We start from the raw sequence: 57,061 nt of genomic DNA, 5'->3' as shown, positions 1-57,061 counted from the left end.
TGCCCGACGGCGCGAGGCCGATGGTGCCCGTGCAGGCGGGACCGAGGTCGGAGAGGATGTCGCCGAACAGGTTGGTGGCCACGACCACGTCGAAGCGGTCCGGATTCAGGACGAAGCGAGCGCACAGGATGTCGATGTGCTGCTTGTCCCATTTCACGTCCGGATAGAGCGCCGCGACTTCGGCAGCGCGCTGGTCCCACCACGGCATGCTGATCGCGATGCCATTGCTTTTCGTGGCGACGGTGATCTTTTTCTTCTCGCGGCGCTGGGCGAGATCGAATGCGAACTTCAGCACGCGTTCGCTGCCGTGGCGCGTGAAGACGGATTCCTGAAGCACGAACTCGCGGTCCGTGCCTTCGAACATCACGCCGCCCACCGATGAATATTCGCCTTCGGTGTTTTCACGCACGATCCAGAAGTCGATGTCGCCGGCCTTGCGGTTCGCGAGCGGCGACGGCACGCCTTCGAACAAACGGGCCGGGCGCAGGTTGATGTACTGGTCGAATTCGCGGCGGAATTTAAGGAGCGAGCCCCACAGCGAGATGTGATCGGGAACGGTGTCGGGCCAGCCGACCGCGCCGAAGAGGATGGCGTTGCAGTCCTGCAGTTGCGCTTTCCAGTCGTCAGGCATCATCTGGCCGTGTTTCAGGTAGTACTCGCAGCTGGCCCATTCAATGTGCTTGTATTCGATGGAAATGCCGAAGCGCCTGGTGGCGGCGTCGAGGACGCGGATGGCTTCGGGCATGACTTCCGTGCCAATGCCATCGCCGGGGATGATTGCAATCTTGTACGTCTTGGTCATGTTCGGAATCCTGTTAAGGGTTTATCGCATAAGGGTTTGCACCCGGGCTGGCACCAACCTGTGGCGATTATTTTATTCCGTGCGGCAAGGCTTAAAATCAGCGTTTTGGTTAAGCCACTGTGCACGAAGCGTGAATAATGAATATCCCGTCTTCCCCGAATCTCGATGATCTCCGCGTCTTCTGCACCGTCGCCCGCAAGTCCAGCTTCAGTGCGGCGGCCGAGGTGCTGGCGGTCTCGGCGGCGTATGTCAGCAAGCGCGTGAGCGTGCTCGAAACCGATCTCGGCACGCGCCTGCTGCATCGCTCCACGCGCCGCGTCGCCATTACCGAGGCCGGGGAACGGGTCTACGCGTGGGCTGAAAAAATCCTCGACGACGTCGACCACCTCGTGGAAGACGTCTCCACCACGCGGCGCATTCCACGCGGCACGTTGCGTATCTCCAGCAGCTTCGGGTTTGGACGGCATATTGTGGCGCCGGCACTGGCGCGTCTCTCCGACCAGCATCCGCAACTGAGCGTGCGCCTGGACCTGTTCGACCGGCTGGTGGATGTGGCGGGGGAAGGTTTTGACCTGGATATCCGGATTGGCGACGAGATCGCGGCGCATTTGATTGCGAAGCGGCTGGCGTCGAATCATCGGGTGCTGTGCGCGTCGCCGGATTACGTGGAGCGTCATGGCGCGCCAAGGCAACTGGCCGATCTCGCGAGCCACGCGTGTCTCGCGATCAAGGAACGTGACCATCCGTTCGGTTTGTGGCGCTTGCATGTGCGTGGCGAACCGGTTTCGATCAAGGTGACCGGGCCGTTGTCGACGAATCACGGCGAGGTCGCGGTGCAATGGGCGCTGGCCGGGCGCGGGATCGTGCTGCGCTCGCTGTGGGACGTTCGTCCCTTGCTTGAGAGCGGCCAGTTGGTGCAGGTGCTGCCCGATGTTACGCAGCCCGCCAACGTCTGGGCGGTGTACCCGGCGCGGTTGGCGGCATCCGCGAAAGTGCGGGTATGCGTGGACTTTCTCGCCGACGAGTTCGCGCAGTGGAACCTGCCGGCGCCCTGAGATTCTCTAACTGTGATTCTGTGAAAACAGGCTTTCGAGCGGGTAGTGATTCTTCACGAACGGCGACTTGATGATGATGAAGCTGAAGTACTTCTCAATGCCGATATCGCGCTCGAGCAGGCCTTCAATAATGCTTTGGTAATGACTGACACTGCGCGTGACGAACTTGAGCAGGTAGTCGTATCCGCCGCTTGCCAGATGGCACTCCACGATTTCATCCACGTCCTTGATCGCCGCGACGAACTTGATGAAGTCCTCGCGGCGATGATCGGCAAGCGTGACTTCGGTGAAGACGATCTGTACGTCGCCGAGTTTCTCCAGCTGGATCTGCGCGCCATAACCGACTATGTACCCGGCTTTCTCCAGCCGCTTCACGCGGATCAGGCACGGGCTTGGAGAGAGCCCGACCGCGTCGGCCAGCTCGACATTCGTGATGCGGCCTTTCTTCTGCAATTGCGAAAGGATGCGCAGATCTATGCGGTCAAGCTTGCCTTCGCTGCTCATCGTCAGGGTGTCTCTCCAGTTGCGTGGGATCGTCTCGACCGTGATTTTCGATCCGGGTCATTCGATCTTTGATTTGATCTCTGATTTGATCTTATCACGCAGCTACGTGAGCTTTCACCTGTGCTTCGGCTCCGCCCGGGGCTTCGTTCAGCTTCAGCGCGGCGCGGACTTCCGGCTCCGCGAGCACGTCGTCCAGCGTCTTCTCAAGGCGCTCGAACATCAGGTCGAACTCTGCTTCCGTGTAGCTGAGGGCGGGCGCAAAACCCAGGATGTTGTCGCCGAAAGCGCGGAACACCAGGCGGTTCCGGTACGCGGCGGCCGTGATCCGGTCGGACAGGTTAAGCGATGCGTCGAACCCCTTTTTGGTTGCCTTGTCCGAGACGAGTTCGAGCGCGCCCAGCAAACCGCGGTGCCGTGAATCGCCAACCAGCGGATGCGCGAGCAGCGCGTCGAGGCCGCGTGCAAAGCGCCCGGCAAGACGAACGCCGTTCTCGAGCAGGCCGCCTTCGTGATAGAGGCGCAGCACTTCGAGGCCAATGGCCGCGCTGACCGGGTGCGCCGAATACGTATGACCATGGCCGACGATCGCAGCCGTGTCGCCGTTTGCGATGCCCTGGTACACAGCGTCCGACATCAATACCGCGCCCATGGGTGCGTAGCCGGCCGTCAGGCCCTTGGCGACCGTCATCAGGTCCGGTTCAACATCTTCGGCCTGGCAGGCGAACAGCGGGCCGGTACGGCCGAAACCGGTGATGACTTCGTCGGCGACGAACAGGATGCCGAGTGCGCGGCACGCTTCGCGCATGGCATTGATCCAGCCGAACGGCGGCACGATCACGCCGCCCGAGCCCTGGATCGGTTCGCAGAAGAACGCGGCGACATTGTCGGCCCCGAGTTCGGCGACCTTCGTTTCCAGTGCGGCGACGGACGCGGCGATCAGCGCGGCGTCATCGGCGAAATTGTTGCGGTACGCGTACGGCGACGGGATGTGATGCTGGTTCGGCAGCGGCACGTCGAAGTTGCGGTGGAACGCCGGCAGGGCGGTGAGTCCTGCGCCGACCGACGATGAGCCGTGATAACCGCGTTCGAGCGCGATGATGTGTTTCTTCGATGACCGGCCGGTCGCGTTGAAGTAGTGCGTGATGAAACGCAGTGCCGAGTCGACCGCGTCCGATCCGCCCAGCGTGAAATACACGTGCTGCAGCGATGCCGGCGACAACTCGACCAGTTTCTCGGCCAGTTCGATCGCGGGTGCGTTGCCGAAGTGGAAATAGCTGGTGGCGTAGGGCAGCTTCGTCATTTGCTCGGCTGCCACTTTCACGATGCTCGGCTGGCCGTAGCCGACGTTGACGCACCAGAGGCCGGAGAAGGCGTCGAGGAGTTCGTTGCCTTCGGCGTCGCGCAGGAACGAGCCGCTGGCGGAGTCGAGTACGGTGACGCCGCGGGCTTCGTGAGCGCGGTAGTTGATGACCGGATGAATCAGATGCTTGCGGTCGGCTTCAATGAGTGATTGGATCGACATGGGGATTTTTTCTCGTCGCGGAAAGGGGCTGGGGACCGTTCCATACTAGAGAAGGAGGGGGGTGCCCCGACGCCCTAAACAATTCGTGAAATAGCGCGAATGCCGCGTTTTGCAGCGCGTCCGCAGCATTTTCTGCGGCAGACGCGCAAAAGCGGTAATTCGTAGGGATTTGCCATGGTGAAGGGCGGACCGCCGACCCCGCGAACGGCCCTCCCCGGAGGGCTTTTACATCATGGCCTGGTTAATGATCCCGAACTGCCTGACGTCCGGATCGGCGGGAGGAAAGGGTGCCGCCAAATCCGGCGTCGCACTCTCGGGCCCATTCAAAACCATCTTCACCACCGTATCCACCCGCGGCAGTCCCAGTCCGTCCAGCCACTGGGTCAAGCCGCTATCTCCAGGGGTATCGATACGAACAAACACCCCCTCGTTCAACGACAGCCAATGACTGATCAAGGCCTTCGCCCGGCTCGAATCAGGCGCATCCGGAGCCACCACCGGCCCAATCGCAAACCCGCGGCCAAAACGCCGGAACAAGGCAAAACCCAGCAACTCGCCATCGCGGTCCAGCGCAATCCCATCCGCATTCTCAAGCAACGCCGGCAGCACCTCGCCCCGATCCAGCCCGCATGCGCGCGAAGCCAGCTCGATCAACCTGGGGGTATCGTTGGAACCCAGCGGCCGCAGCCGCTCTCCCGCCGGCAACGACACCAAAGGCGGCTGGAACGCCGCGCCCTGATGCTGGTCCAGCGTGCCCGCAGCCCGGAACCCCAACTTCTCATACAGCGGCTGTCCGGCGGGCGTTGCGTGCAGAAACGTCACGCGCTTCCCCAGCCGTTCCAGCACCAGTTCCATCAGCTTCTTGCCAATCCCGCGGCCCTGCCACGCCGGCGACACGATCACCATGCCCAGCGACGCGCGCTCAGCGCCGTAAGTCCAGCACAACGCGGTGCCGATCACCCCTTCCGCCGCTTCGGCGACAAACCCCGTGCCCGCCTGCAGCACGAAACGCCAGTCGTCCGCCCGATGCGGCCATTTCAGCTCGACGGTCAACCCGTGCGCCGCGGCGATATCGTCGGCGGTAAAGGCTCTATAGGTAACTTGTTCGCTCATTCGTTCGTTGACTTGCTCGGACACGCCGACCTCCCTCGATGGCTTTCACTTCAGCCGCTCCGCAACCCACTCATCAGGCCTTTTATCAAACTTAAATCAAGCTCAAGCTCAGGTTTCACGCCGCCACTCTCGCACCCCACAAGCGACGTGGCTAGGACGATCTTTTCATGAAAGAACGCTCAGGCCGCACCGCACGAAGTTCAATGCAAAACGGCGTGTCGGCGCTCTTAAAACGCGTGTGATCTGCTGAGCCGCTGTTTTTGTCGACGATAAATGCCGCACGGCCGGCCCTACGATTTCATAAGGCCGGGCAGGGTCGCGTGCCGCGGCTGGCCGGGCCTTCAGGCTTGCCGTGACTCACACGAAAGCAAGGGCAAACCCTGAGCCCGCACACGGGCCGCGAAGGGGCCGCAACGCCAACCGCATACTCTGCTGCCGACACCCTGAAAAACGCGTGTTTTGTGTTTTTGGATTGCATGAATCAGGGACACCCATGTTTTTTGCGCTGATTAAATCTATTACAGGAATGCACTTCCCTGTTTTCGCCACTGAACCGCTCGCCGGTTCATATCAACGATAGGACTATCACCATGATCGAATTCGAACCGAAGTACATCACCTTCGATTGCTACGGCACACTGACCAAGTTCCGCCTCGCCGACATGACGCGGGAAATGTACGGCGACGTGCTGAGCGGCCCCGATATGGACAAGCTGATTGCGTTCTTCTCGGGTTATCGGCGCGATGAAGTGCTCGGTGCATGGAAGCCGTATCGCGACGTGCTCGTGAATGCGTTCAAACGGGCCTGCAAACGCATGAATGTCGAATTCGATGAAGCCAAGGCGGAAACGTTCTATACCGCCGTGCCGACCTGGGGTCCGCACCCGGACGTACCGGAAGGTCTCTCGCGGCTGGCGAAGAAATACAAGCTGGTGATCCTGTCGAATGCGTCGAACAACCAGATCCAGAGCAACGTCGACAAGCTCGGCGCGCCGTTCCATGCTGTCTTCACGGCCGAGCAGGCGCAGTCGTACAAACCGCGCATGCAAGGCTTCGAGTACATGTTCGATCAGTTGAACTGCAACCCGGAAGACGTGCTGCACGTGTCGTCAAGCCTGCGCTACGACCTGATGACCGCCCACGACATGGGCGTGAAACACAAGGCGTTCGTCAAGCGCGGCCATGAACCGTCGACGCCGTACTACGAGTACACCGAAGTCGACGACATCCCGCATCTCGCCACGCTGCTCGGCCTGTAAGCGGTGGTTGTAAGCACCAGCGGCAAGCAGTTCCAGTTCCAACGCTTCTTGCATCAGGGAATCGCCTTATGAAGCTCGACTCCTACTGGCTCGACACCGCGCCGCCGCTGCGCTCGACGAGCGATGGCCCCGTCGATGGTCATGTCGACGTGGCGGTGGTCGGGGCGGGCTTCACGGGCTTGTCGGCGGCGCTGGCGCTGGGCAAACGCGGTGCATCGGTGGCGGTGCTGGACGCGGGACGAATTGGCGGCGGTGCGTCGGGCCGCAACGGCGGTCAGGTCAATACCGGCGTTGCGCAGGATTTTGCCGCACTGGTCCAGCAGCTTGGAGTGGAGAAGGCGCGCGGATGTTATCGGGCGTATGCGGCCGCGGTCGATACCGTCGAACGCCTGATCCGCGAAGAGCAGATTGAGTGCGATTACCTCGCATCGGGCAAGTTGAAGCTGGCGTCGAAACCCCATCATCTCGAGCATCTGGAGAAGACGGCGGAGGTGATCCGGCGTGAAGTCGATGGCGATATCGAGATCATCGGCCGTGACCGGATCCGGACGGAAGTTCAGTCGGACAGTTTTTTCGGCGGCCTGCTGCAGCGTCATGGCGGCCAGATGCACATGGGCAAGTTTGCCGTTGGTCTGGCGGACGCCGCCGTGCGTAACGGCGCGAAGCTTTACGAAAACGCGCCCGTGACATCGATAGAAAAGATCGCTGACGGGGGTTACCGGATCGTGTGCGCACGTGGCGAAGTCCGCGCAAAGCAAGTGCTGGTCGCTACCGGACCGTCACGGCAAGGGCCGTTTGGCTGGTACCGGCGACGCCTGGCGCCGGTGGGGTCTTTTATCGTGGTGACGGAGCCGTTTCCGGCCGACCTGGTCAACCAGATCTTCCCGAATCGCCGCGCATATACAACGTCGCGCCTGATGCACAACTATTTCCGCATCACGCCCGATTCGCGGTTGCTGTACGGCGGCCGGGCGCGCTTTACGGCGTCCGAGCAGCCGTCGGACGCGAAGAGCGGACGCATCCTGCAGGACGGCCTCGCGGAGATGTTCCCGGCGCTGGCGCAGGCACGCATCGACTATTGCTGGGGTGGTCTCGTCGATATCACCGCGGACCGGCTGCCGCGTGCGGGCCAGCATGAGGGCATCTATTTTTCGATGGGTTACAGCGGCCACGGCACGCAGATGTCCACGCACATGGGGCAGGTCATGGCCGATGTCATGGACGGCCGCACAGCCGCGAATCCGTGGCGTGAATTCGAGTGGCCCGCGATTCCCGGCCACACGGGCAAGCCCTGGTTCCTGCCGCTTGTCGGCACGTACTACCGCATCAAGGATGTGTTTTATTAAGTTCGACCGGCGGCGCTTTCCTGCCGCCCGGCATTTTTGTATCGACGTCCCCGCATCAAACCGAAATACACCAAGACCAAGACCCACCCCAGCCACCTCGCGGAGAAGTTTCAATGACTAAAGAAAATCTGCAACACGCCGATGCCCCAGCCGGGACTCAAGTGAGCGAACTCGGGCGTCTGACCCGGCGGGGCGCGTCGCGGCGCGAGGTGTTGCGCGCACTGGCCGCGGCCGGCATGGCCTCGATGACCGGGGCGGGGTTGCTCACCGCGAGCGGCGCGGCGCTCGCGCAGGAAAAACCGAAGCAGGGCGGCAAGATCCGCGTGGCGACGCAGTCGGCATCCGCCGCGGACACGCTGGATCCGGCCAAGGGCGCACTCGGCACGGACTATGTGCGTGCAAACATGTTCTACAACGGCCTGACCGAACTGGACTCGCATCTCGGCGCGAAGATGGCGCTGGCCGAGTCGCTGGAGTCGAAAGATGCGACCGTGTGGATCGTGAAGCTGCGCAGCGGCGTGCAATTCCATGATGGCAAATCGCTTGCGCCGGCCGACGTGATCTATTCGCTGATGCGTCACAAGGATCCGGCGACGGCATCGAAGGCTAAAACGCTCGCCGACCAGTTCAAGGAAATCAAGGCCACGGGCCCGAACGAGCTCACCATCACGCTGGAAGGCGCGAACGCCGACCTGCCGGTGATCCTGGCGGACTCGCACTTCCTCATCATCAAGGACGGCACGACCGACTTCAAGACGGCTATTGGCACCGGTCCCTTCACGCTCAAGGATTTCTCGCCGGGTGTGCGTACGGTCGGCGTGAGGAACGAGAAGTACTGGAAGCCGGGCATGCCGCACCTGGACGAGGTCGAGCTGATTGGGATTGGCGACGAATCCGCTCGCGTGAATGCGCTGCTGTCCGGCGATGTGCAACTGATCAACGCGATCAGCCCGCGCTCGACGGGCCGCATCAAGGGGACGCCGGGGTTCACGGTGCTGGAGACGAAGACGGGCCAGTACACCGACCTGATTGTTCGCGACGACGGCGGGATGACCGGCATCGATGATTTTCGTCGGGGTATGTTCTATCTATTGGACCGCGAGCAGATCCGCCGCGCCGTGTTCCAGGGTTTCGGCACGATCGCCAACGACCAGCCGATCGATCCGACCAACAAGTACTACATGCCCGGCATTCCGCAACGCCCCTACGACCCGGAGAAAGCCAAGTTTTACTTCCAGAAGGCGAAGGTGGGCAACGCGCCCGTGCAGATTTTTGCGTCGCCGGCGGCTGACGGCTCGGTGGAAATGGCAGTGCTGTTGCAGCAGGCCGCGCCCGCGGCGGGGCTGAACCTGCAAGTCACGCGCGTGCCCGCCGACGGCTACTGGTCGAACCACTGGATGAAACATCCGCTGGGCTTCGGCAATATCAATGCCCGCCCAAGCGCCGACGTGCTGTTCACGCAGTTCTTCAAGTCGGACGCGCCATGGAACGAAGCGAACTGGAAGAGCCCGAAGTTCGACCAGATGCTGGTGGCGGCGCGCGGCGAGCCGGACGACGCCAAGCGCAAGCAGATCTACGGCGACATGCAGGTATTGGTGCACGAGAACGGCGGTGTCGGCATTCCGATGTTCCAGAGCTCGATCGACGGTTTCACGACCAAGCTCAAGGGCCTGGGTTCGATCCCGCTGGCCGGCCTGATGGGCTTCATGTTCGCGGAGCATGTCTGGCTGGAGAGTTAAAACAGGGCTAAGCGGTCCTGTAAATCAGGCAGTAAAGCACGCCGCCCGCGCGGGGCGTGCCGTTTCAACCCCGGAGGCGGAACATGAAAGCACACGCGTCACGACTTATCGCTGCTCGCCTGGGCCTTGCACTGCTCACCCTGCTGATTGTCTCGGCAGTGGTATTTGGCATCACGGGCCTGCTCCCCGGTGACGCCGCGCAGCAGGCGCTCGGGCAGGCAGCCACGCCCGAAGCGGTCACAGCGTTACGGCACCAGTTCGGGCTCGACCAGCCGGCCTTGCAGCGCTACTTCGAGTGGCTCTACCTGATCGTCACCGGCAACTTCGGCACCTCGTTGTCCAATAGCTTGCCGGTCAGTCAACTGATTGCCACGCGCCTGCCCAACTCGCTCATGCTGGCCGGATTGACGGCGCTCGTATCCGTGCCGGTCGCATTGTTCATCGGCATTTTCTCGGCCATGTTTCGCGGCTCGCTGCTCGACCGCGTGCTCAACGTGCTGACGCTGTCCACGGTCGCGGTGCCTGAGTTCCTGATCGCGACCATCGCCGTGCTGGTGTTCGCCGTGAAGCTGCGCTGGCTGCCCGCGTTGTCGTATTTGTCCGAGGTGTCGTCGTTCGGCGGACTGTTGCGGATCTACGCCATGCCCGTCATGACGCTGTGTTGCGTGCTCGTGGCCCAGATGGCGCGCATGACACGCGCCGCCGTGCTCGACCAGCTCAATGCGTCCTACGTCGAGATGGCGATCCTGAAAGGCGCGTCGCCCATGCGCGTGGTCCTGCGCCACGTGCTGCCGAACACCATTGGCCCGATCGCGAATGCGGTGGCGCTGAGCCTCTCGTATCTGTTCGGCGGCGTGGTGATCGTCGAATCGATTTTCAATTATCCGGGTCTCGCCAGCCTCATGGTCGACGCCGTCACGAACCGCGACATGCCGCTGGTACAGGGCTGCGTCATGGTGTTCTGCGCGGCTTACCTGCTGCTTGTGCTGATTGCCGACCTGGCTCAAATCATATCCAACCCGAGGCTGCGTCAACGATGAACCGACCCGCCAACTCCTCCATTCACCATCCCGGCACCGAGCTCTACGAAATGGGCCTCGATGAAATCGTCAATGACCTGGCCGTGCCGGAGCCCGAGCCTGAGCTCGCAGGGCCACGGCCCGGCGTGTTGAAGCGGCTGCACCGGCGCTTCTCCGTGCTTGGCCTGATCGGCCTCGTGATGGTTGTGTTCTGGCTGACGATCGCGGTCGTCGGCCCGTGGATCGCGCCTTATAAAAGCGGCGCGCTGTCTTCGGTGGATGTCTTCGCCGGATCGAGCCGCGCGTTCCTGCTGGGCACCGACTACCTCGGCCGCGACATGCTCAGCCGGATTCTCTACGGCACCCGTTATACGGTCGGGCTGGCCTTGGCCGCAGCGTTGCTGGCGAGCCTGATCGGCACGTTCTTCGGGCTGGTTGCCGCCGTGTCGGGCCGCTGGGTCGATGAAATCCTGAGCCGCCTGTTCGACGCGCTGATCTCCATTCCGAGCAAGGTCCTTGCGCTGGTCGTGATCGCCGCGTTTGGTTCATCCATTCCCATGCTGATGGGCGTCGCCGCGCTTGCCTACATCCCCGGTGCGTTCCGCATCTCGCGCTCGCTTGCGGTCAACGTGATGACGCTCGAATACGTGCAGGTCGCGCGGGCTCGCGGCGAAAAGCTGTTCTACATTGCCCGCGTGGAAGTGCTGCCCAACATGATCCATCCCATGCTCGCCGACTTCGGCCTGCGCTTCGTGTTCATCGTGTTGCTGCTCAGCGGCCTGAGCTTCCTGGGCCTCGGCGTGCAGCCGCCCAATGCCGACTGGGGCTCGCTGGTGCGCGAGAACATCGGTGGCCTGGCTGAGGGAGCGCCTGCCGTCATGATGCCGGCCATCGCGATTGCGACGCTGACTGTCGGCGTGAATCTGCTGATCGATAACCTGCGCCGCCGTGGCGGCCGCGGGCAAGGAGCTGCGCAATGAGTGCCCACACGATCGACATGATTCAAGTAAAGGGCTTGCGAGTGGTGGCAGGCGCCGCCCCCGATCCGGTGACCGAGATCGTGAAGGGCGTCGACTTCTCGGTGAAGAAAGGCGAAGTGCTTGCGTTGATCGGCGAGTCGGGATCGGGCAAGACGACCATCGCGCTGGCGTTGCTGGGGTATGCGCGGCAGGGCTGTTCCATCAGTGGCGGATCGGTGCGGATCGGCGAGACGGAAGTGCTCGAACTCGACCAGCAAGGCCGCCGGGCGCTACGCGCCCGGACGGTGGCGTATGTGGCGCAAAGTGCGTCGTCGGGGTTCAATCCGGCGCGCACGATTATCGACCAGGTGACCGAGCCTGCGTTGCTGCATCGCCTGATGACGAAGGACGCGGCGCGGCGCAAGGCGATCGAGTTGTTTCGCGCGCTTGCATTGCCGGAAGCCGATACGATCGGCGAGCGTTATCCGCACCAGGTCTCGGGCGGGCAGTTGCAGCGCCTGATGGCGGCCATGGCGCTGATCACCGATCCAGCCGTGGTGGTGTTCGACGAGCCGACGACCGCGCTCGATGTGACCACGCAAATTGAAGTGCTCGCGGCGTTCAAGAAGGTGATCCGAGAGCTGGGAACGACGGCGGTCTACGTGTCGCACGACCTGGCCGTGGTGGCGCAAATGGCGGACCGGATTGTCGTGTTGAACGGCGGCCGGGTAAAAGAGAATGGCCTGGTGGCGCAGGTGCTCGATGCGCCCGCTGACGCGTACACGCAGCAGTTGCTGGCCGCCACGCGGCGGCCGGAACCGGTGTTGTGCGTGCAGACCGCGGCGCAGAAACTCGCGCCGCCCCTGCTCGAAATCCGCGGGCTGGCGGCGGGTTATGGCCGTATCGACCGTTATGGTGCGCCGGCCGTGCGCGTGCTCGACGACGTCAGCCTCTCCATTGCGCGCGGCTGCACGCTGGGGGTGATCGGGGAATCAGGATCGGGCAAGACGACGCTGGCGCGCGTGGTGGCGGGTCTGGTCGACCGGGCGCGCGGTGAAGTTTTCTTCGACGGCAAGCCGCTGCCTGCCCAGCTGTCACAACGTACTCCTGATCAATATCGCCAGATCCAGATCGTGTTCCAGAACGCCGATACCGCGTTGAACCCGAGCCATACCATTGCCGATATCCTTAGCCGGCCGCTCGCTTTTTATCATCGTCTGCGCGGGGCGGCGGCGCGCAAGCGGATGCTGGAACTGCTCGATCTCGTCAAGCTGCCGGCTTCCATTGCGCAGCGCACGCCGGCGGGTTTGTCGGGCGGACAGAAGCAGCGTGTCAACCTGGCGCGTGCGCTCGCGGCCGATCCCGCGCTGATCCTCTGCGATGAAGTCACCTCCGCGCTCGACACCGTGGTGGGTGCGGCGATCCTCGACCTGCTTGCCGAACTGCGCCGCGAGCTGGGCGTGTCGTACATGTTCATCAGCCACGACATTTCGACGGTGCGTTCGATCTGCGACGAAGTGATCGTGCTGTACGCGGGACATCGCGTGGAGGCGGGCGAGCGCGAGGTACTCGCGGCGCCGCCGTATCACCCGTACACAGGCTTGCTGGTCGACTCCGTGCCGGCGCTGAAACCCGGCTGGCTGGACGCACGCCGCCTGGTCGACAGCGCCGCGTTGCCGCAGATGGGCGAGAGCGCCGACATACCTGAACTGTGCAGCTTCAGGGCGCGCTGTCCGGTTCGTATCGACGGTAAATGCAACGCCACGCCACCCTCCGTGAAGAAGCTGCCCTCGGGCGCGGAAATTCTTTGCCACCATTCAACGGCCGAGCTGAGCCGGATGCAGACAATAGAGGTAGTTGAAGCATGAGCGGACGGTTCGTGCGGCTCGCGGAAACGGAGCGCAAGACGTTTGTGATAACAGTCGACGGCGTGGCGCGGCAGGCCGCCGATGGCGACACGCTGATGGTCGCCTTGCTGACCGGGATGAGGACCTTGCGCGACTCCGAATTCGGCGATGGCCGCCGCGCGGGTTTCTGCCTGATGGGCGCGTGCCAGGATTGCTGGGTCTGGACCGCCGACGGTGACCGGTTGCGCGCATGCACCACGCCGGCGGTTGCGGGCATGTCGATCGTTACGCAACTTGCCACCGCCGGGGAGGGCATATGGCCGCGCGGGTGATCGTGATCGGCGCGGGACCGGCGGGTGTGCGGGCGGCTGAGGCGCTGGCCGAAGCAGGTCTGCGGCCGACGGTGATCGATGAAGGGCGACGGGACGGCGGGCAGATTTATCGACGCCAGCCGGAGGGTTTTACGCGCTCCTATGAGACGCTCTACGGCACCGAAAGCACACGCGCGGCTGGGTTGCATCAGAGCTTCGACGCACTCAGGAACCGCATTGACTATCTGCCTGAGACGCTTGTCTGGAACATCTCGGCGAACGCCGTGCATCTCGTCAGCGGGGAGTCTTACCGGACGCTCGAATTCGATGCGCTGATCATTTGCAGCGGCGCAACGGACCGGTTGATGCCGGTCAAAGGCTGGCACTACGCCGGTACCTATAGCCTGGGGGGCGCGCAAGTCGCGCTGAAGTCGCAAGGCTGTTCGATCGGTTCGCGAGTCGTGCTGATGGGCACCGGGCCGCTGCTTTACCTCGTCGCTGCGCAGTATGTGAAGGCGGGCGCCGCGGTGTCCGCCGTCTTCGATACCTCCACGCTTTTGCAACGGCTCAGTGCGTTGCCGAAGCTGCTCGCCATTCCCGCCGCGTTGAAGAAAGGCATCGCTTTGATGGGAGTGCTAAGGCGTGCACAGGTGCGGGTGTACCGCGGTGTACGGCCCCTTGAAATAAGCGGTTCGGCTGAGCACGGCGTGAGTCATGTGGAAGTTGCGCTGCAAAGCGGCATGCCTTTCAAGGTGGCTTGCGATGCGGTCGCGCTCGGTTATCACTTGCGTCCGGAGACGCAGCTCGCCGATCTGGCCGGCTGCGAATTTTCCTTCGATGAAGCCGCGCAGCAATGGCTTCCCGCTACCGATGAAGACGGCCGCAGCAGCGTCAAAGGGGTCTATCTGGCGGGTGACGGCGCGCGTATCCGTGGCGCCGATGCGGCCGAACGTTCCGGCCGTCTCGCCGCTCTCGCCGCGATGCAGGACGCTGGCCTGAAGGTTGAAGGGCTGGCGACCCTGCGCGAACAACTGCAGGTCTTCAATCGCTTCGCGGCCGGCCTGCGCAAGGCATTCCCCTGGCCGGCACGCTTCGCGAGCATGTTGCCGGACGAGACTATTGTGTGCCGTTGCGAAGCCATTACCGCGGGCGAGTTACGTCGTGTGGTCCGGGAAACCGGTGCGCAGGAAGCGAACAGAGCGAAGGCATTTTCGCGCGTGGGCATGGGCCGGTGCCAGGGCCGCTTTTGCGCTCACGCGGGAGCGGAAGTGATCGCGGCGGCGGCCTCCGTGCCGCTGGCGGCCGTTGGACGGTTACGCGGGCAAGCGCCCGTCAAGCCGTTGCCGGTCAGGCTGGCAGAGGAAGCGGAGGCGAGCGAATGACCGCGAATTCCCGGGGCGCCAGGGGGACGGCTCAGCTAACCGATCGCCGGGCCGATGTGATCGTGATCGGCGGCGGCATCATGGGCACGACCACCGCGTTCTTCCTGCGCCGCCGTAATCCCGCTTGTTCCGTGATCCTGCTCGAGCGCGGCCTGACCGGCCAGCAGGCGAGCGGCGTCAACTTCGGCGGTATCCGCAGGCAAGGCCGTGCGCTGCCGCAACTCGCGATGGCGAACCGCGCGCTCAACACATGGCAGCGTTCAAAGGAACTGCTGGGCGAGGACGTCGAATTCCTGCCGTCGAGCCATACACGGGTCTGTTATCACGCGCACGACGCGGACACGTTCGACCGCTATGCCGCCGATGCGCGCGCCTATGGCCTTGAACTGGAAGTGCTGCACGGTCAGGCGATGTTCAACCGTTTTCCTTTTCTCGGCCGCGAGGTACTGGCGGCGTCCATCTCGCCGCTCGACGGCCATGCGAATCCGCGCCTCGCCGCGCCGGCCTTCGGCCGGGCGGCGGCGCGGCTTGGCGCGCAAGTGGTGGAGAACACGGAGATCGTGCGGGTGGAGAAGGACGGCGATGGTTTCCGCGTGGAGACTGCGGCAGGCGTTGTGTATCGATCAGCGCAGCTCGTGATTTGCGCGGGCGCCTGGGCAAGCTGGCTCAGCGAGCAGTTCGGCGAGCCGGTGCCGCTGCGCGCAAGCGGACCGCAAATGTCCGTCACTGAACCCGTACCGTATGTCTTCAAGTCGTCCATCGGGGTGTTCACATCGATCAAGCAGGAGGGCATCTACTTCCGCCAGATTCCCCGCGGCAACATCATCATAGGCGGCGGCCCACCCGGTCCCGCCGACACCCTCACGCGGCGCGCGTCCGTGCTGCCGGTGAATACCGTGCGTCAGATCGCGCAGCTTCGCCGGCTGGTTCCCGCGATGGCGCCGCTGCACGTGATCCGGGTCTGGAGCGGTGTGGAAGGATACTTGCCCGACGGCGAGCCGGTGATCGGCCGCAGCTCGACAACCGACGGCCTGTTCTATGCGTTCGGCTTCAGCGGCTCGGGGTTCCAGATTGGCCCGGGCGTGGGTGAGACGCTGGCCGAGTTGATCGATACCGGTACGACATCGATTCCGCTCGATGCATTTTCGGTCAGCCGGTTTGCGGCGTTTGCCGCTTCACCGCCGGCTCAACCCGTGGTGGCCACGTCATGAAACAGTCCATGCCGCTGACTGAAGCACGTGCGTTTATCGAGGCTCACTTCGATGAACCAGTGACGCTTGCACAACTGGCCGAGCTGTCCGCGCTTAGCGTGTCGCGGTTCGCGACCGCGTTCCGGCAGCAGTTTGGTTCCTCGCCTTACCGGTATTTATGCGGACTACGGATTGAGCGCGCGCAGGCCTTGCTGCTGGCGGGCATACCGGGATCGGTGGTGGCGGCTGAAGTCGGGTTCTTCGACCAGAGCCATTTCGCCCGGCACTTCAAACGTTTCTGTGGAATGACGCCCAGCATGTATCTGAAGCGCTCGCGCGCCCGATGTTCAGCGCAGGGCAGCAGCGTGTTGTTGCGCGGCGCCGGTACTGAAGACGAGTCAGCGGACCAGCGAACGCTCTGCGAGGAAATTGCGTGAGGGTGGCGTTTAATTAAATGACCGGAAAGGTTAAAGAAATAAAACCGTAAGCCGATATTGCCAGCATAGCCACTTGAGCCGGCCCTGAAAATCGCGAGATCCGAACTCGTGCAGATGATGGTTGAGTCCGGCGCGACGACCGGCTTGATCAGCGACTTCGCCTGAGACGTCATCCCGAGCTTCTCCTCAGAAGCGCTACGCCTGCTCCCGTCAAGCGCGTCCTTCCGGGACGCTTACGCTATTATTCCGCAGACCAAAGCCCTGGTTCGTTGACTTGCTTCATCGCGATCCTGATGAGACTTGATCGTGCGTCCGACGATTGAAGCATGCATGAACCGGTCGTCCGCCATACAGCAAATCAATACGGGGATAGATCGATGCGACCCATGCGAGTGTCAGAAAAATGGTTTCACCGTGCGCTGTGGTTGATCGCTTTCGCGTTCGCGGGTTTCCTGATTGGCCTGGGCGGGCTTGTGGTGGGAAATTTGCCGGGTGTCGAGGCGCCGCCTACGCTGGACTCGCTGATCGATCCGGGCGCCAGCACCGCGATAGAAACATCGATCAAACAAGCAGAAGCCAATGCACGCGACGGTGCGGTAGCCGAGGAGTCCGAGCGGCTCAAACTGCAAGCCGCGACGGCCGAGTACACGAGCGCGCACGAAACATTTTCGAACTGGCTTGCCACCCGCACGGCGACCGAGCAGGCCGATCAGAACAAGGAGCTTGTCAGCCGTACGCGTTCGCTGGAGACGCTCAATGACAATATCCGCAGCGCACAAAAGGCGCTGGACCAGATAGAGCAGGACAACGCGCAGACCCGGCAAGTGCTGGTGAAGCAACGAGCGGCGGAAGCGGCGCTTCGTACCCAGGCCGAGGAAAAATTCGATGCGCTTCAGCGCGGCATCGAGATGAAGAATTTCCTCATCCGGCTGGCGATTACGTTGCCCCTGCTGATGATTGGCGGATGGCTGTTTGCGAAGCATCGCAAGAACCGCTACTGGCCCTTCGTCTGGGGCTTTATATTTTTCGCGCTGTTCGCGTTTTTTGTCGAACTGGTTCCGTACCTTCCCGACTACGGCGGTTATGTCCGGTACATCGTGGGCGTGGTCGTGACTATTCTGGTAGGGCGTTATTCCATCAACGCCTTGCAGCGTTACCTGCAAAATCAGAAGTCCGCGGAGACGTTACCCGATGACCAGCGTCGCCAGGCGTTAAGTTATGACGTTGCTCAAAGCCGCTTTGCGAAGGGCATCTGCCCGGGGTGCGAACGCAAGGCCGACCTCAGCGACCCGAAACTCGACTTCTGCATGCACTGCGGAATCAGCTTGTTCAACGCATGCGCTTTTTGCCAAACGCGGAAGAACGCGTTTGCACATTATTGTCCGTCGTGCGGGAAAGAGGCAGTTGCGCCTTAGGATCGGTTAAGCGACTACCCGAAACACCCAATAGAGCGCGCCGGCCAACGCAATGGACGCCGGCAGCGTAAGCACCCAGGCCAGCACCAGGCTTCGCAGGGTGTTCCATTGAAGGCCCGATCCATTCGCCGCCATTGTGCCCGCGACGCCGGACGTCAGTATGTGCGTGGTCGATACCGGGAGTCCGCACAGATCCGCTGCCCCGATGGTCAGCATTGCTACTACCTCTGCTGACGCACCCTGGCCGTAGGTCAGGTGTTGCTTGCCGATCTTTTCCCCGACCGTCACCACGATCCGCTTCCAGCCGACCATTGTGCCGAGTCCCAGTGCTATCGCAACCGCGACCTTGACCCATGTCGGAATGAACTTGGTCGAGTGATTGAGTTGCTTGTTGTAGTTGTCTATCACGGCCCTGTCGTCGGCGGTGAACGCGGGCTGCTTCGACGCTTCCATCAGACGGATCGCTTCCGATATCACATACATGCTGTTGCGGACGTTGTCGACCAGGCTCGGCGGCACCGTACTGATCGATCCCGCTGCCGTGACCTGCTGGGCCACGGTATCAGTGAGTTGTTGTACCGCCGGCAGGGTTGCCGGTGTCATCTGACGGGTTCGCACGTACGTTTCAACATCCGCGCGAGGGTTGGTGGATGCGGGCGCGCCGGGCGCGTATTTGGCGAACACGGCCGACGCCTGATGCGCGACCGCCACGAAGGTCTGCGTTTGTTCGGGCGTGACCGCTTTGTTCAGTGCATAGGCTGTCGGCACCGTGCCAATGAGAATCAGCATGATCAGGCCCATGCCCTTTTGCCCATCGTTCGAACCATGGGCGAAGGAGACCCCCGTGCAGGTCAGGACCAGCAGGCTGCGAATCCAGAACGGCGGTGGTTTGTTGCCGACCGGTTCGGCGTAGAGCGCGGGGACACGCACCACGGCCTTGAGTATCAGCAGAAGCAGTCCGGCGAGCAAAAAGCCGACAATCGGCGAGAACAGCAGTGATTTTCCGACCCCTACCGCCTGCGCCCAGTCGACGCCGCTGGTACCGGATGGGCCACGCATCAGCTGGTTCATCAGACCGACGCCGATGATCGAACCAATCAACGTATGCGAGCTGGAGGAGGGTAGTCCGAAGTACCAGGTTGCCAGGTTCCAGACAATCGCCGCAATCAGCAGCGCAAATACCATGGCGAAACCCGCGTGGCCGCCCACCTGCAAAATCAGCTCGACAGGGAGCAGCTGGACAATACCGAACGCCACGGCGCCGCTGGACACCATGACGCCGACAAAATTCCACGCACCCGACCAGAGCACCGCGAGATTGGGTGTCAGGGAGTGAGTGTAGATAACGGTGGCTACGGCATTCGCCGTGTCGTGAAAACCATTGACGAACTCAAAGCCAAGCGCGATCAGCATCGCGAAGCCGAGGAGGACGTAGGGGAATGCCGAGCTTTGCTGTACCGGCTCGAGGTCTATGACCAGATGGACGGCGACGTAGGCGACGCCTATGGCGAGGATCAGCAGGAAGATTGCCAGACTCAGGTTGCGGGCACGTCCGCTGACCGCACTCGTATGAGGAAACATGAGATCTGGCATGATCATTTCCCGTGACTACCGGACTGCTATCCTACAACCCGCCTTCAAGATGCTCAGTGAAGGATTTGTGGCATTTATATTTCGGATACCTGTCTATTGTTTTCAATGCGCCGCTAACTGCCAATTCCGGCAGCGGCCCATGTGCTCGAAACGAAGGGGATGGACAGGATGAATAGCAAGCGTCACGCAATCACCTGAAGATTCGCATGAAGTGACCGCAAGAGCGACTGCGCCGCCGCTTTCAATCAATCATAGGAGAACACGCTGCCGAATTTGTCCATATGTTCGAGCGCCATGCCCGAGCCGCGCACGACGCACGTCAGGGGGGCTTCAGCGACAAGCACGGGCAGGCCGGTTTCCTCGGCAAGCAGGCGGTCGAGATCTCGCAGCAGTGCACCGCCGCCGGCGAGCATGATGCCGCGCTCGGCAATGTCGGCGCCAAGTTCGGGCGGCGTATTCTCGAGCGCGATCTTGACCGCCGAGATTATCTGGTTCAGCGGATCGGAGAGCGCTTCGAGGATCTCGTTGCTGGATACCGTGAAGCTACGCGGTATACCCTCGGACATGTTGCGGCCCCTAACTTCCATTTCCATCACTTCGGAACCAGGGAACGCGGAGCCTATTTCCTTCTTGATGGCTTCAGCGGTTTGCTCGCCAATCAGCATGCCGTAGTTGCGACGGATGTAGTTGACGATCGCGTCGTCGAACTTGTCGCCGCCCACGCGCACGGACCCCTTGTACACGATGCCGCCGAGTGAAATGACGCCTACCTCGGTGGTGCCGCCACCGATGTCGACGACCATGGAGCCCGTTGCCTCGGACACGGGCAGACCGGCACCGGTAGCGGCCGCCATGGGTTCTTCGATCAGGTAGACCTGCGACGCTCCTGCGCTATGCGCGGCTTCCTTGATTGCGCGGCGTTCGACCTGGGTGGATCCGCAGGGCACGCAGACAACAATCCGCGGCGATGGCGCCAACAGGCGGGTTTCGTGCGCCATGCGGATAAAGCGTTTGATCATTTGCTCGGTAATGCTGAAGTCGGCGATCACGCCGTCCTTCATCGGGCGGATGGCTTCAATGTTGCCTGGCACCTTGCCGAGCATCTGCTTGGCTTCCTTGCCCACGGCCAGAATGATTTTTTTGCCATTCGGGCCGCCTTCCTGACGAATGGAGACCACCGACGGCTCGTCAAGGACGATACCCTTGCCACGCATGTAGATCAGCGTATTTGAGGTGCCGAGATCAATCGCCAGGTCGTTGGAAAAATAACTACGCAGAAAACCGAACATTCAAAATCCTGTATTGCTTGACGCCAGGCACTTGGCCCTGCCACGTGCGACCAGGCTGCGGTCGGGAGTGGGAAGAGTAACAGTTTCGGGAAAACGAAGCCGCGCCGCCGCCCGCCCGACGCTATTGGCAAGCGTGCCTGGACGCCGTAAAGGCCTGAACCTGACTAAGCTGCCGTCAACTCGACGAGCTTGGCCACGGTATTCATATTGCGAGCGGTTCCAGTTTTCGCGGCCGGGATTTTCAGCTTTGAACGGGCTATTCCGTCTTTGTAATACACGTAGATCTCACGCGTACCGAGTGCGATTTGTTCTGTCTGCCGGTCGCTCACGCTATCCAGGAAATCGGCTGGCGGCGGAGCATCTAGAAAGATGGCTACGGTCAGATTCGGTGCTTCCGACCTGAAGGGATTTCCGGCAAGCACCGCCTTCAGCTCCTCGCCGGTCCGGACCAGGATGCCGACCGGCTTGCCGGCATAAGACTCGAGGCAACGCTCCAGCCTGGCCTTCACGGACGCTTCCGCAAGCTTGCTTTCGAATACAACGTTGCCGCTGGCAATATACGTGCGCACATTCGAAAAACCAGCGGAGGTGCACATTGCGCGGAGTTCGGTCATGGGAAGCTTGCCGGTGCCGCCAACATTCACGGCCCGCAAGAGAGCGGCGTAAGTAGTCATCGAGTAGTTTGTGGTCGTTTTTATCGACAGGCTTGGCGCTTGAACCGGCTAAGACCGAATGTATATGCCCCCGCTTGGTCCAGCCTCGGATGGCTTATGCAGAAGAGTGCAATGGGGTAGATATTGTCCGCAACTTTAGCTTTTCGATCCTCACGCCGCAAGGCGACGTAAGTTTCAACATGCGGGATGCGGCGCGCCGTCTTGCCCGTGCGATAAAATGGCTAAGCCACTTTCAAATTGGACAAGGGATTTTGCAATGACCCAGGAAGATCAGATCGCTCCCGTATTGACGGCTTTCGCAACTCCCCTCGATTTGTACAGGGCAATCTCACGCGTATGGTCGGGAGACACGTCAAGTCCGGCCAACGCCTGGTCGCCGTCGAATCCGGCGCAGAATCATTGCAGCATCACCGCGCTTGTTGTGCACGATCATTTCGGTGGCGAGATTCTTTCAACGCGGACCTCAGGCGGCACGCACTTCTACAATCTGGTCGACGGGAAAAAATGGGACCTGACGGTGAGTCAGTTCGCCGAACCGGTGCCGTATGACGACACGCCATCCACACGCGAGGCTGCGTTGGCAGATACATCGCAAGACAAGTACGCGCTTCTGACGCAGAGACTGAAAGAGGTCGGATAGACCGGTTCAAATGCCCGCTATGACTTCGCCGGTGTGAACCGTACGCACAGCAGGGCCGCCACGGCAAGCGCTGCTGCCGCCACACTCAGGGATCCCGAGAACGAATGATGCGGTGCATACATCGCATTGGCCACGAGTGGTCCCACGATCTGCCCGATGCCGAAGCATGCCGTCATCACGGCAAGAATGCTCACCCGCAAGGTGTGTGCGACCCGACGGCCGGCGAGCATTGAAATTGTCGTGGTGCCCATGAAGGTACCGCCCACGATCAATGCGCTGCCAAGGTATCCGGCCGGGTTCGGCGCCAGCACCGGCAGGATCACGCCGGCCGCTTGCAGCGCGAGATTCACGAACAGCGCGCGTCGTGTGCCAAGGCGCATATGCACCGCATGCCAGATGAAACACGACGGAACCGCACCCAGGCCAAACAACGCCCAGACCTGGATAGGATCGATTGAACCAAGCGCGTTCCTGACGAAGAACGGCAGATAGGTCGCGGTGATGATGTAGCCGAAGCCGGCAAGCCCGTAGAGCGCAATCAGCCGTCCCGCACCGAGCGCAGGAAAGGACTCGTGTCCGTGTAAAGCCGGACGCGTGCCGGTAGCCTCGACAGGGCGGGAATCGAGACCCGGCAGCGCGATGACGGCAAGGATCAATGAGCCTGCTGCGAGCACCCACCAAAGCCCCGCGCTGTGCAGGTCAAACGTGCGTCCCGCGACAAGCATTTCAGAAGACAGCACAATGCCCATGCCGACACCCGCATAAAGCAGGGGAGCGCCGCTCGTGTGGCCGCGATGCTGCAGCAGCCACAACGAAGCCGCCACCATGGTGACCGCGCTGACGGAGCCCGTGATGCCGCGCATCGCGATGATCAGCCAGGGCGCACTCAACAGCGCCGTCACCCCGAGACACAACACGATGCCCCCAAGCGCAAGCACGCACACCCTGCGCGAGTGCCGCGGATGCACGGCGGCAGTCAGCAGGGCCCCAAGCAGATAACCCGCATAGTTGGCCGACGCGGCGAGCGTGCCCTGATGCACGGTCAGCACGGCATCGCTGACCATGACCGGGTAGATGCCCGTGAATGCAAAACGTCCGAACCCCATGCCGACCGCCATGACCAGCGCGGCAACCACTGCCGCCATGCCCTGGCTTGCTGTCGACGAAGCCTCCTGCCGAATCGTGCTCATGATGATTTCCTTTTGACTACGGGTTGCTTCGAGATGAATGGCGCAAGCGCCTCGCGCAGCGCATCGAATGCTGCCGTCTCGTAGCCGTTTCGATGAACGAGCCAGGTATCCACCTTCGCCACCACATGAGTGCGCAACGCCGGCGGATCGCGCAGCAGATCCAGCACGCTGCGCGGCACGAGCGATACGCAGCCGCCTGCGGCAACGCAGGTCAGCATGCTGTGGTACGACCCGACTTCCTGGATGTCGAGCGGCGTTCTGTCATGGCCAAACCATTCTTCGGCGAGCACGCGGTAGCTGCACCCATCTGCAAACGCGGCAAGCGAACGCACGGTGATATCCGAGCCCTGGCGGACGGCACCATGCCCCGGCGGCAGCACGAGCAGGATCTCCTCGCGAAAGACCGGTTCGCCAATCAGTCCCACTGCCTCGAGATCCGATGCCGACGCCATGTCACCGCACGGCGGCAGCGCCGCGAACGCGCAATCGACCAAACCGCTGCGAACCTGTTCCAGCAGTTGCCGCGAAGGTGCTGTTGAAATCCTGAGCTGGACCTCGGGGTACTGCACATGAAGGGCGGCAAGCGGTCCGGGCAGACGAGCCGCGGCCGTACTTTCCATGGCGCCGATCCTGAGCGTGCCCGAGGGCGCCTGAGGACTCAGCACCTGTCGCGCTTCGTCGGCCAGTGCCAGCATGCGGTTGGCGTAGCCCAGAAAACGGTCGCCTTCCGCGCTTAGCGTGAGACGGTTGCCGTCCCGCCGGAACAGTGGCACCCCCAGTTCCTCTTCGAGCTGCTGGATCCGCGTGGTCACGTTCGATTGCACACGGCCCAGGCGCTTGGCCGCCCGGGTCACGCTGAGTTCGGCGGCGACGACGCGAAAAATGTCGAGACTGGTGTGATCCATGAAAATCTCAATTCGAGAACGATGTAAACATAATATTCCCAAATTGAGATAATATGCAAGCGGTCTACTCCTTTTGCGATGGTGACCCGGATCGACGCTCATGCGCCCGGCCATCGTTCAACGCCTGACAGAACGTTTCGAGGCTCTCATGAATCCGCAAGCAAGCAGTTCGCTCATATCTCCGGACGGCCATGTCCAGAGGCTCAGCTATGCAGAACGCAACGCGCCATACTGGCGGCGCAATTTATTTGTCTGCGTATTCGGGTCCTTTACGACGCTGCTCAGTCTCAGCATGCTGCTGCCGTTCCTGCCGCTGTACGTGCAGCAGCTGGGCGTGAGTTCGCCGTCGGCGATTGTGCAGTGGTCGGGGGTCGCGTTCGGCGCAACGTTCTTCGGTACCGCGATTACCGCGCCGCTCTGGGGACGTCTGGCGGACCGCTATGGCCGCAAGCCCATGTTGATCCGCGCGGCGGTCGGCATGGCTGTCGTGATGTCGTTGATCGGACTCGCGCACAACCTCACCGAGCTGGTCGTGCTGCGGCTGGTCGCGGGGTTGATCGGCGGTTATGCATCCGCTTCCATTGTGATGGTCGGGACGCAGGCGCCGCGCGAGCGCTCAGGATGGGCGCTGGGCATGTTATCGACGGGCGCGCTCGCGGGCAATCTCGTTGGTCCGCTGGTTGGCGGCTTCCTGCCGACATGGGTCGGTATCCGCGGCACATTCTTCGTCGGCGGGGCGATCATCGCGGTGGCTGCGCTGCTGACCATCGTGGTGGTGCGTGAAGACTTCGATCCTGCGACCGACGCGAAGAAGCGTATTGACGCTGGCGGGGCGTTGCCTCCGGCGGTTAACCGCAATGTCATCCTCGCGCTGCTGGTGACGGCAATGATGGTGTTGCTCGCCAACATGTCGATCGAACCGATCATCACCGTTTATATCGGGCAACTCGGCGTGCCGGTCGATCATGTCGCGCGCATGGCCGGGATCGTGATGGCGGCATCGGCGTTCGGCAGCATGCTGACTGCCGCGCGTTTTGGCGCGCTTGCCGATCGCATCGGCAGCTCGAAAGTCATCATCGGGTGTTTGATTGCGACCGGCGTGGTGCTGGTGCCGCAGGCGTTCGTCACCGAATGGTGGCAGCTGGCCATTCTTCGCGGCTTGATGGGCATGACGCTCGCGGGACTGCTTCCATCCATAGCCAAGGAGATCCGGCACTCGGTCGCCGATCACAATTCCGGCAAGACGCTCGGCTATCTGCAGTCGGCCCAGTTCAGCGGGCAGGTTATCGGCCCGCTGATCGGTGGGCTGATCGGTGCGCACATTGGTTTGCGCGCGGTGTTCTTCGTGACGGCGTTTTTGCTGCTCGTTTGCGCCGGATTGAATCGATGGGCGAGCGCCAGATCGTTACGCTTGCCTGGCCGTTAAAAGCTTGATGCCGAGGCCGAAGAAGACCAGGCCGCTGCAACGCTTGAGCGCTTCAATCCACCGGCTTGTGCCAAGCCCGTTATGAATCCGGCGCACGCCGAACGAGTACACGGTGTGAACCAGCGCCACGGTGCAAGCCACGGTCAGATACATCACGATGAATTGTGCTGCCAGCGGCCGGTCATGCGTGATGAACTGCGGCATGAACGCGGAAAGGAAGATCAATGTCTTGGGATTGCTTCCCGACACCAATAACGCTTCGCGAAAAATCTTGCGCTTGTCGAGAGCATGCGTAGGCAGTGCATTGATTGATGCGGCGGCCTTGGGCTTCCGGCTTTTGTTCCCGCTTCTCAACTGCTTTATGCCAAGAAACATGAGGTATACCGCTCCCAGGACCTTCATGGCGAGGAACAAAGGCGGCATGGCTATGAGTACCGCGCCCACACTCAGCGCCACGAGCACCACGACGACCAACTGTGCCAGCAGATTCCCGGCGATGGTCGCAGCCGTACCGCGGCTACCGAATCGAACCGTATTGCGGATGACGAGCAGGACGTTGGGTCCGGGCGAAATAGTCGTGACCAGATACGCTGCGGCGAAAAGAAACCAGGTGTGGAAGGACATTCGTGCGCTCGCTGAAGCGTTTCGGAAGAGGATTATCGTAGACGAATAATGCCATGCGTCTATTGAATAGTCTCGTCCGGCCGGGCGTTGAACTGCGTGCTCACGGGGCAATGGCATAGAATATTTTCGTCAGGACAACCTCGGACGAAGCCATGGATCAGCAGCAATGGGATTTACTCGATACTTACTTTTGTAATCAACTGGTACCGGCGGATGAAGCACTGGAAGCGACCTTGCGATCGAGTGCCGACGCGGGCTTGCCATCCATCAACGTTGCGCCCAATCAAGGCAAATTTCTTCAGTTGCTTGCGCGGATACGTGGGGCCCGGCGCATTCTTGAAATTGGAACGCTTGGCGGATATAGCTCGATCTGGCTCGCACGCGGGCTTCCCTCAGGAGGCTCGCTGGTGACTCTGGAAGCCAACCCCGACTACGCGGCGGTTGCCAGGCGAAACATTGCGTTCGCGGGGTTGTCGGAAACGGTGTCGGTGGTGGTTGGACCGGCGGTGGAAACGCTCGCTCAACTTATCGACAATAAGGTCGAACCATTCGACATGGTGTTTATCGACGCCGATAAGAAAACCTACCCGGACTATCTGCAGTTGTCGCTTGAACTGTGTCGTCCGGGCGCCATCATCATTGGCGACAACGTCATCAGAAAGGGCAGGATGGCCGACTTCGCGAGTACGGATCCTGATGTGCTTGGCTTGCGGAAATATTTCGAGTTGCTAGGCACTCATCCGAAGCTTGATTCGACGGCGGTGCAGACGGTCGGCGCGAAGGGATGGGATGGGTTTTCGATTTCCATCTTGTCGGCATAGGAAGCTTTTTTGACAATGATTATTAGCTGACAACCAGACGCCAGGCGAATAGCAATTTTCCCCAAGCCGGGAAGCTTGCGGCCATCCTACGATGGGTGCTCAATCCTCAAGGAGAATTTCCATGATTGATCACATCTCGATTGGCGTCCGCAACATCGCCCGGGCCAGGCAATTCTATGACGCAGCGCTGAACGCGCTCGGCTACACCTGCTTGAGCGAAGCAGAGGATTCTCTCGGATATGGCCTGGACACCGTCGCACTCTGGATCAATGCAGCAGACCGTCCTGTTCCGCCAGACGCCGGATCAGGGCTGCATCTATGCTTCACTGCTCTCGCACGTGAGGACGTCAATGCTTTTCACGCAGCTGCGCTTGGCGCGGGCGGCTTCGACAACGGCAAGCCCGGATTGCGCGCCAGTTACGGCGCCAACTATTACGCGGCTTACGTCATTGATCCTGATGGCTACCGGCTCGAGGCTTATTGCGGTCAAGCCGCTTGACGGTCTGGCGTCGCTCGGAAGCGGCGCGGCGCCGTGCCAACCCGCGCCGTCCGCTACCGTGCCGCCTGCATGAAACTGCGGACCTTGTTTTGATCGACGGGATTCCACCACACGCCGCCGACCTTCAACGAACTGGCGACGATCACCCCGTCGACCACCGAGAGAATTTCCGCGATGTTGCGCTCCGTGCAGCCGCTGCCAACGAGTAGCGGCAGCGTGGTCGCGTTCCTGATCTGCCGCAAATAATCCGTGCTGGCGGCGTCCCCGGTGCGTTGCCCCGTCGCAATGATCGCATCGGCGTCGAAGAACTCCACGTCGCGCACCAGCTCTTCAAGCGAACGGTCCGACACGATCGCATGCGCGCCGTGCTTGACGTGAGCGTCGGCGAAAACGCGGATGCCATCGGCACGCAATCTCGCACGGTAGCGCAACGCGAGCGCCGCCGCGCCTTCTATCAGGCCCTCGTTCGCGACATAGGCATTGGCCCACTGGTTCACGCGCACGAACGCCGCGTTGCTTGCCGCCGCGATTGCCAGCGCGGGGAGGGCCGCGTTGGCAAGCACGTTGATACCGATCGGCAAGCCGGTCTCCCGCGCAATTCGATCGGCGGTGACGGACATGAACGCCGAGGTCTCCGGACCGATATCGTCCGGCTTGGAAAACGGCACGTCGCCGTGATTTTCAACAATCAGTCCATGAACGCCGCCTTTTGCATACGCCACGGCGTCGGCGAGTGCGGCGCTGTACATCGCCTCGCTGGACGCGCCCTGATAACGCGGCGAACCGGGGAACGGCGGGCAGTGGATCACGCCGATCACCACGCCGCGCGGGCGTCGAAAAATCTGCTCGACGCAATCAGTGCGTCCGCGTCCAACTCCAGATGAGGTGTCCATATTGATTGAATTCAGGTTAGAGAGTTGAAGAGCGCGAACAACTCGGCGCGGCTCGGGAAAGCGGCTTGCGTCCCGCTTCTTTCGACAACGAATGCAGCAGCGGCTTGTGCCCGCTGCAAGGCCACCGTCATGGGGATATGCTGCGCAAGCGCCGCGAGGAGGGCACCGCAGAAAGCGTCGCCGGCACCCACGGTGTCGACCGCGTTGGCCCGCGTCGCCGGGATTCGCGCCGTGCGTCCCGGGCGGCACCAGAGAGCGCCCTCGGAACCCAGCGTAACGATGACATTGCCCGCGCCCGATTCCTGCAGCGAACGGGCCGCTTCCCCGGGATCGTCCAGCCGTGTCAGCGCGGCGGCCTCGACACGATTGACCACGAGAACATCGACGTAGCGCAGCAACGGACGGCAATCGAAGCAGACGGGTCCGGGGTTGAGCAAGGTTAGACGCTCGCCCGTATGCGCGTGATGCAGCAGACCTGCCGTGACAGCTTCGCTCAGGTTGCCCTGCATGGCGATCCAGTCGCCGCTGCGCGTTGCATCGAGTACCGCGTCTTGCGACGGTACATAGCGCGCCGCGGCATTGTTGCGGGTCACAATCGTATTCTCGCCCTGGCTGTCGACCGTAACAATCGACATATCCGTTCTGCACGGCAAGCGGGCGACATGACGCACATCAATACCTTCTTCCACGAGCCGCGCCATGAAGCGGTCGGCATCGGTGTCGTCGCCGAGAGCGGCAAACAATTGCACCTGGGCCCCGGCGCGTTGCGCCATCACGGCCTGATTTGCGCCCTTGCCGCCGAAGTCGTGCAACGTCTCGGCAGCAAGCAACGTTTCGCCGGCAAGCGGCAAGTGATCGACCCGGAAAACCACGTCGATAGCCGCATTGCCGACAACGCAAACGCGCGCCTCAACCCCGTTCATGAGGTGACTCCGCGATCATTTTTCATCCGAGGTCAGCCAGTCGAGACAGTTCGTCCACAGCCGCGCGTTGCCGTCCCACGCGGAGAAATCGGGTGGCAGCCAATGACTCGACATATCGCTGGTCCATGCCAGCGTGCGTCCACGGCCGTGTGTCCCGGCGACCAGCAACGGGTGGCCTGTTTCGGGAACGGTCGCTATCAGCGTCGCGCCCGCTTTCAACTGCACTTCGTTATAACCCAGCAAGTGTGGCCACTGCGTTCCAAGCCCCTCGACCAACGGATGCGAAGCAACCACCTTCGGGGTGAATCCTTCCGGCACTTCAACACGATCGTCGTAAGGCAGGCAGGTGACCGGCAACACCTCTTCCACCGGCGTATTGCGGAACCGCGCGCTGCCGTTGATGCCCTGGAAGCTCAGGTAGCCGCCGATCATCATCAGGCCGCGCCCGGCCTCGACATACTCTCGCAACAGCTTGAGACGGTTCGGCGTACGCTGGCTCTTGACCCACGTATCCGGATGCAGCAGCAAGGTATTCGCGCCAATGTCCGAGAGAATGATCGCGTCATAAGCAAGCAATCCGTCAAGCGTTGACGGGAAGGTTTCCTGCGCTTCGTGACTTGGCATATGCGTGATCGCATAGCCGCTGCCCTTGAAGATATCCAGGAAGAGGGTCGCGCCGTTTTGATAGGTCACGGTCGGAAACTGGTCGAAGCCCTTGATGTGCGTCGACATGCTCGTCCAGCTCTCTCCGGCGAGCAAAACAGATTTGGTCATGCATGTGCTCCTTAAGCGCGCGGCGGGCCGTGTCGGCGGCACACCGCGCAAGGTGGAACCGGTTCACATCGTCTTGCGTGAATACCCGTTATCCGCCGGAGAAAACCCGGGCCGGGTTCACAATCATCATTGTTTCAATCTGCTCGTTCGTCACGCCATGACGCAGCAAGTGAGGCACGAAATACTTGAGGATGTAGCCGTAACCGTGGCCGCCAAAACGCGTCAGCATGATCTTCATGAACACGTCCTGCGACATGAGGATCCGGTCAATGAAACCGGCATCGATCAGCGCCTTGATTGCGCGGGCATTTTCTTCATCGGAGGGCGATTGCGCGTTTTCATCGGCGTAGAAATACTCCATGCCGATCATGTCGTACTCGAGCCAGGCACCGCGTCCGGCGAGCGAGTGCTGGTACTCCACGTCCATATGGCTCGGGTTCATGTGACACAGCACGGTGTGGTTCAGGTCGCCGCCTTCTTCCGCCACGATGTCGAGAACACGATGCCCGTGCCGCACCCAGCCTGGCAGATGTACCGAGAGGGGCACATGGGTGGCCGCACTGGCTCGCGAGGCCGCGCGCAGCGACTTCTCCTCGTTGGCCGTGAATGCCGCGGAGACCCCTATCTCGCCAATCATTCCGGCAAGCACGCCGGGTTTTTCATCGGCGCCGCCAACGTCGGCAATCAACTGCGCGGCCAGTTCGTCGATCGACTTGTGTTTCACATAGTCCGGATGCGAGGGTTCGAGATAAAACCCCGTCGACATCACAATGTTCAGGCCGGTACGCCGCGAGATCCGTTGCAGCGCGGCGGGGTCTCGTCCAATGCCGAGATTGGTCGGATCGACCACCGTATTGCCACCCAGTTCGCGGAAGCGCATCAGTTCTTCAACAGCTACGTCGGCGTCGAACAACTGGCAGTTGTCGCGGTTCATCAGCGGATTCATCCGCAGCGCACCCAGAATGCCGATATGCACCTTCTGCTCGCCGATAAACCGGTCGCTGCAGCAACTGGGCGGCACCCATTTTCCGGACGCATCCAGCAGGATGTGTTCGTGCATCAGCGTTACGCCCATCTGCGCAACGGGGAGAGGGCCGAGCACCGTCATCACATGGCCGCTGTCGATGCCTATTGGCAGCCGTGCGTCGCGGCGAAAGATCGAACTCATCGCTTAGCCTTTCTTGCGCCGTTGTGCGGAGAAGATGCGCGTATTGAGCCATATCGCAAGCAGCATGATCGCGCCCTGGATGATCTGCGTATAGAACGGCGAGACGTTGATCAGGATCAGCCCGTTGCCGAGCACGGCAATGGTCAACGCACCCAGCAAGGTGCCGAGAATGGTTCCCCTGCCGCCAAAGAGATCAGTACTGCCGAGAACAACCGCAGCGATCACTGCGAGTTCAAAACCCACGCCTTGATTCGACGATCCGCTGCCGAGCCTCGCTGTTGTGATGAGCCCGGCAAGACCCGCGGCCGCGCCGCTGAGGACATAGACCTTCAGGGTCACGTTGCGCACATTGACACCCGCGCGCCGCACGCCTTCAGAATTGGTGCCTATGCCGGTCACGTAGCGTCCGAACCGCGTATGGCGGAGCATGACCCATCCGGCGAGCAACGTGATGATCGCAATGACCGCCGGCGTGGGCACACCAAGCAAACGGCCGCGGCCCAGTTCGACGAACCATCCGTCGTTTTCTATCGGCACCGAGAAACCCTGCGTGATCAGCAATGCAATGCCGCGCACCACGGACAGCGTGCCCAGCGTCACAATGAACGCCGGCATTCCCGCGAATGCGATGAAGTAGCCGTTGATCGCACCAATCAACGCGCCGAGCGAGAGGCCGCCCAGCAGCACGACAATACCCGGCGCGCCGGCACGCAGTGCGATCGCCGAGAGCGCGCCCACGAGCGCGAGCGTGGAGCCGATCGACAGGTCGATCCCACCCGTGGTGATGACCAGCGTCATTGTCGTGGCGACGATCAGCAGCGGAGCGCTTTGACGCAGCACGTTGAGCAGGTTGCCGGCGGTGAGGAACGTATGCGTCGCGAGCGTGAAGACGAGGGCGCAGACAATGAAGAACGCTGCGATGCTCGCTACGCCCGCATTGCGCCCGAGCATATGTCTGAATGGCAGGCGCGGCGCTTTGGACTTGTCATGCATGGCGAGTTCCATGTCAGTTCTCCGCAAGCGCACGCGCCGAGCGAGCGCTGAACTTGTGGCCCACGATCAGGTCGACGATCTCCTCCAGATTCGTCTCTCCGATCTTCCTGTCCGCAACATTTTGCCCTTCGTACATCACGCTGATCCGGTCGCACACGAGGAACAGGTCCTGCAGGCGATGGCTGATCAGGATCACGCTGACGCCGCGTGCGCTGATCGTGCGCACGAGTTCGAGCACCGCTTCGACTTCCGCCACGGCCAGCGCGGCCGTGGGTTCGTCCATGATCAGCACTTTCGGGTCGAACGATACCGCTCGCGAAATCGCAATGGCCTGACGCTGCCCGCCCGACAGGTTTTCCACGTCCAGCTTCGTGCTGGGAATACGGATGCCGAGGTTATTCAGCATGTCGCGAGCGTCGTGATGCATCTTGCGATGATCGAGCACCTGCACGCCGCAGACGCGGCGCATGGGCTCGCGGCCGAGAAACAGGTTGCCGGCCACATCGACCGTATTGCACAGCGACAGATCCTGATAAACCATTTCAATGTGATGCGCGCGGGCGTCGCCCGGGTCCGAGAAACTGACCCGTTTGCCGTCGATCTCGATGCTGCCGCTGTCCGGTATCACCGCGCCCGACAGCACCTTCGAGACGGTCGATTTGCCCGCGCCGTTGTCACCAACGAGCCCGAGCACTTCACCGGGCATCACGTGCAGGTCGACGCCACGCAGCGACTGCACGGCGCCATAGCTCTTGGTGATGTGCTCCATGCGCACGCGCGGAGTGTCAGCATCGGTTTGCATAGCGGTTCTCCGTGAAGGGTCGAAGCGGGCTTACTTGAAGATAGCCCTGTATTTACCGACGTTCGCCTTGGTCACGATCGTCACCGGCACCGAGATGTTTTTCTCCACGGGCTGCTTGCTGATGAGCTTCATGGCGGCATTCACCGCGGCGTGGCCTTCGCCTTCCGGGTCCTGCTGGACCACGGCAATCACAAAGCCTGCATCAATGCCCGTGATTGCCTGTGCGCTCAAATCCCAGCCGACAATCTTCACGCGGCCGGTAGCGTCTTGCGCTGACGTGGCAGCAACAAGACCGATCAGAGCAGGCTCGCCGGTTGCATACACGATCTGCAGATTGGGATTGGCGGAAATCAGGTTTTCGGCGGCGGTTTGCGCTTGGTCCTGCACATTTTGTCCGTCGACCGTAGAGACAATCTTCGCGCCCGGAACCGTCGCGATGCCCGCCTTGAACCCGTCCAGCCGCACGTTCTGGATAAACGAATTCAGCGCACCCACCACGCCAATGTTCGCGTTCCCACCCAGATTCGTCTTGATGTAGTTCGCCGTGTATTTGCCGATGTCTTCGCCCACTTTCTTGTTGTCGACGCCGACCTGCACCGCGTTGTCACCGTCCACGATAGCGTCAATGGTCACCACCGGAATGCCGGCTTTCCTGGCTTCCGTGATCGCGGGCTTGATGCCGTTTACATCGATCGCGACCACGAGAATGGCATCGACCTTTTGCTGGATATACGTTTCGATCGCGTTGTTCTGCGCGCTCGGGTCGTTGTTCGAGTTGAAGATGGCGAGTTCGACGCCGGCGGCTTTTGCCGCCGCCTGGGCGCCCTGGTCCATCTGCGTGAAAAACAGCGCCTCCTGGTTGATCTGCACCATGGCGATCTTCTTGCCTGCCGCCACGGCGTTGGCCGCGAGGGAAAGCAGAGAGGCGCTCAACAAGATGGCGGTCATGCGGCGGAAATTCGTTGCTGCGCTCATCGGAATCCCTTTCCTGGTTGGTCCGGACGCGGTTCGCGCACTCCATGAGCGCTTCCGCGGCCGGTGATTAAAGAAGGACTTCATGGACGCAACCGACATTGCGCCGCTCGCTTGTAAACCGGTTTATAAAAAATTAATCCGCGAGTATCAGGCTGTCAACCGTTTCAAAAAAGATGCGGGTAAGTACGGAGGAAAGTGCTTATAAACCGGAGCGCGGCGGACCGACCGAAGCGCGTTCAATCAACTCGACCGGCAGGCGGCGAACGGTAGTCAGAGTGGTGGGCGAGGCGGTGGATGAAGTGGTGGACTGCCCGGTGAGCATGGCGACCAGCAGCGCCACACCGGTCCGGCCGAGCTCTGCCGCCGACTGCCGCACGGTCGTGATTGGCGGCATGAGGAGACTGGCGAATTCCATGTCGTCGAAACCGACTATCGACATGTAGCCCGGCACGTCCAGGGCGCGCTCGCGCAATGCATCGAGCACACCGACGGCAATGTAGTCGCTGGTCGCGAATAGGGCGGTGGGCGGCTGGGCGAGCGCGATCAGATCGGCACCCGCGGCGCGTCCGAAGCGGCGGTCATAGGAGCCGTAGCGTACGAGGCCGGCATCGAAGGGGACCTCTGCTTCGGCCAGCGCCCGCCGGTAGCCCTCCAGCCGTTCCTGCACGGTGAACAGCGTTTCGGGGCCGGTTACGTGCGCGATTCGCCGATGCCCTGCGTCGAGCAGATGACGCGTCGCCAGATAGCTGCCCTTGACGTTGTCGACGAACACCTTGGGCACGTCGGTGCCCGGCACGTCTTCGTCGACCAGCACGATGTTGGCACGCTCGCCTATGAGGCTGCGCAGCGAGCCGTCATCCGGGCGATTGGTCGCGAAGATCAGGCCGTCGAGATGGCGCGTATCGAGCCAGCGCAGATAAAGCGCCTCGCGTTCGAGCTTGTTGCGCGTGATGCAGAGCGCGAGGCCATAGCCGCTTTCAGAGGCGGCCTCCTCGACGGCATCCGCGAGTTCCGCGAAGAACGGATTGGCGACTTCCGGCATGGCCAGGCCGATGGTCTCGCTGCTGCCCAGGCTCAGGCGCCGGGCGAGGCTGTTCTGCCGGTAGTTGAGCGCAACGACGGCGTCGTCTACGCGCTTGGCCGTTTCCGGTGGCAGCGCGAGGCTGCCGTTCAGGTAACGCGAAACGGTCGCCTTCGATACATCCGCCAGTTCGGCGACATCGCGAATCGTGGGTACTTTTGCCACTTGAAGGGTCCCCGCTGGAGTGGAGCGTAGTGTAACGCGGGGATTTCATGGCAGCCGGGGGCGGGCTTTACCGCCTTACTGACTCACTGAATTCGACACACTCGCCTCACTGGCTGCGCTTGCCGCACTCTCCGGATGCCGCGGATCGTGCAGCGCGCTGTCCGACCAGCCGCCGCCCAGGTCGCCGATCAGCGAAGCGGCATCGAGCAGCCGCGACTCCTGCACGTTCAACGCCGTTTGCTGATTGGTCAACTGGGTCGCCTGCGCCGTCGCCACGGTCGTGTAGTCCACGGTGCCGGCCTGGTACTCGTTGAAGGCAATCTCGGCGCCGCGGGTTGCATCGCGCACGGCGGCATCCAGCGCGTCGGACTGCTCGGCCAGGATGCGCAAGCCGGACAGATCGTTCTCGACATCCTGGAACGCGGTCAGCACGGTGCCGCGGTAATTCGCGACGGCTGCCTGGTAGGCCGCCTTGGCTGCCGCGACTTCGCCGCTGCGCTCGCCGCCGTCGAAAATTGTCTCGGTGGCGCTGCCGCCCAGCGACCAGACGTAGTTGGCCACGTGCAGCAAACCGCCCAATGGCGACTGCGTGAAGCCGTCCAGCGCGGACAGCGATATGGTCGGGTAGTACGCCGCGACCGCCACGCCGATCGCGGCATTCTCGGCCGCCATCTGACGTTCGGCCGTTGAAATATCGGGCCGGCGCTGCAGCAGGGTTGACGGAACGCCTACCGGAATGGTCGGCAAGGTGGGCATGGCGGTGCTATGCGGGATGTCCAGGTCCTCCGGGTTCTTGCCGACCAGCACCGCGATCGCATGCGCGTCTTGCGCGCGTGCAACACCGAGCGCGATCAGGTTCGACTGCGCAGTTTCGAGCTGGGTGCGTGCGGTGATCACGTCGGAAGGCGCGATGGTGCCGAACTTGTCCTGGTCGGACACCACGTTCAGGAAGTGCTGGTACGCCTGGACCGTTTGCTTCAGCAGGTCGATATTGGCGTCGCTGGTCCGTAATTCGATCACGGCGGTGGCGAGCGCAATCTGTTCGGAGAGCGTCGCATTCGCAAGTGTCGCTTCACTGGCCTGCGCGGTCGCGGCATTCTGTTCGATCGTGCGGCGCACCGAGCCCCAGAGGTCGGGCGCCCAGCTCACATTGCCTTCGAGCGATCCCGAATTGGTCACCGTCTGAGCCTTGCTGAAACTGCTGACGCTCGAGCTGGTCGAGCTGCGCTGCCGGGTACCCGAACCGGTCACGCCAATGGTCGGGAACAGGCTGGCCCGTGCGACCTTCACCTCGGCGAGGGCCTGCTGGTAGTTCGCATAATCCTGGGCCACGGTCTGGTTGGAGACCACCACCTGCGGTTCGAGCTCGTCGAGCAATGGATCGTTGAAGCCTGTCCACCACGCGCCCTTCGGGCCGGCGGCGGCCGGCTCGGCCTGGGTCCAGCCGGGCAGCTCGTGGAAGGTTGCGGGCACGCTGACCTGCGGCCGGTGGTAGTCCGGGCCGACCATGCAGCCGCCGAGCAGCAGGGCTGCTGCCGCGGCCAGGGGTTTGGTGGAAATCTTCATCTTCATGCCTTCGTATCCGTTTGCCCCGATTGCGCCGGCGGCCCCATTTGTTCGTCCTGCCGGTTCCACGGCAGTCCCGAAGACCACTTGACGAGCTTGAAGCGCAACCGGTCCAGGTACAGGTAGATCACCGGTGTGGTGTACAGCGTAAAGACCTGGCTCAGGATCAGGCCACCCATCACGGTGATACCCAGCGGCTGGCGCAGCGAAGCGCCCTGGCCGATACCGATCGCGAGCGGCACAGCGCCGAGCACGGCGGCGAAGGTGGTCATCATGATCGGGCGCAGACGCACGACGGCGGCGTCGTGAATCGCCTGCTTCGCCGGCATGCCTTCGTTGCGTTGCAACTGGATCGCCACGTCCACCATCATGATCCCGTTTTTCTTCACAATACCAATCAGCAGGATGATCCCGATCAGCGCGATCACCGAGAACGGCGTGCCGAAGATCAGCAGCGCGAGCGTGGCGCCAATGCCGGCCGAAGGCAGCGTCGACAAGATGGTGAGCGGGTGGATCGAACTCTCGTAGAGCACCCCGAGCACGATGTAGACCACACCCAGCGCGGCAAGGATCAGCAGCGGGATGGTGCCCATGGATTGGGCATAGGCTTGCGCCGCGCCCGCGAACGCACCATGGATGCTGGCCGGCATGCCGATTTCACGCTGCGCGTTTTCGAGCGCCACCTGCGCCTTGCTGAGCGATCCGCCTGCGGGCAGGTTGAAGGAGATCGTCGCGGCCACCAGCCCGCTCTGGTGGTTGACCTGCGTCGACGTATGGTTGTTGACGTAGCTCGCGAGCGCCGGCAGCGGCACCATGGTTTCAGCCGAGGTGCTGTCCGCGCTGCCGCTGGAACTGCCGCCCTTGCTGTTGGAGATGCTGTTGGTGGTCGCGTTGGCTTGTGCGTTCGAGTTCAGCGAGTTGGTGCTCGACGACGCACTCGACGCTGTGCTGACCGCGCTCGCCGCGGTAACGCCCGTGACCGTGGCGCCCGGCATTTGCGTCTGCTGCGATCCGGTCGGATTGCCGGCCGCCGTGCTCAGGAAAATCTGGTCGAGCGTCTGCGGGTACTGCCAGTACTCCGGCGCCACTTCCATCACCACGAAGTACTGGTTGAGGGGGTTGTAGATCGTCGATACGGTCCGCTGGCCGAACGCGTCGTAGAGCACGTTGTCGATCTGGTTCGGCGCGAAGCCGTATCGGGCGGCTGTCGCGCGGTTGAACTTGAGGTAGGTCTGCAGGCCGTTTTGCTGCAGGTCCGAGTTCACGTCGAGCAGTTGGTCGTGATCCTTGTTCAGCGCGGTCACGAGCTTGGGCGTCCACGCGAACAACGCGGCGGAATCATCGCTTGTCAGCGTGTACTGGTATTCAGCGGCCGACTGCCGCCCGCCGATCCGCAGATCCTGCTGCGCCTGCATGAAAAGCCGCGCGCCGGAGACCTGGTTCAGCTTGGGCCGCAAGCGGTTGACCACTTCGGTCGCGGTCGCGTGGCGCTGCGCCAGCGGCTTGAGCTCAATGAACACGTTTGCGCTGTTCAGCGCGCGGCCGCCGGTAAAGCCCGCCACCGACTGGACCGCAGGATCTTTCTGCACGATCGCCTGCAACTGGGCTAGCTTCTTTTCCATTGCCGTGAAGGAGATGCTCTGGTCGGCAATGATCTGCCCGATCAGGATGCCGGTGTCCTGCTCCGGAAAGAACGTCGCCGGCAGCAGCTTGAACAGGAAGACGTTCGCTACCAGCAGGCCGATCAGCAACAGGATCACCAGCAGCGAATGGTCCAGCACGGCGGTGAGCGAACGCGAGTAGGCGTTCTTGAAGCGCTCGAATTGCGCCTCGATCCAGGTCGCCCAGCGAGCCCGCGAATGGCCCGCGTGCTCGCGGCTCAGCACATATGCGCACATGGCGGGTGTCACCGTCAGCGAGATCACGAGCGAGATCAGGATGGCAATCGACAGCGTCACCGCGAACTCGTGGAATAGCAGGCCGACAATGCCAGGCATGAGCAGAATGGGCAGGAACACCGCGATCAGCGAAAGGCTCATCGAGATCACCGTGAAGCCCACTTCGCCGCTGCCTTTCAGCGCAGCTTCTTTCGGACTCAGGCCCATTTCGAGGTGGCGCGTAATGTTCTCCAGCACCACGACCGCGTCGTCGACCACGAAGCCGGTGCCGATGGTCAGCGCCATCAGCGAGAGGTTGTCGATACTGTAGCCGAGCAGGTACATCGGCCCGAAGGTGCCGACGATAGACAGCGGCAACGCCACCGCCGGCACCAGCACGGCACGCGGCGACTGCAGGAAGACGAAGACCACGCCGACCACCAGCAGCACCGCGATAAAGAGCGTGCGCTCAGTGTCCGCCACGGACGCGCGCACCGATTCCGACCGGTCGATCGCGACGTTGACATGGACGCTGTGCGGCAGGGTTGCCTCGATCGCGGGCAAGACGTTTCTGATCTGCCTGACGGTACTGACAACATTACTGCCGGGCATGGGATAGACGATCACCAGCACCGCCGACTTGCCGTTGTAGAGCCCGGCATTACGGATATTTTCGTTGGAGTCCCTGACCTGGGCAATGTCGCGCAGCAGCACCGGAGCGCCGTCGCGATAGGCGACCACCAGGTCGCGGTAGGGCGCTGCCTTGTTGATCTGGTCGTTGGATATGACCACGTAGCGCTGGTCGCCCTGGTCGAGATGGCCCTTCGCACTGTTGGCGTTGGCCGCGGCGATCGCCGCGCGCACGTCCTCGAGGCCGAGGCCATAACTGTTCAGTTTGCCCGGCTGCAACTCGACCCGTACCGAGGGCAACGCGCCGCCGCCCAGCGTGATCTGGCCCACGCCGTTCACCTGCGAGAGCTGCTGCTGGATCACCGAGTCCGCGGAGTCATAGAGCTGCGCCTTGGTGAGCGTGTCCGAGGTCAGCGAGAGCACCATGATGGGCGAATCCGCCGGGTTGTACTGGCGATAGGTCGGATTGCTGCGCAAGGTGGTCGGCAAGTCCGCACGCGCCGCCTGGATGGCTGCCTCGACGTCGCGGGCGGCGCCGTTGATATCGCGGTTGAGTCCGAACTCGACCACGATCATCGACGAGCCCACGTAGCTGATCGAGGTCAACTCTTCCACATTGGCGATCGTGCCGAGCCGCCGCTCGAGCGGTTCGGCCACCGTGGACGCCATGATGTCGGGGCTCGCGCCCGCCATGTTGGCCTGCACCACGATCACGGGGAAAGCGATGTTCGGCAGCGGCGCGACAGGGAGCTGGAAGTAAGCCAGTGCGCCCGAGATGAGGATCGCGATTGCCAGAAGGGTAGTCGCGACCGGGCGCCGGATGAATAACGCCGAAATGTTCACGGCGCACCCTCCTCCGGAACTGCTGGCGTTTCAGGCTTGTTACGGTTGCGCCAGCGCCGCGTGCGTTCCGCCATCCGGTCGAAGAACAGGTAGATGACCGGGGTGGTGAAGAGCGTGAGGATCTGGCTCAGGGTCAGGCCGCCGATGATCGCGAGACCCAGCGGACGGCGCAGTTCGGAACCCGTGCCGCTGCCCAGCAACATGGGCAGCGCGCCGAGCATGGCCGCGAGTGTGGTCATCAGGATCGGCCGGAAGCGCAGCAAGGATGCCTCGAAGATCGCCTCGCGCGGTGGCTTGCCGTGGTTACGCTCGGCATCGAGTGCGAAGTCCACCATCATGATGGCGTTCTTCTTCACGATACCGATCAACAGCACGATGCCGATGATGCCGATCACGTCGAGGTCGCTGCCGGCGATCATCAGCGCAAGGAGGGCGCCGATACCCGCCGAGGGCAGCGTGGAGAGAATCGTCACCGGATGGATGAAGCTCTCATACAGCACGCCCAGCACGATATACACCGCCACCAGCGCGGCAATCAGCAGGTACACCTCGCTCGACAGCGAGTCCTGGAACGCCTGCGCCGCGCCCTGCAGCGATGAGGTGATCGAAGGCGGCAGCTTGACCGCCTGTTCGGCTTCGTGGATGCGCGCGACCGCCGTGCTCAACGACGCGTCCTTCGCGAGATTGAACGAGATGGTGACTGCCGGGAACTGCGCCAGGTGGCTGATCACGAGCGGCGACTTGACGATCTGGATCTGCGCGATTGCCGACAGCGGCACCTGGCCCGTGCTGCTCGTCTGGCTCGGCAAATACAGGTTGCCGATCGAGTTCACGTTGGGCAGCGACTCTGGTTTGGCAACAAGAATCACCCGGTACTGATCCGACTGCTGGAAGATGGTTGAGACAATCCGCTGGCCCAACGCGTCGTAGAGGGCGTTGTCGATGGTGGCCGGCGTGATGCCGAAACGCGCCGCCAATTGCCGGTTGACCTGGACGTTGACGCTCAGGCCGTCGGTGTCCATGTCGCTTTGCACATCGGCGAGCGACGGAATCTGCTTCAGGCGCGCGATCAGTTCCGGCACGTACTTCTGGAACGCCTGCTGGCTCGGTCCGCGCAGCACGAAGCTGTACTGGTTCGGCGAAACCGTGGTGTCGAGCGTCAGGTCCTGCTCCGGCTGCATGTAGAGCTTGATCCCGGACACATTGACGACTTCGTCCTGGAGGCGCCGGGCGATCTCCTGCGCCGTGTCCGAGCGCTTGTCGTGGTCGCGCAGGTTGATCAGGAAGCGGCCGTTGTTGAGCGTGGAGTTGGTGCCGTCAATGCCCACGTAGGAGGTGAGCGAGACGACGTCGGGATCTTTAAGGATCGCGTCGGCGAGTGCGCGCTGGCGCGTCACCATCGTCTTGTACGACACCGAGTTGTCGGCCACGCTGATCCCTTCGATCACCCCGACGTCCTGCACCGGGAACAGCCCCTTCGGTATCACGACATACAGGACGCCCGTCAGCACGACGGTGCCGACTGCCACCATCAACGTCAGCACCTGATGATCCAGCACCCAGCGCAGGCCCCGTTCGTAGCCGGCGAGGGTCTTGTCGAAGAGGCCCTCGCTGATGCGCTCGAAGCGGCTCGGATGGCGGTCGGCCTGGGCGCGCAGCAGGCGCGCGCAGAGCATGGGCACCACGGTGAGCGAGACCACCGCGGACAGCACGATGGTGACCGCGAGCGTCACCGCGAATTCGCTGAAGAGGCGTCCGATCACGCCGCCCATGAAGAGCAGCGGGATCAGCACCGCGATCAGCGAGATGGTCAGCGAGAGAATCGTGAAGCCGATCTGCCCGGCGCCTTCGAGCGCGGCCTCGAGCGGCGTCTTGCCTTCCTCCAGATACCGCACGATGTTCTCGATCATCACGATCGAGTCGTCGACCACGAAGCCGGTGGCAATGATCAGCGCCATCAGCGAGAGGTTGTCGATGGAGTAGTTCAACTGGTACATCACCGCCAGCGTGCCGATCAGCGACACCGGCACCGAGATGCTCGGGATGATGGTGGCGGGCACGTTGCGCAGGAACACGAAGATCACCGCCACCACCAGCACGATAGCCAGGATCAGTTCGACCGCCGCGTCAGAGACCGACGAGCGGATCACGCCCGTGCTGTCGGAGACCACGGTGACCTTCATGCCGGCCGGCAGTGTGGATTCGAGCTGCGGCAACTGCTTCATGATCTGGTTGACCGTTGCGATCACGTTCGCACCCGGCTGGCGCTGCACGTTCAGCACGATCGCGGGCGTGCCGTTGTACCAGGCGCCGCGCTCGATGTCCTGGGGCGCCGAGGTCACCCTGGCGACGTCGCGCATGAACACGGGAGCGCCGTTCTGGTAGGCGACCACCGTGTCCATGTAGTCTTTCGGATCGCTGATCTGGTCGTTGCCGTTGATGGTGTAGTCGAGGTCGGGGCCGTCGAAGTTGCCTTTCGGCTGGCTGACGTTGACGTAGCTCAGCAGCGTGCGCAGGTCGTCGATATTCAACCCATAGGCGGCCAGCTTCTGCGGGTCCGCTTCGACCCGGATCGCGGGTACATTGCCGCCGCTGGTGGTGACCACACCCACGCCGGACACTTCCGATATCTTCGTGCCGAGGCGGTTATTGGCGGCGTCCTCCAGTTGCGTGAGCGACATGGAAGTGGACGTGACCGCCAGCGTCAGGATCGGCTGGTCGGCGGGATTCACCTTCGCATAGATCGGCGGTCCGGGCAGGCCGGTCGGCAGGAAGCTGTTGGCCGCGTTGATGGCCTGCTGGACATTCTGCTGGGCGATATCGAGGTTCAGCGACAGGTCGAACTGCAACGTGATGACCGACGCGCCGTCCGAGCTGTACGAGGTCATCTGCTGCAAGCCGGGAATCTCGCCCAGTTGCACTTCGAGCGGGGCGGTCACCGTGGTGGCCATCACATCCGGACTCGCGCCCGGATAGAAGGTCTGCACTTGAATAGTCGGATAGTCGACGTTGGGCAGCGAGGAGACCGGCAGCACGCGCACCGCGACGAGGCCCACCAGTACAAGGGCGATCATCAGCAGCAGCGTGGCTACCGGTCTGAGAATAAACAGGCGGGAGATATTCATCGGCGCGTAGGCTCGGCTTCTACGAGGCTGCGTCGGCAGAGGCGGCGGCCGTGCCCGACGCGCCGCCGCGGGCGTGCTTGTGCTGACCCTGGGCACCGCTTGCAGCCGGTTCGCTGGCGGCAACGCCCGAAGCGGGGCGCGCCGCGGCCGCCTGGATCTTCGCGCCGTCGCTCAGCCGGTCGGTGCCGTCTGTCACCACGACGTTGCCCGCCGCCAGCCCTGACGCAATGACCGTGTTCTTGCCGTCGCTCGGGCCGAGCGTAACCTTGTGCACGGAGACGGTGTTATTGGTCGTGTTCACCAGGTACACATAGTCGCCCGGCGCTCCGGTTTGCACTGCCGGGGTCGGAACCAGCACGGCATTTTGCAGCGTGTCGACAAGCAGCTTGACGTTGACGAACTCACTTGGGAACAGTGCTTCGTCGTCGTTGGGGAAAGTCGCCCGTAAGGTAATCGTGCCCGTGCTCGTCGCCATCTGGTTGCTGACCGCGTACAGCGTGCCGGTGGCAATTTCCCTGGAGTTGTCGCTGCTGTAGGCGGTGACCGGCAGGCTCGCGCCTCCGTTCATGCGCTGCAGCACGCTTGCGAGCGAGTCTTGCGGCACCGTGAATTGCACGGTGGTGGGTTTCATCGTGGTGATGACCACAATGCCAGGCGATGACGACGCGGTAACGTAGTTGCCCGGATCGACAAGGCGCAGGCCGACGCGCCCGGAAACCGGTGCCGTGATGTGGCAATAAGCCAGGTCTAGGTCGAACTGCGCAATGTTGGCCAGGTCGACCTTCACCGCGGCCTCGTCCTGCTGCACGAGGAATTGCTGGTCGGCAAAGGTCTGCTCGGCAATGGACTTGCGCTCGTTCAATTGCGTGAAGCGGACGAGATCGGCGCGCGCCTGTGCGAGTGCAGCCCGGTCCTTGGCGAGTGTCGCCTCGGCCTGCTGCTTGTCGATTTCATACTGGCGCGGATCGATCTGTGCGAGGAACTGCCCCTTCTGCACGTCCTGGCCTTCCTTGTAGCCGACTGCCGTCAGATATCCGCTCAGTTGCGGCAAGACGGTCACGGTGGCGGTGGGGGTAACCGTGCCCAGTTCACTCAGGATTTCCGGCATTGGGCCGAGCGTTGCCGTGGCGACTGTCACCACTTGCGGCGGGGTTGCGCGTTGCGGCTTCTTGGCCCGCAGCACATGCACGACCACGACGGCTATCAGCACCAGCACCACCAACAAGAGCAAGATGCGCCAGCGCCTCTTGGGCTTTACCTGCGTGGAACCGGTGTCGCTCATCCCGCTCATACCTGCGCCCTCCGAAAACAAACTCTGCCCTGGATAACCGGGCGGTTCATTACAAACCCGACCCGGCAAGTGCCACATGTCTCTCGTCACCGGCTTGGCCGGCGTTTGACGGAATCCGTCATGATCTTCAACAAGCTGGCTGGATCAGCCAGGCATTGCTGCCGTTTATTCGTTAGCGAAGAAGCCTTGAGCTAGACCCGGAATGCCATCGAAAGTACTTGGCCCCCAAGTGATCCAGGGAGGGCATGCAAGTTCACCGGACTGGATGCAACGGCTCCCGCAACGAATGAATAAGACGGTATCGCAGTGTATCGAACTGGAGGCGATTTATGACCGATCGTGTTGGGCGATGCATTCCGAACCATTACGATATGAGCGTGCGTAACGTCTTGTAACGCGACGGTGGATTTTCCTAAGAAAATATCGCAAATATCATCAATATGGGGTGCTATCGATTATTGTCGGGTTTAAGAAAGCTAAAAGAAAGCTAAGGTTTAAGCCGGCAATGGGAAGCCGTGCGCGGATCCCTGGTCTGAATAGAAAAAATTACAAATTGCTTGTGGATTGCTAACTAAATGGTCGCGCCATGCGCTGTCAGGATGGGTCGTTATCGCTCTTTCGCGCTTAGGTCGATGCTGCTCGCCGCGGCCCGGTGGATGCCCGCACGACGAGTGCAGGTGGCGGAGCGAGCACCATGGTCGGCTGCATCGCGGGTGCTTCAATGAGCTGGATCAGCCGATCGACGGACAACTCGGCAATGGCCGCGGTCTGGATCGCGACTGTCGTCAAAGCGGGGTGCACCTGATGCGCGAGCTGAATGTCCGTGATGCCGATCACCGACACATCGTCCGGCACCTTGCGCCCAAGCGTGATCAACGCTTGCGCCGCGCCGATTGCCAGCAGGTCGTTGGTCGCGAAAATCGCGGTGAGGTGAGGGCGGTTCGCCATCAACTGCATGCAGGCGGCGTAACCGGCGTCGATCGAGTCGCGGATCTGCAGCACGGCTGCGGCATCCGCTTCAATCCCTGCCTCGCGCATGGCGGCGCGAAAGCCGTTGGACCGGGCATCCTGCAAACCGCCGCAACCGTCTCCTATCAGCAAACCGATCTCGCGGTGACCGAGTTCAAGCAGATGCCCGGCGGCCAGCGCCCCCGCGTGCGCAAAATCCACGGCAATGCAGGGCAGTGCGGGCGGCGTTTCCGGATGCTCCCACATGGCCAGCAGGATTGGCGCGCTGTGCATGGCCGACGCGCACAGGTCGTTAATGGCAATGTCGGTATTCATCACGAGCACACCGTCCGCCAGCGTTCCCGCAATCTGGTTCAGGTAAGCGCGGCCGATCTCCGCGTCGTCGTCGGTGTTGCACACCATCAGGAAGTGGCCTGCCTTGCGCGCGGCACGTTCGGCCGCCAGCACGAACTCGGGATAGAACGGGTTCGAGATATTAGAGAGCATTAAAGCGAGAGTCGACGAACGGCCTTCGGCCAATGCACGCGCGTTCAAATTGGGCCGATAGCCGAGATCGGCAATCGCCTTCAGCACACGGTCGGCCGTTTCCGGGCGGACCTTTTCGCGATTGCGCAGCACGTTGGACACGGTCGCCGCGGTGACATGCGCGCGCTTCGCAACTTCAGACAGAGTGACCATTTTTCTATTGTTCCCACATTCAGGGAATGCGATTCAAATGTTGCAAGCGATGGGCGACGTTGATAGCTTTCTGGAAAACACAACCGAGACACGCATCATGACTGATTCGATCGTACCTGAATTTAAGCGGTTAAATGCACGCGGCACAACGATGTGCCGTTTATTTTACGCAAAAATTTAAGCGGTTAAATCAGGAGGCAACATGGCGGCAATCCGTCTTGCGAACGTGCAGAAGTCATATGGTGACCATCCGCCGGTGATCAGGCGCGTGAACCTGGAGATCGCCCAGCACGAGTTCTGCGTTTTCCTCGGGCCATCGGGGTGCGGCAAGTCGACCCTGCTGAGAATGATTGCCGGTCTCGAAGACCTGAGCGAAGGCGAGCTGCATATTGGTGGACGTCTTGTGAACGATGTGCCTGCAGCCGCGCGCGGCGTCGCGATGGTGTTCCAGAGCTACGCGTTGTGTCCGCACATGACTGTGTTCGACAACATGGCGTTCGGCCTGAAGCTCGCGAAGCAGCCAAGGGACGTGATCGACCGGAAGGTGCGTGAAGCCGCGCGCATCCTGCAACTGGACAGTTACCTGGACCGGTTTCCTAAAGCACTCTCGGGCGGTCAAAGGCAGCGTGTCGCAATCGGCCGGGCTATCGTGCGCGAACCCGGCGTGTTCCTGTTCGATGAACCACTCTCGAATCTCGATGCTGCATTACGCGGTCAGACGCGGGTGGAAATTGCCCGGCTGCACCAGCGCTTTGCAAACGCGAGCGTGGTCTATGTGACCCACGATCAGGTCGAGGCCATGACGCTTGCCGACCGGATCGTGCTGCTGCACGCAGGCGCGGACACGGAGCGCTTTGGCAGCGTTGCGCAGACCGGCGCGCCGCTCGAGCTGTATCACCACCCGAAGTCGCGCTTCGTGGCGGGGTTCATCGGCTCACCGAGAATGAATTTCATCGACGCGGTTGTCGAATCGATCGGCCCGGGCAATGTGACGGTGAGGCTCGCGAAAAGCGGCGAATGCTTGGTTGCCCATGTCGATGGCCAGCGCTTGCAGCACGGGCAGCCGGTCACGCTCGGCGTGCGCCCGGAACACCTGCGGCTCGATGGCGACGAGCAGTCCATCCAGTGCGTCACCGTGCTGTCGGAACGGCTTGGCGAGCACAGCTACGTTCACGCAGATCACGCGGCCGGCACGCTCGTCGCGAAAGCGCCCGGCGATACGCCGATCACGTCAGGCGAGCGCATCCGCATTCATGTTCCAGCGTCGGCGTGCCACTTGTTCGACGCGGATGGACTTGCGCTTCGGCGCCACGCGCGCGAGCCCGAACGAATCGCAGCTTAAGGCTTAAAGCACGCATGGATAGCTTCAAAACCCAATTCCGCCACAGAGCGGGTTACATCGTCTGGCAGTGACTTGCTGTCAGCCAACAAGGTAGTCAAGGAGACAAAGATGATTGCTCATCGCCTTCGCAGTCTGGCTCATGCATCAGTGGCAGCCGCGCTTGCAGCAGGCCTGCTCTGCTGCGCCGTGGCAGACGCCGCCACGCTGACGGTCAACGTATCGGCGCGCGGTAACCAGCGCTCGACCTGGCAGGACGCGTTCGACAAATTCAAGAAAGCTAACCCCGATGTCGATCTCAAGGTGACCTATATCACCGAAGAGGCGTACAAGGTGCAGATGGGCGGCTGGCTCGCCACTGATCCGCCTGACGTGGTGTCCTGGCATGACGGCGAGCGGATGGCGTATTACGCACAGCGTGGCCTGCTGGAAGACCTCTCGCCCGACTGGAGCAAGAATGGCTGGTCGCAGCAATACGCGTCGGTCAAGGAAGCGTCCACGTACCAGGGCAAGCAGTACGCGGCGCCGCTTGGCTACGACGCTTACGGGTTCTTCTACCGGAAGGATCTGTTCGAGAAGGCCGGCATCAAGGGCGAGCCCAAAACCTGGGATGAATTTCTGGACGCCTGCAAGAAGCTGAAGGCAAGCGGTGTTGCGCCGATCGCGGTAGCCGCGCGCGACAGCTGGACGCTTGCCGCATGGTTCGACTATCTCGACCTGCGTATCAACGGCAACGTGTTCCATCAGCAATTGATGTCAGGCGAAATCCCGTACACCGATCCGCGCGTGAAGAAAGTCTATATCGCGTGGAAAACGCTGATCGACAACCACTACTACATTGACGACGCACTGTCCTACGATCTCGATTCCATTGCGCCATTTCTCGCCAACGGCAAGGCTTCGATGATGCTGATGGGCACGTTCTTCTCGGCGAGCATTCCGGCTTCCATCCGGCCTCAGACCGGCTTCTTCCGTTTCCCGGTGATCGACCCCAATGTGCCGCTGGCCGAAGACGGCCCCGTCAATGTCCTGCTGATTCCGGCGAAGGCAAAAAACAAGGCCGATGCCCACAGGCTGCTGGCTTTCATGGAACAGCCGCAGATCAATGCCGATCTTGCGAAGGGCTGGGGACAACTGCCGTCGAACAGCCAGTCCGCTGAACCTGAGGACGAGATTTCGAAGGTCGGTTTCCAGACGCTTGCGAACACGAAGGGCGGCATTGCGCAGTTCTATGATCGCGACATGACGAAGGAAATGGCCGACGAAGGAATGAAGGCGATGCAGCAGTTCTATAGCGATCCGTCGCAACTCGACGCCGTGCTCGTCCGCCTCGAAGCGACCCGCAAGCGTATCTACAAGAAGTAAGCCCGGGGGCGCCAGCGGTTGCGTGTTGCATAACCGCTGGCGCTCGCCAACGATCCCCGACGAGGCCCGATCATGTCTCATTCCGCAGCGCACCGCTTACCCGCGGTTCGGCGCCGGCACGCCTCCAGTACACGCCGTCATCAGCACCGCGCCGCATTTTTCTTCCTGCTGCCGGGTTGTGCGTTGTTTTGCCTGTGCGTGGTGTATCCGATCATCAGCAGCATTTCCCTCAGCTTTTATAACTGGGACGGAATGACGCCGAAGACCTTCGCCGGCTTCGATAACTACATCGAACTGTTCCACTCGGACACGTTCTACACGGCGCTCAAGAACAACCTGATCTGGCTCGCGCTGTTCCTGCTGGCGCCGCCGCTCGGCTTGCTGTTCGCGTTGTACCTGAACCAGCATGTGCGTGGCATGCGCATGGTGAAGTCGCTGTTCTTTGCACCGTTCGTGCTCTCGGGCGTGGTGGTGGGCCTCGTGTTCAGCTGGTTTTATGACCCTGGCTTTGGTTTGCTGAGGCTGATTGTCGGCCACGGCATTACTGTGCTCGGTGATCCGCACACGGTGACGCTGGGCATCATCTTCGCCGCGTTGTGGCCTCAGACGCCATTCTGCATGGTGCTGTATCTCACGGGTCTGACGGCCATCAATCCGGAGGTGGTCGAGGCGGCGCGCATGGAAGGTGCGAAGGGCGTGGCGCTGCTGTGGCACGTGATCCTTCCTCAACTGCGGCCTGCCACGTTCATGGCCGTGGTGCTCACCGTGATCGGCGCGCTGCGCAGTTTCGACCTGATCGCGGTGATGAGCGTCGGGGGACCTTTCGACAGTTCCACCGTGCTCGCCTATTACATGTACGACCAGGCAATCAAGTATTACCGCGAAGGCTATTCAGCAGCAATTGCAGTCGTGCTGTTCGCGATCATGCTCGTTTATATCGTGTTCCATCTGCGCCGCATGCTGCGCGAAGAACGCTGATTTCCAGGAGTCACGTGTCATGTATCCGCTTCCCGTTGAACGTTGGAAACCGCTTAACCGCAGGCTCTACAAAGCGTCGCTGCCGCTTGCGCTGCTAATTTGGCTGTTGCCGATGCTGGCCGTGCTCGTTACATCCATACGCTCTTCGGAGGAGCTGTCGCAAGGCGACTACTGGGGCTGGCCAAAGCATTTTGCGTTGATCGAGAACTACGGCACGGCGCTTACGCAAACGCCGATGCTGCATTACTTCGCCAATAGCGTGCTGATCACCGTGCCGTCGGTGATCGGGGCGATCGTACTGGCTTCGATGGCGGGCTTCGCGTTGGCGACTTACCGGTTCCCGGGCAATACCGCCGTGCTGTTTGCGTTCGTCGCCGGCAACTTCGTGCCTATCCAGATCCTGATGATCCCCGTACGCGACATGGCGCTGAAAGTGGGTCTCTTCAATACCGTGTGGGCGCTGGTGATTTTCCATGTGTCGTTCCAGACCGGGTTTTGCACGCTGTTCCTGCGCAACTTCATCAAGCAGTTGCCTTTCGAGCTGATCGAGGCCGCGCGCGTGGAAGGGGCCAGCGAATGGACGATCTACCTGCGCATCGTGCTGCCGCTGATCCGGCCTGCGCTCGCGGCGCTCGGCATCCTTGTGTTCACGTTTGTCTGGAACGACTACTTCTGGGCGCTATGCCTCACGCAAGGCGACGAGGCCGCGCCAATCACCGTAGGCGTTGCCGCGCTCAAAGGGCAATGGACGACCGCGTGGAATCTCGTCGCCGCTGGTTCGGTGCTGGCCGGGTTGCCTTCCGTGCTGATGTTCTTCGCGATGCAGAAGCATTTCGTCGCGGGTCTGACCTTTGGTGCAAGCAAGGGCTAGGCGCTTGTTCACCGTCATCGCCATCATTGCTGTTACTCACTAACGAGACTCTCTCATGCAACTTGGTGTTTGCTATTACCCGGAACAATGGCCTCGCTCCATGTGGGCCGACGATGCAAAGCGTATGGCCGAACTCGGTATCACGCATGTGCGGATTGCGGAATTCGCCTGGAGCCGGATGGAGCCGCGCGCCGGCGAATTCGTCTGGGAGTGGCTTGACGAAGCCATCGAGACGCTGGCGGCTGCGGGGCTGAAGCTCGTGCTGGGCACACCCACTGCGTCGCCGCCGAAATGGCTGATCGACGCGTATCCGGAGGTGCTGCCGGTGCGTGCGGATGGCGTGCGCTGGAACTTCGGTTCGCGTCGCCATTACGATATTTCCAGCGAGATTTACAGGCGTGAGTGCGTGCGTTTTGTCACCGTGATGGCTGGGCGCTATGGGCGGCATCCGTCTGTTGTCGCGTGGCAGACCGATAACGAACTCGGTTGCCACGACACCGTGCCGAGTTATTCGCCAGCCGCGCTGAAGCGCTTTCACGCGTGGCTGCAGGTTCGCTACGAAAGCGTGAATGCGCTGAACGAAGCATGGGGCAATGTGTTCTGGAGCATGGAGTATTCGTCGTTCGATGCAATCGGCTTGCCGAACCTGACGCCCACAGACGCCAATCCGATTCATCTGCTCGACTTCCGCCGTTTCATGTCCGACGAAGTGGCGAGTTTTCATCGTGAACAGATTGAGGTGCTGCGACGGCATGCGCCCACGGCCGACCTGCTGCATAACTTCATGGGTTTTTTCACGATCTTCGATCATTACCGCTTCTCTGAAGAGAACGCAATCGATGTGGCTGCGTGGGACAGCTATCCAATCGCACGTACCGAATCGATCGCGCTGCCTGAAGAACGGAAGGCACGTTACGCGCGGACCGCGCATCCCGATGTTTCCGCGTTCGATCACGATCGTTATCGGGCGATAGGCGGCGGACGTTTCTGGGTGATGGAGCAGCAGGCGGGACCGGTGAACTGGGCGGCGTGGAATCCGGTGCCGGCGAAAGGCATGGTCAGGCTATGGGCGTATGAAGCGTTCGCACACGGCGCGGAACTGGTGTCGTATTTTCGCTGGCGCCAGTGTCCGTTTGCACAGGAACAGATGCACTCCGGGCTCAATCTGCCGAACAACGAATTGTCGCCCGGTGGTCTGGAAGTGCAGCAGGCGGCTCGCGAGATCGCGGCATCGGCGGCGCTGTCAGGACTTGGTTCGTCAACGCGTGCAAGCACCGCGATCGTGTTCGACTATGAGACGCAATGGATATTCGAGATCCAGCGTCACGGCAAGACCTTCGACTACCAGATGCTGGTGTTCGACTACTACGAGGCGCTGCGTGAACTCGGCCTGGATGTCGATATTGTTTCGAGCGAAGCTGATTTGTCACCGTACCGGCTAGTGGTCGTTCCGAGCATTGCTGTAGTAGACGAAACGCTTGTCGGCCAGATAGAAAGGAGTTCCGCGCAATGGGTCTTCGGTCCGAGAAGCGGTTCGAAGACGACCGAATTCGCGATCCCTTCCAGCCTTCCGCCTGGCCCGCTGCAAAAAGTATTACCAATGCAGGTGCTGGAAGTCGAGACGCTGCGCCCAACGCTTACGCCCGTACTTTCTTTCGATGACCACCAGGGTCATGCGATGCATTGGCGTGAGCATGTCCGAGCCAATGGCGAGACACGCGTCGATGCGCAGTTCGGCGACGCGTGGCCGGCCGTGCTCAGCCACGGAAATGTTCGATATATAGCGGCGTGGCTGTCGCACGGATTGCATCGCGCGGTGTTGCAGCAGGCGGCGAAGGCGGCCGGGATCGAGACTCAACTGCTGGCCGATGGTTTGCGCATTCGGAGGCGGGGTGACCTGACCTTCGCGTTCAATTTCGGCGAGCAGCAAGTGCAGGCTCCCGCACCGGTCAACGCGACATTCGTTCTCGGGCAACAACAGCTTGCAACTGGCGATGTCTGCGCGTGGCGGTGAGTCATGGCGAGTGAATCAACACTGTGCGGAGCCCGCCCGGTGTTTCAAGCCACTCGCCGTCCTTCGAACGGGTAGGCGGGATCGGTATAACCGGGGGGCGACGCATGCCCCGGTGCGACGAGGCTATCGACAAGTTTTCCGTCCTCGGGTCCTGGCTGCAAACTGAGTGCTTCGACGTAGCTGTCCTACTACGCGTCAGTACGCGGACCCGCGATGGCGCTGCTGACAATGCGGTTCTTGAGCACCCATGCGAGAGCGAAGGTGATCGAGGTCATTCCGCGCTTCGCTGCGTGATCCGCGATTGTTAGCGCGGTCCTGAGCGACTCCGGGCGGCAAACGCCTATGAGCGAAATTCAGTAATGATCCGCCACAACCCCTGAAAAAAATTCCCGCAACCCGCTTGACATAGCGGAGTGATCCTCTATAGTTAACTTCATGGTTAAGTTTAAGGAAAACGCATTGGACCGCACTTTCGCTGCGTTGGCTGACCCAACGCGGCGTGCGCTCCTTGCACGCTTGTCCGCGCATGCGGACCTGTCGGTGAGCGAACTCGCAGAGCCGTTTGCGATGTCGTTGCCGGCCGTTATGAAACATCTGGATGTGTTGTCGGATGCTGGTCTGATCACGCGCGCCAAGACAGGCCGCACCGTCGCGTGCCGGCTTGCCGCCGGACCGATGGAGGAGGCGATGGAATGGCTCAACCGCTATCAGCGCTTCTGGACCGATACCCTTGATCGCCTTGCCGCCTTTGTGGAGGAGGACCCATGCCCACCCAACCCAGTCTCACGCTCCAGCGCAGGATCAACGCAAAACCCGCCAAAATCTACGCCGCCTGGACGGAACCGTCGCAAATCGTGAAGTGGATGCATCCGTACAATAACGACGTGATTCACGCGGAGATGGACGTGCGGGTCGGCGGGCGCTTCCGGATCGTCATGCGTACGCCCGAGGGCGAGGAGCGCGAGGTAAGCGGCGTGTACCAGGAGGTTGTTCCAGACGAAAAACTCGTCTACACGTGGACGTGGCGCAGCACGCCGGAGCGGGAGTCCCGCGTTACGTTCACGCTGCGCAGAGAAGGTGAGGGTGACGGCGAGCGCACGTTACTTACGCTGAAGCACGAGCAGTTCGCGGATGAAGCCGCACGCGATAGTCACGAGGGTGGCTGGAACCAGGTCCTCGATGGACTTGCACGGCAGTTCGCCTGATCACTTCAAGACAGGAGGAAACGCACATGGAACCGCATCGAATTGTTTCGAGGGAAGAATGGCTCGCGGCGCACAAGGCGCATCTGGCCGAGGAAAAGGCGTTGACGCATGCGCGCGACGCGCTCGCCAAAAAGCGCCGCGCGTTGCCGTGGGAGAAGGTCGACACTAAATATACGTTCGACACGCCACATGGCCGCAAGACGCTCGCTGACCTGTTCAACGGTCGCAGCCAGTTGATTGTCTATCACTTCATGTTAGGGCCGGACTGGGAGGAGGGGTGCCCGGGCTGCTCGTTCCTGTCCGATCATATTGACGGTGCGCTGCTTCATGTCGAGCAACGAGATGTGGCGTACGTTGCGGTGTCGCGTGCGCCGCTCGAGAAAATCGAAGCATTCAAAAAACGCATGGGCTGGCATTTCCACTGGGTGTCGTCGTTCGGCAGCGAATTCAACTATGACTACCATGTGTCGTTCACACCCGAACAGCGGGAAAAAGGTAAGGTGTACTACAACTTCGAGATGAACGACGTCGTAGCAGGAGGTTTCGACAGCGACGAATTGCCTGGGATCAGCGTGTTCTACAAGGATGATGCCGGTGATGTGTTCCATACGTTCTCGGCGTACGGACGCGGCGGCGAGCCGCTCATCGGCACCTACAACCTGCTCGATCTCACGCCGAAAGGCCGCGACGAAAAGCACAACATGGGCGAGTGGCTGCGTCATCACGATCGATATGACGCAGTGCGTAACGGCGCAGGTGCCGGCCCGGTTCCCCAGCACGAAGCAGGGGACTGCTGCCACTAGTTGAAAGCTGCGAACGCTGCAGGCAGGTATCGGCACCGCGTGCCCATGGCGTGCGCGGTGCTTACAAAATCCTAAGGAGAAGCGCCCGTGATGGACCGCATCATGGCGATGCGGACGTTCGTGCGCATTGTCGACACCCATAGCTTTACCCGTGCCGCGAGTTCACTCGGCATTCCGCGCGCAACCGCGACCACGCTCTTGCAGAGCCTCGAGGCAATGCTTGGTATCTCGTTGCTCGTGCGCACCACGCGCCGGCTCAACCTGACCTCCGAGGGCGCCGCCTATTACGAGCGTTGCGTGCAGATCCTCGCGGATATCGACGACATCGAGGCGAGCCTGAGGCGTATAGACGACCGGCCGCGCGGGCGGCTGCGCGTCGAGATACCGGCGGCGGTCGCCAATGCGATCGTGCTTCCTGCGCTCGAGGACTTTCATGCGCGCTACGAGCATATCGTGCTCGCGTTCGGCGTCAGCAACCGGCACGTCGACCTGGTCGGAGAAGCGATCGATTGCTGCATCCTGATTGGAGCGTTGCCGGATTCGGGCCTCTCGGGTCTGTCGGTCCGCAGGCTCGGTGCGCTTGAGCATGTGACTTGTGCGAGTCCGCTCTATCTCACGCGGCAAGGCACGCCGGTGGGGCTCGACGAGCTCACTGACCACGTCGCGGTGAATTGCCTGTGCGCGCAGACCGGGCGTGCGGCGGACTTTGATTTTCAGGTCGATGGCGGCACGGTCAACGTGCCGCTTGAAGGCTTCGTGCACACCAGCGACGAGCACGCGTATCTGGAATGCGGACTACGCGGGCTGGGTCTGATCCAGCCGCCGCGTGCGCTCGCACAGCCGTATCTTGACTCCGGGCGCCTGCGTGAAGTGTTGCCGCACTACCGGCCGGCACCCATGCCGGTATCCGTCGCGTATTTGCGTCATCGCCGTGTTCCGCCGCGCGTGCGTGCGTTCGTCAACTGGCTCGCGGAACTGTTCGAGACGGCGCGGCATGTGAGTCATGAGCTGCCACACCTGCGCCCGGTTCTGAGCGGCATGGAGGCGGACGAACCGGCTTGAGTGCGGCGCCATTCAAACGGCAGGAAGCGAATGGGGATGACTGACTCGCTTCACTCCGAATCAAGCCACGAATCGAGGCCAACACGGAACGCGACGGCCGCAATCACCGGAACGGTCAGCATCATTACTATGCCGAAGTTCTCGATCATGTCGCCGTACATGATCGGCTTGTATAGCACGATGCCCGAGACAATGACGAACGCAATGAATCCGACGAGCACCATCAGGATGCTGCGCAGCGCAATGGACGGCTGCCAGCGCTTCGGTTTGCGCGGGGCGGCACCGGGCTGCTCCGCATTCGGCGAAGTGTTGGGTTCGGATTTTTCTTTATTTTCGGGCATGGCGCAGCCAGGTGAGGGGCGACCGAATTCGGAGATGAGGCCGACTACATTCGGGGTTCCAGTTGGAACGTGTCATTGCGGCGGGTTGCGATGAGCCGGCCGGCACGCAATGATTGTGTCACAGGCGCAGTACGCTGAGCAGGAAGCCGCGGATTCATGCTCAGCGTACTCCACGGGCGAAGTCCTGTTGGTTCATCTGCAACCGTCATCCAGCGCTTTGATTCTCCATCCAAACCAGATGATACTGCCGTTATTGCTCGACACAATGACGTGCCGTAACGCGCAGTAATCGTCGGGAGGGGAGACGTCAAACCGCGCAGATGACCCCGGGCGTCAGTGTCACTGGCGGGTGGGCGTTGATGCAGATCTGCTGTGCCCATCGCGGTTAAATGTGCCCCTGGTTGGGCGTAAACAGCGGTAAAACCGTGCGGGCAACGTGCCGGCAATCTTGGTGGTCAATCAATCATCGTCACCGCGTTCCAGGGGCCGAATTCCCGCTACTGCGAGGCGCGCTTGAACGACTCCAGTTCGCTCGAAAACCGTTGCGTGCGCGTGCCGTTGCTGCCGTAGTATTCCTCGTCGGATTTAACCCAGCGGCCGATCTCTGGAACGTACCAGAATGCCTTGTAGAGCCGGCCGGTCGCCATGGCCGGCGTAGCCTTTCGCGTCTGCACCGTAAGCGTCATGCAGAGGCCGCGCCGACCGTTCAGAACTCAAATTCCGATAGTCGTTCGTTGACGGCAGCGAGGTCAAAAGCATCGGGATCGAA

At 61.8% G+C, this 57,061-nt stretch carries 51 protein-coding genes and 1 pseudogene (1 of these 52 cut by a window edge); 26 read left to right on the top strand and 26 right to left on the bottom strand.

The window, feature by feature from the left end:
• Window positions 1-802, bottom strand: partial view of a tartrate dehydrogenase gene (locus ABH944_RS36550; protein ID WP_404612783.1) — the 5' portion only. The gene continues 281 nt to the left of window position 1, outside the view; only the first 802 of its 1,083 coding nucleotides appear in the window; the start codon lies at window positions 800-802; its stop codon lies off the left edge, out of view.
• Between the two features lie 143 nt (window positions 803-945).
• Here ABH944_RS36550 and ABH944_RS36545 point away from each other — a divergent pair, with 143 nt between their 5' ends.
• Entirely contained in the window at window positions 946-1,857 is a 912-nt protein-coding gene (locus tag ABH944_RS36545; protein ID WP_404612886.1) for a LysR substrate-binding domain-containing protein, read from the top strand.
• Window positions 1,858-1,863: 6 nt separating this feature from the next.
• On the opposite strand, the gene ABH944_RS36540 is transcribed toward ABH944_RS36545, so the two are convergent.
• The 3 genes from ABH944_RS36540 to ABH944_RS36530 all read right to left on the bottom strand — a co-directional run bounded on the left by ABH944_RS36540 (window position 1,864) and on the right by ABH944_RS36530 (window position 4,996).
• A complete protein-coding gene (locus tag ABH944_RS36540; protein WP_062089182.1) occupies window positions 1,864-2,361 on the bottom strand; it encodes an Lrp/AsnC family transcriptional regulator in 498 nt (165 codons plus the stop codon).
• A 94-nt stretch (window positions 2,362-2,455) separates the two neighbouring features.
• Window positions 2,456-3,883, bottom strand: coding sequence for an aspartate aminotransferase family protein (locus tag ABH944_RS36535; protein WP_404612785.1), 1,428 nt, complete (start codon window positions 3,881-3,883; stop codon window positions 2,456-2,458).
• A gap of 225 nt (window positions 3,884-4,108) precedes the next feature.
• Entirely contained in the window at window positions 4,109-4,996 is an 888-nt protein-coding gene (locus ABH944_RS36530; RefSeq protein ID WP_404612888.1) for a GNAT family N-acetyltransferase, read from the bottom strand.
• Window positions 4,997-5,586: 590 nt separating this feature from the next.
• Here ABH944_RS36530 and ABH944_RS36525 point away from each other — a divergent pair.
• The 11 genes from ABH944_RS36525 (at window position 5,587) to ABH944_RS36475 (ending at window position 17,900) form a co-directional block, all read left to right on the top strand.
• Window positions 5,587-6,255 carry a haloacid dehalogenase type II gene (locus ABH944_RS36525; RefSeq protein ID WP_404612787.1) on the top strand — a complete coding sequence of 223 codons (669 nt, stop codon included), beginning with the start codon at window positions 5,587-5,589 and terminating at the stop codon, window positions 6,253-6,255.
• Between the two features lie 68 nt (window positions 6,256-6,323).
• The gene (locus ABH944_RS36520) at window positions 6,324-7,601 is read left to right on the top strand and encodes an NAD(P)/FAD-dependent oxidoreductase (RefSeq protein WP_404612789.1); all 1,278 of its coding nucleotides are present in this window, start codon (window positions 6,324-6,326) and stop codon (window positions 7,599-7,601) included.
• A gap of 113 nt (window positions 7,602-7,714) precedes the next feature.
• Window positions 7,715-9,340 carry an ABC transporter substrate-binding protein gene (locus ABH944_RS36515; protein WP_404612791.1) on the top strand — a complete coding sequence of 542 codons (1,626 nt, stop codon included), beginning with the start codon at window positions 7,715-7,717 and terminating at the stop codon, window positions 9,338-9,340.
• An 83-nt stretch (window positions 9,341-9,423) separates the two neighbouring features.
• A complete protein-coding gene (locus ABH944_RS36510) occupies window positions 9,424-10,380 on the top strand; it encodes an ABC transporter permease (RefSeq protein WP_404612793.1) in 957 nt (318 codons plus the stop codon).
• Window positions 10,377-11,339 carry an ABC transporter permease gene (locus ABH944_RS36505; RefSeq protein WP_404612794.1) on the top strand — a complete coding sequence of 321 codons (963 nt, stop codon included), beginning with the start codon at window positions 10,377-10,379 and terminating at the stop codon, window positions 11,337-11,339. The genes ABH944_RS36510 and ABH944_RS36505 overlap by 4 nt, the downstream gene beginning before the upstream one ends.
• Window positions 11,336-13,186: an ABC transporter ATP-binding protein gene (locus ABH944_RS36500; RefSeq protein ID WP_404612796.1), complete on the top strand. Its 1,851-nt coding sequence runs from the start codon at window positions 11,336-11,338 to the stop codon at window positions 13,184-13,186. Before ABH944_RS36505 ends, ABH944_RS36500 begins: the two co-directional genes overlap by 4 nt.
• Entirely contained in the window at window positions 13,183-13,497 is a 315-nt protein-coding gene (locus tag ABH944_RS36495; protein WP_097274197.1) for a (2Fe-2S)-binding protein, read from the top strand. Before ABH944_RS36500 ends, ABH944_RS36495 begins: the two co-directional genes overlap by 4 nt.
• Window positions 13,482-14,858, top strand: coding sequence for an FAD/NAD(P)-dependent oxidoreductase (locus ABH944_RS36490; protein ID WP_404612799.1), 1,377 nt, complete (start codon window positions 13,482-13,484; stop codon window positions 14,856-14,858). Before ABH944_RS36495 ends, ABH944_RS36490 begins: the two co-directional genes overlap by 16 nt.
• On the top strand, window positions 14,855-16,069 hold the full coding sequence (locus ABH944_RS36485) for an NAD(P)/FAD-dependent oxidoreductase (protein WP_404612801.1): 1,215 nt from the start codon (window positions 14,855-14,857) through the stop codon (window positions 16,067-16,069). Before ABH944_RS36490 ends, ABH944_RS36485 begins: the two co-directional genes overlap by 4 nt.
• Window positions 16,066-16,485 carry a helix-turn-helix domain-containing protein gene (locus tag ABH944_RS36480; RefSeq protein WP_404612803.1) on the top strand — a complete coding sequence of 140 codons (420 nt, stop codon included), beginning with the start codon at window positions 16,066-16,068 and terminating at the stop codon, window positions 16,483-16,485. Before ABH944_RS36485 ends, ABH944_RS36480 begins: the two co-directional genes overlap by 4 nt.
• Before the next feature lie 386 nt (window positions 16,486-16,871).
• Window positions 16,872-17,900 (top strand): serine endopeptidase, encoded by a 1,029-nt coding sequence (locus ABH944_RS36475; RefSeq protein WP_404612805.1) that lies wholly within the window; start codon window positions 16,872-16,874, stop codon window positions 17,898-17,900.
• A 6-nt stretch (window positions 17,901-17,906) separates the two neighbouring features.
• Here ABH944_RS36475 and ABH944_RS36470 read toward each other — a convergent pair whose 3' ends face one another.
• From ABH944_RS36470 to ABH944_RS36460, 3 genes are all read right to left on the bottom strand, one after another.
• Window positions 17,907-19,493: an inorganic phosphate transporter gene (locus ABH944_RS36470; RefSeq protein WP_404612807.1), complete on the bottom strand. Its 1,587-nt coding sequence runs from the start codon at window positions 19,491-19,493 to the stop codon at window positions 17,907-17,909.
• Between the two features lie 245 nt (window positions 19,494-19,738).
• Complete coding sequence (locus tag ABH944_RS36465) at window positions 19,739-20,782, bottom strand: rod shape-determining protein (protein WP_404612809.1); 1,044 nt, start codon at window positions 20,780-20,782, stop codon at window positions 19,739-19,741.
• A 164-nt stretch (window positions 20,783-20,946) separates the two neighbouring features.
• Window positions 20,947-21,456: a DUF1697 domain-containing protein gene (locus ABH944_RS36460; RefSeq protein ID WP_404612811.1), complete on the bottom strand. Its 510-nt coding sequence runs from the start codon at window positions 21,454-21,456 to the stop codon at window positions 20,947-20,949.
• A gap of 256 nt (window positions 21,457-21,712) precedes the next feature.
• On the opposite strand from ABH944_RS36460, the gene ABH944_RS36455 reads away from it, so the two are divergent.
• Entirely contained in the window at window positions 21,713-22,096 is a 384-nt protein-coding gene (locus ABH944_RS36455) for a YunG family protein (RefSeq protein ID WP_404612813.1), read from the top strand.
• 17 nt (window positions 22,097-22,113) lie between these two features.
• On the opposite strand, the gene ABH944_RS36450 is transcribed toward ABH944_RS36455, so the two are convergent.
• Window positions 22,114-23,286 (bottom strand): YbfB/YjiJ family MFS transporter, encoded by a 1,173-nt coding sequence (locus tag ABH944_RS36450; RefSeq protein ID WP_404612815.1) that lies wholly within the window; start codon window positions 23,284-23,286, stop codon window positions 22,114-22,116.
• Entirely contained in the window at window positions 23,283-24,191 is a 909-nt protein-coding gene (locus tag ABH944_RS36445) for a LysR family transcriptional regulator (RefSeq protein ID WP_404612817.1), read from the bottom strand. The genes ABH944_RS36450 and ABH944_RS36445 overlap by 4 nt, the downstream gene beginning before the upstream one ends.
• A gap of 148 nt (window positions 24,192-24,339) precedes the next feature.
• Between ABH944_RS36445 and ABH944_RS36440 the strand changes: the two genes are divergently transcribed.
• Window positions 24,340-25,617, top strand: a complete 1,278-nt coding sequence (locus ABH944_RS36440) for an MFS transporter (RefSeq protein WP_404612819.1) — start codon at window positions 24,340-24,342, stop codon at window positions 25,615-25,617.
• Here ABH944_RS36440 and ABH944_RS36435 read toward each other — a convergent pair.
• Window positions 25,597-26,241 (bottom strand): LysE family translocator, encoded by a 645-nt coding sequence (locus ABH944_RS36435; RefSeq protein WP_404612821.1) that lies wholly within the window; start codon window positions 26,239-26,241, stop codon window positions 25,597-25,599. The genes ABH944_RS36440 and ABH944_RS36435 overlap by 21 nt on opposite strands.
• Before the next feature lie 152 nt (window positions 26,242-26,393).
• Here ABH944_RS36435 and ABH944_RS36430 point away from each other — a divergent pair, with 152 nt between their 5' ends.
• Together ABH944_RS36430 and ABH944_RS36425 are read left to right on the top strand one after the other, a co-directional pair.
• Window positions 26,394-27,062, top strand: coding sequence for an O-methyltransferase (locus tag ABH944_RS36430; RefSeq protein WP_404612823.1), 669 nt, complete (start codon window positions 26,394-26,396; stop codon window positions 27,060-27,062).
• A 121-nt stretch (window positions 27,063-27,183) separates the two neighbouring features.
• Complete coding sequence (locus ABH944_RS36425; RefSeq protein WP_404612825.1) at window positions 27,184-27,561, top strand: VOC family protein; 378 nt, start codon at window positions 27,184-27,186, stop codon at window positions 27,559-27,561.
• A 53-nt stretch (window positions 27,562-27,614) separates the two neighbouring features.
• On the opposite strand, the gene ABH944_RS36420 is transcribed toward ABH944_RS36425, so the two are convergent.
• The 7 genes from ABH944_RS36420 to ABH944_RS36390 form a co-directional block, all read right to left on the bottom strand.
• Entirely contained in the window at window positions 27,615-28,454 is an 840-nt protein-coding gene (locus ABH944_RS36420) for a BtpA family protein (protein WP_404612827.1), read from the bottom strand.
• Window positions 28,455-28,465: 11 nt separating this feature from the next.
• Window positions 28,466-29,377 carry a ribokinase gene (locus tag ABH944_RS36415; RefSeq protein ID WP_404612829.1) on the bottom strand — a complete coding sequence of 304 codons (912 nt, stop codon included), beginning with the start codon at window positions 29,375-29,377 and terminating at the stop codon, window positions 28,466-28,468.
• A 15-nt stretch (window positions 29,378-29,392) separates the two neighbouring features.
• Window positions 29,393-30,151, bottom strand: coding sequence for a glutamine amidotransferase (locus tag ABH944_RS36410; protein WP_404612831.1), 759 nt, complete (start codon window positions 30,149-30,151; stop codon window positions 29,393-29,395).
• 88 nt (window positions 30,152-30,239) lie between these two features.
• Window positions 30,240-31,319 (bottom strand): phosphotriesterase family protein, encoded by a 1,080-nt coding sequence (locus tag ABH944_RS36405; protein WP_404612833.1) that lies wholly within the window; start codon window positions 31,317-31,319, stop codon window positions 30,240-30,242.
• A gap of 3 nt (window positions 31,320-31,322) precedes the next feature.
• Window positions 31,323-32,324: an ABC transporter permease gene (locus tag ABH944_RS36400; protein WP_404612835.1), complete on the bottom strand. Its 1,002-nt coding sequence runs from the start codon at window positions 32,322-32,324 to the stop codon at window positions 31,323-31,325.
• Between the two features lies 1 nt (window position 32,325).
• Entirely contained in the window at window positions 32,326-33,114 is a 789-nt protein-coding gene (locus ABH944_RS36395; protein ID WP_404612837.1) for an ATP-binding cassette domain-containing protein, read from the bottom strand.
• 30 nt (window positions 33,115-33,144) lie between these two features.
• A complete protein-coding gene (locus ABH944_RS36390; RefSeq protein ID WP_404612839.1) occupies window positions 33,145-34,089 on the bottom strand; it encodes a substrate-binding domain-containing protein in 945 nt (314 codons plus the stop codon).
• A gap of 82 nt (window positions 34,090-34,171) precedes the next feature.
• Between ABH944_RS36390 and ABH944_RS36385 the strand changes: the two genes are divergently transcribed.
• A complete protein-coding gene (locus ABH944_RS36385) occupies window positions 34,172-34,294 on the top strand; it encodes a hypothetical protein (protein ID WP_404612841.1) in 123 nt (40 codons plus the stop codon).
• Here ABH944_RS36385 and ABH944_RS36380 read toward each other — a convergent pair.
• From ABH944_RS36380 to ABH944_RS36355, 6 genes are all read right to left on the bottom strand, one after another.
• Entirely contained in the window at window positions 34,289-35,335 is a 1,047-nt protein-coding gene (locus ABH944_RS36380) for a LacI family DNA-binding transcriptional regulator (RefSeq protein WP_404612843.1), read from the bottom strand. The genes ABH944_RS36385 and ABH944_RS36380 overlap by 6 nt on opposite strands.
• Before the next feature lie 75 nt (window positions 35,336-35,410).
• Window positions 35,411-36,907: an efflux transporter outer membrane subunit gene (locus tag ABH944_RS36375; RefSeq protein WP_404612845.1), complete on the bottom strand. Its 1,497-nt coding sequence runs from the start codon at window positions 36,905-36,907 to the stop codon at window positions 35,411-35,413.
• Window positions 36,904-40,251 (bottom strand): efflux RND transporter permease subunit, encoded by a 3,348-nt coding sequence (locus ABH944_RS36370; protein ID WP_404612847.1) that lies wholly within the window; start codon window positions 40,249-40,251, stop codon window positions 36,904-36,906. The genes ABH944_RS36375 and ABH944_RS36370 overlap by 4 nt, the downstream gene beginning before the upstream one ends.
• Window positions 40,248-43,376, bottom strand: coding sequence for an efflux RND transporter permease subunit (locus ABH944_RS36365; protein ID WP_404612849.1), 3,129 nt, complete (start codon window positions 43,374-43,376; stop codon window positions 40,248-40,250). The genes ABH944_RS36370 and ABH944_RS36365 overlap by 4 nt, the downstream gene beginning before the upstream one ends.
• Before the next feature lie 19 nt (window positions 43,377-43,395).
• Entirely contained in the window at window positions 43,396-44,658 is a 1,263-nt protein-coding gene (locus ABH944_RS36360) for an efflux RND transporter periplasmic adaptor subunit (RefSeq protein WP_404612890.1), read from the bottom strand.
• 633 nt (window positions 44,659-45,291) lie between these two features.
• Entirely contained in the window at window positions 45,292-46,314 is a 1,023-nt protein-coding gene (locus ABH944_RS36355) for a LacI family DNA-binding transcriptional regulator (RefSeq protein WP_404612851.1), read from the bottom strand.
• A gap of 202 nt (window positions 46,315-46,516) precedes the next feature.
• Here ABH944_RS36355 and ABH944_RS36350 point away from each other — a divergent pair, with 202 nt between their 5' ends.
• The 5 genes from ABH944_RS36350 to ABH944_RS36330 all read left to right on the top strand — a co-directional run bounded on the left by ABH944_RS36350 (window position 46,517) and on the right by ABH944_RS36330 (window position 52,881).
• Entirely contained in the window at window positions 46,517-47,656 is a 1,140-nt protein-coding gene (locus ABH944_RS36350) for an ABC transporter ATP-binding protein (protein ID WP_404612853.1), read from the top strand.
• 108 nt (window positions 47,657-47,764) lie between these two features.
• Window positions 47,765-49,018: an ABC transporter substrate-binding protein gene (locus ABH944_RS36345; RefSeq protein ID WP_404612855.1), complete on the top strand. Its 1,254-nt coding sequence runs from the start codon at window positions 47,765-47,767 to the stop codon at window positions 49,016-49,018.
• Between the two features lie 72 nt (window positions 49,019-49,090).
• Window positions 49,091-49,996 (top strand): carbohydrate ABC transporter permease, encoded by a 906-nt coding sequence (locus ABH944_RS36340; RefSeq protein ID WP_404612857.1) that lies wholly within the window; start codon window positions 49,091-49,093, stop codon window positions 49,994-49,996.
• A 19-nt stretch (window positions 49,997-50,015) separates the two neighbouring features.
• On the top strand, window positions 50,016-50,867 hold the full coding sequence (locus ABH944_RS36335) for a carbohydrate ABC transporter permease (RefSeq protein WP_404612859.1): 852 nt from the start codon (window positions 50,016-50,018) through the stop codon (window positions 50,865-50,867).
• Window positions 50,868-50,922: 55 nt separating this feature from the next.
• Window positions 50,923-52,881 (top strand): beta-galactosidase, encoded by a 1,959-nt coding sequence (locus ABH944_RS36330; RefSeq protein WP_404612861.1) that lies wholly within the window; start codon window positions 50,923-50,925, stop codon window positions 52,879-52,881.
• Window positions 52,882-52,925: 44 nt separating this feature from the next.
• Here the strand turns inward: ABH944_RS36330 and ABH944_RS36325 are convergent.
• A pseudogene (locus tag ABH944_RS36325) lies at window positions 52,926-53,213 on the bottom strand (aldo/keto reductase); the annotation flags it as partial.
• 103 nt (window positions 53,214-53,316) lie between these two features.
• Between ABH944_RS36325 and ABH944_RS36320 the strand changes: the two are divergent.
• The 4 genes from ABH944_RS36320 to ABH944_RS36305 all read left to right on the top strand — a co-directional run bounded on the left by ABH944_RS36320 (window position 53,317) and on the right by ABH944_RS36305 (window position 55,951).
• Entirely contained in the window at window positions 53,317-53,739 is a 423-nt protein-coding gene (locus ABH944_RS36320; protein ID WP_404612863.1) for an ArsR/SmtB family transcription factor, read from the top strand.
• Entirely contained in the window at window positions 53,646-54,086 is a 441-nt protein-coding gene (locus ABH944_RS36315) for an SRPBCC family protein (RefSeq protein WP_404612865.1), read from the top strand. Before ABH944_RS36320 ends, ABH944_RS36315 begins: the two co-directional genes overlap by 94 nt.
• A gap of 26 nt (window positions 54,087-54,112) precedes the next feature.
• Window positions 54,113-54,889, top strand: coding sequence for a DUF899 domain-containing protein (locus ABH944_RS36310; RefSeq protein ID WP_404612867.1), 777 nt, complete (start codon window positions 54,113-54,115; stop codon window positions 54,887-54,889).
• An 87-nt stretch (window positions 54,890-54,976) separates the two neighbouring features.
• Window positions 54,977-55,951 (top strand): LysR family transcriptional regulator, encoded by a 975-nt coding sequence (locus ABH944_RS36305; protein WP_404612869.1) that lies wholly within the window; start codon window positions 54,977-54,979, stop codon window positions 55,949-55,951.
• Window positions 55,952-56,001: 50 nt separating this feature from the next.
• On the opposite strand, the gene ABH944_RS36300 is transcribed toward ABH944_RS36305, so the two are convergent.
• Together ABH944_RS36300 and ABH944_RS36295 are read right to left on the bottom strand one after the other, a co-directional pair.
• Window positions 56,002-56,292, bottom strand: coding sequence for a hypothetical protein (locus ABH944_RS36300; RefSeq protein WP_404612871.1), 291 nt, complete (start codon window positions 56,290-56,292; stop codon window positions 56,002-56,004).
• A gap of 497 nt (window positions 56,293-56,789) precedes the next feature.
• The gene (locus ABH944_RS36295; RefSeq protein ID WP_404612892.1) at window positions 56,790-56,978 is read right to left on the bottom strand and encodes a hypothetical protein; all 189 of its coding nucleotides are present in this window, start codon (window positions 56,976-56,978) and stop codon (window positions 56,790-56,792) included.
• Window positions 56,979-57,061 lie beyond the last annotated feature (83 nt).

This window comes from Caballeronia udeis (genome assembly GCF_044909315.1).
Lineage (GTDB): Bacteria > Pseudomonadota > Gammaproteobacteria > Burkholderiales > Burkholderiaceae > Caballeronia > Caballeronia udeis_A.
Note: the sequence above shows the minus strand (reverse complement) of the source record. Positions and strands in the feature narration are given on the sequence as shown.

Excerpts from the sequence above, each read along its gene's own strand:
- ABH944_RS36490 (WP_404612799.1), top strand. The coding sequence starts at position 13,482 with ATGGCCGCGCGGGTGATCGTGATCGGCGCGGGACCGGCGGGTGTGCGG.
- ABH944_RS36400 (WP_404612835.1), bottom strand. The coding sequence starts at position 32,324 with ATGGAACTCGCCATGCATGACAAGTCCAAAGCGCCGCGCCTGCCATTC.
- ABH944_RS36510 (WP_404612793.1), top strand. The coding sequence starts at position 9,424 with ATGAAAGCACACGCGTCACGACTTATCGCTGCTCGCCTGGGCCTTGCA.
- ABH944_RS36345 (WP_404612855.1), top strand. The coding sequence starts at position 47,765 with ATGATTGCTCATCGCCTTCGCAGTCTGGCTCATGCATCAGTGGCAGCC.
- ABH944_RS36365 (WP_404612849.1), bottom strand. The coding sequence starts at position 43,376 with ATGAATATCTCCCGCCTGTTTATTCTCAGACCGGTAGCCACGCTGCTG.
- ABH944_RS36435 (WP_404612821.1), bottom strand. The coding sequence starts at position 26,241 with ATGTCCTTCCACACCTGGTTTCTTTTCGCCGCAGCGTATCTGGTCACG.
- ABH944_RS36520 (WP_404612789.1), top strand. The coding sequence starts at position 6,324 with ATGAAGCTCGACTCCTACTGGCTCGACACCGCGCCGCCGCTGCGCTCG.
- ABH944_RS36360 (WP_404612890.1), bottom strand. The coding sequence starts at position 44,658 with ATGAGCGACACCGGTTCCACGCAGGTAAAGCCCAAGAGGCGCTGGCGC.
- ABH944_RS36470 (WP_404612807.1), bottom strand. The coding sequence starts at position 19,493 with ATGCCAGATCTCATGTTTCCTCATACGAGTGCGGTCAGCGGACGTGCC.
- ABH944_RS36530 (WP_404612888.1), bottom strand. The coding sequence starts at position 4,996 with ATGAGCGAACAAGTTACCTATAGAGCCTTTACCGCCGACGATATCGCC.
- ABH944_RS36355 (WP_404612851.1), bottom strand. The coding sequence starts at position 46,314 with ATGGTCACTCTGTCTGAAGTTGCGAAGCGCGCGCATGTCACCGCGGCG.
- ABH944_RS36455 (WP_404612813.1), top strand. The coding sequence starts at position 21,713 with ATGACCCAGGAAGATCAGATCGCTCCCGTATTGACGGCTTTCGCAACT.
- ABH944_RS36375 (WP_404612845.1), bottom strand. The coding sequence starts at position 36,907 with ATGAAGATGAAGATTTCCACCAAACCCCTGGCCGCGGCAGCAGCCCTG.
- ABH944_RS36405 (WP_404612833.1), bottom strand. The coding sequence starts at position 31,319 with ATGAGTTCGATCTTTCGCCGCGACGCACGGCTGCCAATAGGCATCGAC.
- ABH944_RS36425 (WP_404612825.1), top strand. The coding sequence starts at position 27,184 with ATGATTGATCACATCTCGATTGGCGTCCGCAACATCGCCCGGGCCAGG.
- ABH944_RS36335 (WP_404612859.1), top strand. The coding sequence starts at position 50,016 with ATGTATCCGCTTCCCGTTGAACGTTGGAAACCGCTTAACCGCAGGCTC.
- ABH944_RS36330 (WP_404612861.1), top strand. The coding sequence starts at position 50,923 with ATGCAACTTGGTGTTTGCTATTACCCGGAACAATGGCCTCGCTCCATG.
- ABH944_RS36320 (WP_404612863.1), top strand. The coding sequence starts at position 53,317 with ATGGTTAAGTTTAAGGAAAACGCATTGGACCGCACTTTCGCTGCGTTG.
- ABH944_RS36480 (WP_404612803.1), top strand. The coding sequence starts at position 16,066 with ATGAAACAGTCCATGCCGCTGACTGAAGCACGTGCGTTTATCGAGGCT.
- ABH944_RS36295 (WP_404612892.1), bottom strand. The coding sequence starts at position 56,978 with ATGACGCTTACGGTGCAGACGCGAAAGGCTACGCCGGCCATGGCGACC.
- ABH944_RS36395 (WP_404612837.1), bottom strand. The coding sequence starts at position 33,114 with ATGCAAACCGATGCTGACACTCCGCGCGTGCGCATGGAGCACATCACC.
- ABH944_RS36420 (WP_404612827.1), bottom strand. The coding sequence starts at position 28,454 with ATGGACACCTCATCTGGAGTTGGACGCGGACGCACTGATTGCGTCGAG.
- ABH944_RS36415 (WP_404612829.1), bottom strand. The coding sequence starts at position 29,377 with ATGAACGGGGTTGAGGCGCGCGTTTGCGTTGTCGGCAATGCGGCTATC.
- ABH944_RS36495 (WP_097274197.1), top strand. The coding sequence starts at position 13,183 with ATGAGCGGACGGTTCGTGCGGCTCGCGGAAACGGAGCGCAAGACGTTT.
- ABH944_RS36350 (WP_404612853.1), top strand. The coding sequence starts at position 46,517 with ATGGCGGCAATCCGTCTTGCGAACGTGCAGAAGTCATATGGTGACCAT.
- ABH944_RS36430 (WP_404612823.1), top strand. The coding sequence starts at position 26,394 with ATGGATCAGCAGCAATGGGATTTACTCGATACTTACTTTTGTAATCAA.
- ABH944_RS36475 (WP_404612805.1), top strand. The coding sequence starts at position 16,872 with ATGCGAGTGTCAGAAAAATGGTTTCACCGTGCGCTGTGGTTGATCGCT.
- ABH944_RS36390 (WP_404612839.1), bottom strand. The coding sequence starts at position 34,089 with ATGAGCGCAGCAACGAATTTCCGCCGCATGACCGCCATCTTGTTGAGC.
- ABH944_RS36525 (WP_404612787.1), top strand. The coding sequence starts at position 5,587 with ATGATCGAATTCGAACCGAAGTACATCACCTTCGATTGCTACGGCACA.
- ABH944_RS36535 (WP_404612785.1), bottom strand. The coding sequence starts at position 3,883 with ATGTCGATCCAATCACTCATTGAAGCCGACCGCAAGCATCTGATTCAT.
- ABH944_RS36460 (WP_404612811.1), bottom strand. The coding sequence starts at position 21,456 with ATGACTACTTACGCCGCTCTCTTGCGGGCCGTGAATGTTGGCGGCACC.
- ABH944_RS36300 (WP_404612871.1), bottom strand. The coding sequence starts at position 56,292 with ATGCCCGAAAATAAAGAAAAATCCGAACCCAACACTTCGCCGAATGCG.
- ABH944_RS36500 (WP_404612796.1), top strand. The coding sequence starts at position 11,336 with ATGAGTGCCCACACGATCGACATGATTCAAGTAAAGGGCTTGCGAGTG.
- ABH944_RS36505 (WP_404612794.1), top strand. The coding sequence starts at position 10,377 with ATGAACCGACCCGCCAACTCCTCCATTCACCATCCCGGCACCGAGCTC.
- ABH944_RS36385 (WP_404612841.1), top strand. The coding sequence starts at position 34,172 with ATGGACGCAACCGACATTGCGCCGCTCGCTTGTAAACCGGTTTATAAA.
- ABH944_RS36310 (WP_404612867.1), top strand. The coding sequence starts at position 54,113 with ATGGAACCGCATCGAATTGTTTCGAGGGAAGAATGGCTCGCGGCGCAC.
- ABH944_RS36450 (WP_404612815.1), bottom strand. The coding sequence starts at position 23,286 with ATGAGCACGATTCGGCAGGAGGCTTCGTCGACAGCAAGCCAGGGCATG.
- ABH944_RS36515 (WP_404612791.1), top strand. The coding sequence starts at position 7,715 with ATGACTAAAGAAAATCTGCAACACGCCGATGCCCCAGCCGGGACTCAA.
- ABH944_RS36445 (WP_404612817.1), bottom strand. The coding sequence starts at position 24,191 with ATGGATCACACCAGTCTCGACATTTTTCGCGTCGTCGCCGCCGAACTC.
- ABH944_RS36465 (WP_404612809.1), bottom strand. The coding sequence starts at position 20,782 with ATGTTCGGTTTTCTGCGTAGTTATTTTTCCAACGACCTGGCGATTGAT.
- ABH944_RS36485 (WP_404612801.1), top strand. The coding sequence starts at position 14,855 with ATGACCGCGAATTCCCGGGGCGCCAGGGGGACGGCTCAGCTAACCGAT.
- ABH944_RS36540 (WP_062089182.1), bottom strand. The coding sequence starts at position 2,361 with ATGAGCAGCGAAGGCAAGCTTGACCGCATAGATCTGCGCATCCTTTCG.
- ABH944_RS36410 (WP_404612831.1), bottom strand. The coding sequence starts at position 30,151 with ATGACCAAATCTGTTTTGCTCGCCGGAGAGAGCTGGACGAGCATGTCG.
- ABH944_RS36440 (WP_404612819.1), top strand. The coding sequence starts at position 24,340 with ATGAATCCGCAAGCAAGCAGTTCGCTCATATCTCCGGACGGCCATGTC.
- ABH944_RS36340 (WP_404612857.1), top strand. The coding sequence starts at position 49,091 with ATGTCTCATTCCGCAGCGCACCGCTTACCCGCGGTTCGGCGCCGGCAC.
- ABH944_RS36315 (WP_404612865.1), top strand. The coding sequence starts at position 53,646 with ATGCCCACCCAACCCAGTCTCACGCTCCAGCGCAGGATCAACGCAAAA.